Origin of the sequence: Pedococcus badiiscoriae (assembly GCF_013408925.1) — a bacterium.
Lineage (GTDB): Bacteria > Actinomycetota > Actinomycetes > Actinomycetales > Dermatophilaceae > Pedococcus > Pedococcus badiiscoriae.
This window is the reverse complement of sequence record NZ_JACCAB010000001.1, coordinates 2,159,910-2,216,472: the sequence shown is the minus strand read 5'-3', so window position 1 is coordinate 2,216,472 and position 56,563 is coordinate 2,159,910. Positions and strand designations below refer to the sequence as shown.

Here is a 56,563-nt window from a genome sequence, read left to right as displayed (position 1 = left end):
CAGGTTACCCGCTGGTATGCCGTCGCGTGCCGGCGACGGGTGTGGCGCCGGACACTGCGGGGGCCCGCGCAGACGGCCCGTTCAGCGACGGCGCGACAGGTGCCAGAGGTGCCCGTGCTCCTCGCGGTCGAGCAGCTCGGGCATCACGTCGCGCTCGAACATCGCCATCCCGGTCGTGTCGTACGCCGCCTCGGGGAAGTTGAGGATCGCGTACGTCATGCCGAGGTCCTGCAACGCGGTGAGCTTCTCGACGATCTGCTCCGGTGTCCCGACCGTCGCCTGGCTGCGGTACTCAGCGAGCAGCTGGTCGACCCGCGCCTGCGGTGAGCCGACGGACAGCAGTCGCTCCCGCACCACCCTGAAGCGCTCCTCGACCTCCCGCTCGTCACTGCCGATGAACACGTTGAGGTTGACGCTGCGGACGATCTCGCCGAAGTCGCGCCCGAGGTCGTCACAATGCCCCTTGAGGACCGCACTCTTGTACGCGAAACCCTCCGGGCTGGGGTCGAAGTTGGTGTAGTCGGCGTACTGCGCCGCGATCCGCAGCGTCTTCTTCTCGCCGCCGCCGGCGATCCACATCGGGATGCCGTTGTGCTTGGAGCCGGGAGCCGAAGTGCCCTGCAGGGGCTGGGGGTAGCAGCGGGCGCCGTCGACCTGGAAGTGCGTGCCGTCCAGCGTCGCCGTGCCGGTCGTCCACATCTGGCGGAAGATCTGGACCCCCTCGTCCAGGGCCCGCAGGCGCTCGCCGGCACGCGGGAACCCGTAGCCGTAGGCGCGCCACTCGTGCTCGTACCAGCCAGCCCCGATGCCCATCTCGAGCCGACCCTCGGAGATGATGTCGACCGTGGCGGCGACCTTGGCGAGGTAGGCGGGGTTCCGGTAGGCCATGCAGGTGCACATCTGCCCCAGGCGCACGCGTCCGGTGACAGCGGCGAAGGCGGCCATCAGCGTCCACGCCTCGTGAGTCGCCTCCTCGCTGGGGATCGGCACTGTGTGGAAGTGGTCGAACACCCAGATCGAGGACCAGTCCTCGTTGGCGTCGGCCCGTCGCGCCAGCCCGGCCATCACGCCCCAGTGCTGGCTGGGGTCGATCCCGACAAGATCCATGCGCCAGCCCTGTGGCACGAACAGTCCGAACTTCATGGTGGCGACGTTACTGCCTTCCCCCGCGGCCCACTGCCCAAGGCCCCACGTCTCGGCTCTCCCCATCGGCTCCTCACCGTGTGATGCTGAGATCATGAGTTTTCGTCACCAGAACGACCCCGACCTCATCCGCGAGCTCCTGATCGACCCCGGCATCTGGGTGGTCGTCGGCCTCTCGGACAACCAGGAGCGTGAGGCGTTCGGGGTCTCGCGGTGGCTCAAGGTCGAGCTCGGCAAGGGTCTGATCCCGGTCCACCCCAAGGCCGAGGTCGTGCACGGCGAACAGGGCTACGCCTCGTTGTCCGACATCCCCGACGGCACGGACATCAAGGTCGTCGACTGCTTCGTCAACTCCGAGCACGTCGGGGCCGTCGTGGACGAGGCGATCGCCAACAAGGACCGGTTGAAGATCGACGCGATCTGGATGCAGCTCGGTGTCGTGGACGAGGCCGCCGCCGACCGCGCTCGCGCCGCCGGGCTGGACGTCGTGATGGACACCTGCCCGCGGATCGAGTGGCGCGGCGTCCGCTCGGCTGGAATGGCGCGTTAGGCCCCGCCGGGGTTGCGCCCGGCGCTGCCGGTCAGGAGCCGCCGCGCCGTGCCCGCAGAGCCGCTCCCTTGGCGTGGGCCTGGTCGCGCAGGTCGGCCTGGAAGGCGCTCATCCGCTCACGCAGCCGCGCGGCATACTCCCCCTCACCGGCGGCGAGGATGCGCGCCGCCAGCAGCCCGGCGTTGCGGGCCCCGCCGATGGAGACCGTCGCGACGGGGACACCGGCAGGCATCTGGACGATCGAGAGCAGGGAGTCCATGCCGTCGAGGTACTTCAGGGGCACGGGCACGCCGATGACCGGCAACGGCGTGACCGCCGCCAGCATGCCGGGCAGGTGAGCCGCCCCGCCCGCACCCGCGATGAGCACCCGGAGTCCACGCCCAGCTGCGTTCTGCCCGTAGGCGATCATCTCCTCGGGCATGCGATGGGCCGAGACCACGTCGGCCTCGTAGGCGACGCCGAACTCCTCCAGCGCCTGGGCCGCCAGCTCCATCACGGGCCAGTCGCTGTCGCTGCCCATGACGAGTCCGACCAACGGGCTCGACGGGGTCGCGGGGCCGGTGGCGGATGCGCTCATTCGGTGATCACTCCTGCGAGGTAGTCGGCCGCGTGGGCGGCGCGCTCGCGCAGCTGCGCGAGGTCGGTGCCGGAGACGTTGACGTGACCGATCTTGCGGCCGGGGCGGACGCCCTTGCCGTAGAGGTGCACCTTCAGCCCGGGGTCCCTGGCCATGACGTGGCGATAGGCCGGGTAGAGCTCGGGGTAGTCGCCCCCGAGCACGTTGGCCATCACCGTGTGCGGCTCCCTCGGTGTGGGTGCGCCGAGCGGCAGGTCCAGCACCGCGCGCAGGTGCTGCTCGAACTGGCCGGTCACCGCGCCGTCCATGGACCAGTGCCCGCTGTTGTGCGGGCGCATGGCCAGCTCGTTGACGACGTATCCCGGGGCGCCGGTCCCCGGGTCCCTCACCTCGAACATCTCGACGGCGAAGACACCGGTCACACCCAGGTTCTCGGCGATGCGCAGCCCCGCCTCGGTGGCCAGCGCGGCCAGGGCCGGGTCCAGGTCTGGCGCGGGGGCCAGCACCTCGGTGCAGATGCTGTCGGTCTGCACGGTCTCGACGACCGGCCACGCGGCGGCCTGGTTGGAGGGGCTGCGGGCGATGAGCACGGCCAGCTCGCGGACGAAGTCGACCCTCTCCTCGAGCAGGATCCCGTCGGCGAGCGGGCCGGACGTCCCCTGCTGCTCCTCGACCATCGCCAGCCAGTCCTCGACCTCCGCGGCTGAACCGATCACCCGCACGCCCTTGCCGTCATACCCACCGCGGGGCGTCTTGGCAACGACCGGCCACCCGACCCGGGCGGCGAAGGCATCGACCTCGGCGGCGGTCCCGACACGGGTCCAGTCCGGGCAGGCGACGCCGATCTCGGTGAGCCGCTCACGCATCGCCAGCTTGTCCTGGGCGAACCGCAGCGCCTGGGGCGTCGGGTGCAGCGGGATCCCCTCTGCGACCAGGGCTTCCAACACGTCGGCCGGGACGTGCTCATGGTCGAAGGTGACGACGTCGCACTCCCTGGCGAAGGCCAGCACCGCGTCGACGTCGGTGTGGTCCCCGACCGGCGCGGAGGGGATGACCTGCGCGGCGGCGGCGTCCGGCGACTCGGCGAGGACGCTGAGCGTGATCGCGAGCTCGGCCGCGGGGGCGGCGCACATCCGCGCCAGCTGACCCCCGCCGACGATCCCGACGACCGGGAATCCTCCGGGGGCGCGCTGCGGTGACGTCACGCGGCGAGGATAACGCCCACGGACGGATAGGCTCCTCGGGTGTCCGAGAACCACTCCATCGTCGCCCGCCTGCGCGGCACGGTCGACGTCCTGTACCGCGAGATGATCAAGTTCGGGATCGTCGGGGGTGTGGCCTTCGTCGTCGACATCGGGCTCTTCAACATCCTGCGTCGCACCGCGCTGTCCGGCTACGGCAACGGTCCGATCTCCCGGGCGGTCTTCGCGACGATCATCTCCGCGGCCGTCGCGACCTGCATCGCCTGGATCGGCAACCGGATGTGGACCTTCCGGCACCGTCACAACCGGCCGGTCCACCACGAGGCGCTCCTGTTCGCCCTGACCAACGGCGTGGCGCTGCTCATCCAGGCGGGCTGCGTCGGCTTCTCCCACCACGTGCTGGGCCAGGAGAGCCTGGTGGCGGAGAACGTCGCCAAGCTCGTCGGCATCGCCCTCGGGACGCTGTTCCGGTTCTGGGCCTATCGTCAGTTCGTCTTCAGGCAGGAGCCGCTCGCGGACACCTCGCCGCTGGCGGAGACACCGCAGGTCTGATCCGCGGCCCTTCAGCGGTCAGGCGTCGGACTCGCTGAGGAACAACGCGAAGATCGCCGGCTGGGCCTGGATGAGCTCGAGCCTGCCGCCGTTGGACTCGGCCAGGTCGCGCGCCAGCGCGAGCCCCAGACCGGTGCCGGTCGTGGTGACCGAGCGTTCGAAGATGTGCGGCGCGATCGAGGACGGGACCCCCTCACCCTGGTCGCTCACCTCGACGACGACGGAGGGGCCGCTGCGTCGCGCGTGGACGTCGACGGTGCCCCGGCCGTGGGCGAGGGAGTTCTCGAGCAGCGTGGACAGCACCTGGGAGAGGTCGACCGGCTTGGCCTGGACAACCAGTCCGCGCTCGCCGTGGACGCGCACGCTGCGACGTGCCTGCTCGAACGCCGGCTGCCACTCCCGCTGCAGGGCCGCGATGACGGAGTCGAGCGAAACGGTGGCCTTGGACTCGTCGCCGCCGCGGCGGGTGCGCGCCATCAGGTCGTCGACGACCTTGGTCAGGCGCTCGACCTGGTCCATGGCGATGCTGGCCTCCTCCTGGGCCACCTCGAGGTCGTCGGTGGCGGCGATCTCCTCCAGGCGCATCAGCAGGGCGGTGAGGGGGGTGCGCAGCTGGTGGGAGGCGTCCGCAGCGAAATCTCGTTCCGAGGCGAGTGACTTGGTCAGTCGCTGGGCGCTGCGCGACAGCACCTCCGACACCTGGTCCAGCTCGGCGATGCCCGAGTTGATCGGCTGGATCCTGGACTCGCCCGCGCCGAGCCGTTCGGCGCGCTCCGCGAGCAGGGTGATGGGGCGTGACATCCGGTGCGCCTGGCGGATCGCCACCAGGACGCCCACCCCCAGGGCCACCGCTCCCAGCGCGACGACGATGAGCACCAGCCGGACCGACGTCGCGGTCGGGGTGCCGTTCTCGAGCCACTTGGCGACGGTGCCCTTGCCGTGGACCGTCGCGTGCCAGATGGCGAACGCCACCGGGGTCATGGTGATCAGGATCGCCAGGGTCACCGCGAGGACCGTCGAGCGGATCAGCTGCTGGCGCATCGTCAGGCGGTCAGATCTCGTCGCCGCGCTCGAACCGGAACCCGACCCCCCGGACGGTGGCGATGTACCGGGGTTGCGCGGCATCGTCGCCGAGCTTTCGACGCAGCACCGAGATGTGCATGTCGAGGGTCTTCGTCGAGCCGAACCACGCGGTCTCCCAGATCTCGCGCATCAGCTGCTCGCGGGAGACGACCTTGCCCTGCTCGCGCACCAGCACCCGCAGGAGGTCGAACTCCTTGGCGGTCAGCTGGAGCTCCTGCTCCTTGAACCAGGCCCTGCGACCCTCGGGGTCGATGCGGACGAGCTCGTGCGCCGAGGGTGCGTCGGTGGGGTTGCGCCGCAGCAGCGCGCGCACCCGGGCCAGCAGCTCGGCCAGCCGGAACGGCTTGGTGACGTAGTCGTCGGCGCCGGCGTCCAGGCCCACGACCGTGTCGACCTCGTCGGCGCGGGCCGTGAGGATCAGCACCGGGACGGTGCGGCCCTCGGCCCGGATCCGACGGCACACCTCGAGCCCGTCGACATAGGGCAGACCGAGGTCGAGGACCACCAGGTCCGGGTTCTCCGAGGATGCCTCCAGCGCGGCCCGTCCGTCGGCCCGGACGTCCACGTCATACCCCTCGCGGCGCAGGGCGCGAGCTAGCGGCTCGGAGATGGCAGGGTCATCCTCAGCGAGGAGCACACGGGTCATGAGGGTGATGCTATGTAGTAGGGACCCATCTCAGCGACCAGGCCACACGGGACGGCGTTTCTCGTTGAAAGCCGCGACCCCCTCGGCGCGGTCTCCGGAGAAGGCGGTGGCCGCCCACATCTCGTCCTCGATACGCAGCCCTGCGTCGAGGTCCGTGTCCAGGCCGCGCCGCATGGCCGCCTTGGCGCTGCGCACCCCGACCGGTGAGTGCGACGCGACCATGGTCGCCAGCTCGAGGGCGCGCTCGCGCGCCGTCCCGGCCGCCACCACCTCGTCCACGGCCCCCAGCCGGCAGGCGTCGTGGGCGGCATACCGCTGGGCCGTGAAGATCATCTGCGCGGCCCGGGACCAGCCCACCCGGCGGGGCAGCAGCTGGGTGCCGCCTCCCCCGGGGATCACCCCGACACTCACCTCGGGCAGACCCACCACCGCGTCCTCACCGCACACGACCACATCGCAGGACAGGGCCAGCTCGAAGCCACCCCCGAGCGCGTAGCCGTCCACGGCGGCGATCGCCGGCACGGGGAGGTCCAGCACCCCCCGGTATGCCGCCTGGGCCAGCGGGCGCTGGGCGCGCAGCTCGTCGTCGGTGAAGGAGTTGCGCTCCTTGAGGTCGGCGCCCACGCAGAAGGCCCTGGGGTGGGTCGAGGACAGCACCACCGCCCGGACCGTCGGGTCCTGGCTCAGCTCGGCGGTCGCCGCGGCGATCGCCTGGGCCATGGCGGTGGAGACGGCGTTCATCGCCTCCGGCCGGTCGAGGACGAGCTCGGCCACGTGGCCGCCGTCGCCGTGGTGGTCGATCCGGACCAGCTCTGTCATGAGGAAGCCTTTCGGGAGGAGATGGCGGAAGCGGTCGCCTGGCGACCGCCGGCCGCGCGACGCAGCTCGCTCGGGGTGACCGGTCCGATGCCGCGCAGGGTGCGACGACGCAGTGCAGTCGTCTCGAAGCCGGACAGTGCGGCGAGCGCGGACGCGAGGGCGTCATCCACGAGCACGCCCCCACCCGGCGCCACGCTGGTCAGCCGGCTGGCGCGGTTGACCGTGGTGCCGAAGACGTCACCGAGCCGGGACAGGACCGGCCCGACGGCCATGCCCACCCGCACGTCGGGCAGGAGCTCGTCCTCGGCCATCGTCTCCACGAGGTCCAGCGCGACGGCCGCGGCCGGCGCGGCGTCGATGGTGACGAACAGGATCTCGTCGCCCACGGTCTTGATGACGCGTCCCCCGTGGGCCGTCACGATGTCCGTCGCCAGGGCCTCGAACCGCTGCACCATCACGGCCAGCTGGCGTTCGGTCATCCGCCGCACCAGCGAGGTGAAGTTGACCAGGTCGGCGAACCCGACGACGCGGCGCACCCCCTGGGCCGACTGCTGCGGGTCCGCATCGGCCAGCATGCGGGAGATGGCCGCGGTGAGGTGGCGTCGCCAGGCGTAGATGAGCAGCGGCTCGAGCTCGTCGGCCATGTCGGTGAGCTTGCGCGCGGCGGCTTCGGCGGCGGCCAGGTTCGGCACCGCCCGGGCATCGGCCTCGTCCAGCGCCGCCTCGAGCGCGGGGTCGGCCAGGGCCTCGGCCATCAGCTGGGTCTGCCACACGGCGAGGCGGTCCGTGGTCCGGGCGAATGCCCGCGTCATCGCCAGGGCCGTGGTCTCGTCGAGCTCCTGCTCGCGGACCAGCCGGGCGACGGCCACCAGGGCGAACTGGTCGGCCTCGGTGAACATGGCGTCCTCGTCCTCGACGTTCGGGAAGCCGAGGGCGTGCCAGAACTTCCTGGCCGACAGCAGCGACACCTCCGCGCCGCGGGAGACGTCCCGGCGCGCCATCGTGGCCGGCTTGCCGAGCAGTCGCGCCTCGAGGTCGTCAGGGCGCAACGCCGCGAAGTCCTCCGGTCGCACCACCCGGTGCCGGCCAACCTCGCTCACGCGGCCACCCTAGCCAGTGGTGGAGCGCACGTGGACGACGTCACCGGCCGCCACGGCATACTCACTGCCCGCGCTGCTAACGACCAGGCGACCTTCGTCGTCGACCCCGACCGCCCGCACGCGTCGCACCTCACCACCCGCCACGTGCAGATCGACCTCGCGACCGATGGTCGAACAGGCCCTGCGGTATGCCGCGTGGACACCGGCGCGCGCCGGCGCGGCGCCGCTGAGGTCGGCGTGCCAACGGGCCAGGTGGGTGAGCACCGCCACCACCAGGCGCTCCCGGCTGACCTCGAGCGCGCCCGCCAGCCGCAGCGAGGTGGCGGTGTCGACGGGGAGCTCGTCGCGGTCCTGGTCGACGTTGATGCCCAGCCCCACCACGACGCCGGCCGGCTGGAGCTCGCAGAGGATGCCGCACACCTTGCGGTCGTCGTCGGCCGGCAGGAGCACGTCGTTGGGCCACTTGAGCGCACTGTCGACCCCTGCGACCTCGGTCAGCGCGTCGCGGACCGCCAGACCGGTGGCCAAGGGCAGCCAGCCGCGGCCCTGCTCGGGGGCCGGCAGGAGGACCGAGAGGGTCACCGCGGTGTTGGCCGGGGTCTCCCACGTGCGGCCGAGCCGGCCTCGCCCGGCCTCCTGGTGGTCGGTGACCACGACCCGCCACGGCTGCGCGAGCCGCGCCGCCTCGACGTTGGTGGAACCGAGGCTGGGGTGGACGTCGACCCCCGTCCAGGGCTGACCCGGCGTGACCAACGCCTCGTGCAATGCCTCACGGTCGAGCGATTCGCGCATGGAGGCAAGGCTAGGCTCGCCGACATGGCGCAGACCACCGATTCCATCGCTGATCCGCTCTCGGTCGGCGGCACCGACGTGCCCGGTCCTGACTCGGGCATCGACATCCACTCCACGGCCGGCAAGCTGGCCGACCTCAAGCGGCGGGTCGCCGAGGTTGCCCATGCCGGGACCGAGCGGGCCATCGAGAAGCAGCACGCGCGGGGCAAGAAGACCGCTCGTGAGCGGCTCGAGCTGCTGCTCGACGAGGGCTCGTTCGTCGAGATGGACAAGTACGCCCGGCACCGCTCGACCGCCTTCGGCCAGGAGGCGAACCGGCCGTACGGCGACGGCGTCGTCACCGGGTACGGCACCGTCGACGGGCGCACCGTGGCGGTCTTCGCGCAGGACTTCACCGTGTTCGGCGGATCCCTCGGCGAGGTGTTCGGCGAGAAGATCTGCAAGGTCATGGACTTCGCGATGAAGGTCGGCTGCCCGGTCGTCGGGCTCAACGACTCCGGCGGCGCGCGCATCCAGGAGGGCGTGGTCTCGCTCGGACTGTACGGCGAGATCTTCCGGCGCAACGTGCACGCCTCCGGGGTCATCCCGCAGATCAGCCTGATCATGGGCCCGTGCGCGGGCGGTGCGGTCTACTCCCCCGCCGTCACCGACTTCACCGTGATGGTCGACCAGACCTCGCACATGTTCATCACCGGGCCCGAGGTCATCAAGACGGTCACCGGCGAGGACGTGTCGTTCGAGGACCTCGGCGGTGCCCGGACCCACAACACCAAGTCCGGCGTCGCGCACTACATGGGTTCCGACGAGGAGGACGCCATCGAGTACGTCAAGGCGCTGCTGTCCTACCTGCCGTCCAACAACCTCGAGGAGCCGCCCTCGTTCGCCGACGACGGTGGCGAGCCGCCGTCGCTCGAGGTCACCGACGAGGACCGCGAGCTCGACACCCTCATCCCCGACAACGCCAACCAGCCGTACGACATGAAGACCGTGATCGAGCACGTCGTCGACGACGGTGAGTTCCTGGAGATCCAGCCGCTGTTCGCGCCCAACCTCATCGTGGGCTACGGGCGCATCGAGGGCCGCTCGGTCGGGGTGGTCGCCAACCAGCCGATGCAGTTCGCCGGCACCCTCGACATCGACGCCTCGGAGAAGGCCGCACGGTTCGTGCGGACCTGCGACGCGTTCAACGTGCCCGTGCTGACGTTCGTCGACGTGCCCGGCTTCCTGCCCGGCACCGACCAGGAGTGGGACGGCATCATCCGCCGCGGCGCCAAGCTCATCTACGCCTACGCCGAGGCCACCGTCCCCCTCGTCACGGTCATCACCCGCAAGGCCTACGGCGGCGCGTACGACGTGATGGGGTCCAAGCACCTCGGCGCCGACATCAACCTGGCCTGGCCGACCGCGCAGATCGCGGTCATGGGCGCCCAGGGCGCCGTCAACATCCTCTACCGCAAGCAGCTCGCCGCCGCGCAGGCCGCGGGAGAGAACGTCGACGAGGCCCGGGCCCGGTTCATCGCCGAGTACGAGGACACCCTCGCCAACCCCTACATCGCTGCCGAGCGCGGCTACATCGACACCGTCATCACGCCCTCGAACACGCGCATGAACGTCACCAAGGCGCTGCGGGCACTGCGCACCAAGCGCGAGACCCTGCCCCCCAAGAAGCACGGAAACATCCCCCTGTGACGGACCACGAGGCGGTGACGGACCACGAGACGGTGACGGACCACGAGGCGGTGCCCGCGCAACGTCCCCCGATGCGGCTGGTCCACGGCGATGCGACCCCGGAGGAGGTCGCCGCGGTGCTGGCGGTGCTCTCCGCGGTGACGGCGGGCGCACCCGAGCCGGCCCCGCGGCATACCTCGCAGTGGAGCTCCCGCGAGCGCGCGATGCGGCGTCCGCTGCACCCGGGACCGGGCGCCTGGCGCGCCTCCGGCTGGCCCTCCTGACCATTCCCGCTCCGCGGCCGGGGACGGCGACACGCCGCGACACGCCACGAACCCGGGCCGGTAGGACTGCCCCGGCCCTCGGCCGTACGGGCCATCTTCGCCTCAGGAGTGGGAACCGCGCGGCGACCGACCTACCGTGGACAGAGTCCCCACCGGCCAGGTGGGGCGGTCCCCGCGGTCGCCGAGCCCCGACACCCGTGTGGATGGCAAGCGATCCTTGCCGAGAGTGTCGGGGACGGAGAACCCAGGTACGACGGAAGCGGAAGTCGCGCTTCCTTGGGGTCAAGCCACTGGCACCAGCCGGCGGCCGGGCAGTTTCGGACGGAGCAGCACGCTCCGCGCCCGAACCCGACAGGTCACTCTTCGCAGGCGGTCCGAAAGAAATGGCCCTCCCGTGTCCCGTCATCCCTCGCTCCGCCCTGCCCTGCCGCGCCGCCTGATCGCCCTCCTGCTGGCGACCGTCGCCGTCGCAGCACTGTCGACCGGCCCGTTCGGCGCCGACCGCGCCGATGCCGCGATCCTCACGACCGTCCAGTTCGGCACCGTGACCCGCGTCGCGGCTGCGCAGGTCGGCGTGCCCTACCGGTATGGCGGCACGACGCCGCAGACCGGGTTCGACTGCTCCGGCTACGTGAAGTACGTGTACTCACAAGCCGCCAAGGTGGTGCCGCGCACCGCCGAGGAGCAGTACCGGGCCAGCGCCGCCGTCACTCCTCGGTCGGCACGCGCGGGCGACCTGGTCTTCTTCCACTCCTCGCCGACGACGGTCTACCACGTGGGCATCTATGCAGGGGCGGGCTACGTCTGGCACGCACCAAGGCCCGGCAAGGTCGTGGCGAAGGTGAAGATCTGGACCAGCGACGTCACTTTCGGCCGAGCCCGATGACCCCACCCGACTGACCCCTACGACTGCTCCCGGGAGCGCGCTGGGGGCGCCAGGCGAGAGGCGGGACGCAGGTCAGTCGAGCTCGGTGCCCGCGGCCTGGCGTCGCTGCACCCTCTCGCGCAGCTCGGCCGCCTCGACCTCGACCAGGCAGTCGGCGGCGAGCACCCGCTCGGCGGCAGCGAGGTCACCCATGAAGGCGCGGAACGTGTCGGGCACGGTGATGGCGTGCTGCGGTCGCGAGACCACCTCGATCTCGTCGCCCGGACGCACCGTCCCTCCCGTCACGACGGACAGGTAGGCCCCGGTGCGCCCGATGTCGGTGAACCGCTTGACCCAGCCCGGCTCACCCATCCGCGCCGCGAACGTGGCACAGGGGACCCTGGGACCGCAGACCTCGAGCACGACGTCGTCGCCGACCGCCCAGCGCTCGCCGAGGATCGCGCCGTCGACATCCAGACCGCTGGTCGTGAAGTTCTCCCCGAACATGCCGTGGGGCAGCTCGCGACCGAGCTGGTCGGCCCACCAGTCGAGCTCCTCCCGCGCAAACGCATACACCGCCTGGTAGTCGCCGCCATGGTGCCGCGTGTCGCCGAGGAAGTCGCCCTCGACCCCGCTGCCGAGCCCACCGTGCTTCGGCCCCGGAGCGCGCAGCTGGGCGGACTCGACGGGGCGCTTCGCGATGCCCGTGACGCCGACGTTCTTGGCGGTGCTGGGTTCGGCGCGCCCGACATTGAGCGACAACAGGTGTGCAGCCATGGACCCACCCTAGGGATCCGGGGCAACCGGATATCGCGGTGCCACCGTCAGGACCCTGGGGTACGTTCGCTCGCGTGAGCACAGAGACCACCATCGCCGCCCGCCCGGCCACCAACCTCGACCGCATCGCCGACGACTTCCTGGCGAAGTTCGTGGCCCTCAGCCCGATCACCGCGACCTACCTCGGCATCCCCGGCCATGACGAGGAGCTCGATGACTTCTCCCCGGCCGGTCACGAGGCGCATGCCGCGCTGCGGGCCGAGACCCTCGCGCAGCTCGACCAGGTCGAGCCCGTGGACGACATCGACCGGGTCACCCTGGCCGCCATGCGTGAGCGCCTCGGCCTCGCGGAGGAGACCCACCGGGCCGGGATCGACGAGATGTCCCTCAACGTCATCGCCTCCCCGATGCAGGAGGTGCGCGGTTGCTTCGACCTCATGCCCACGGCCACCGACGAGGACTGGGGCGTCATCAGCCGGCGTCTGCAGCGGGTGCCCGACGCCCTGCGCGGGTGGAAGGAAAGCCTGCTGAGCGCCTCGGCCAAGGGCAACATCGCCCCCCGTCGCCAGGTCGAGGCCTGCATCCAGCAGTGCGCCGACCTCGTCGCGGACGACGGCTACTTCGCCCACCTCGTCGCGGACGCCCGGCTGGCCGAGGCCACCGGCCCCGGTGAGCTGGCCGCTGCGACCCGCGAGACGCTGGCAGCTGCCGCCGAGGCTGCCGCGGCGGCCTACGCCGAGCTCCGCGGCTGGCTCAAGGACCACCTGCTCGACGACGCGCCCGAGGCCGACGCGTGCGGTCAGGAGCGGTACGCCCTGCTGTCCCGGTCGTTCCTCGGGGCCCGGGTCGACCTCGCCGAGACCTACGCGTGGGGGCAGCAGGAGGTCGAGCGGATCACGGCGCAGATGGAGGAGGTCGCCGACCGGATCAAGCCCGGCAGCACCGTCAAGGAGGCCATCGCCGCGCTCGACGCCGACCCTGCATACCAGCTGCACGGCACCGACGAGCTGAAGGCGTGGATGCAGCAGCGCGCCGACGAGGCGATCGCCAACCTCGCCGGCACGCACTTCGACATCCCCGACCCGGTGCGCACCATCGAGTGCCTCATCGCGCCCACCCAGACGGGCGGCATCTACTACACGGGCCCCTCGGAGGACTTCTCGCGGCCCGGGCGCATGTGGTGGTCGGTCCCCAAGGGTGTGACCGAGTTCGGCACCTGGAAGGAGCTCACGACCGTCTACCACGAGGGGGTTCCCGGGCACCATCTCCAGGTCGCCCAGACCGTCTTCCGTTCCGAGCTGCTCAACAAGTGGCGACGGATGCTCGCCTGGACCTCGGGCCACGGCGAGGGATGGGCCCTGTACGCCGAGCGGCTCATGGACGAGCTCGGCTACATGGACGACCCGGGCGCCAAGATGGGCCTGCTCGACAGCCAGTCGCTGCGCGCCGCGCGAGTCGTCATCGACATCGGAGTCCACTGCGGGTTCGAGGCCCCGGCGGAGGTCGGCGGTGGCGAGTGGACCTACGACAAGGCCTGGCAGTACCTCACCGACCACGCCAACCAGGGCGAGGCCTGGCTGCGGTTCGAGCTCGACCGCTACCTCGGCTGGCCGGGGCAGGCGCCGTCGTACAAGATCGGCGAGCGACTCTGGATGCAGCTGCGCGACCAGGTCGCGGAGCGTGAGGGTGCGGCGTTCTCGCTCAAGGACTTCCATCGCCGGGCGCTCGACATCGGTGGCGTCGGCCTCGACACGCTGCGCGAGGCGGTGCTCGGCGAGCTCGGCTGACCCCTCGCTCACGCGTCCTCGGGGCGGTCCGCCATCGGTGGCGGGCCGCCCCGCGTCCGTGGGCACCCGGCACACCTGGGGGTGCCTGCGAGGATGTGGCCGTGGAAACAGCTGTGGCCATCGTCGCCATCGTCGGGACCGTCATCGTCGTGGCCGGCATCGCCCAGCGGTGGCGGGTCGCTGCGCCCCTGGCCCTGCTCGTGGTGGGGGTGGTGGTCAGCTACATCTCGTTCATCCCCGAGCCCGAGCTGAGTGCCCAGGTCGTGTTGGTCGGCCTGCTGCCGCCCCTGCTGTATGCCGCGGCGATCCGGACGTCGCTGGTGGACTTCCGCGCCAACTGGACGCCGATCCTGAGCCTGTCGGTGGGCCTGGTCCTGTTCACCGCCGCAGGCGTGGGCCTGGTGACCTGGTGGTTGCTCCACGTGCCGTTCGCGGTGGCCTTCGCGCTGGGTGCCATCGTGGCACCGCCGGACGCGGTCGCCGCGACGGCGGTGGCACGCAGGATCGGGCTGCCTCGGCGGATCGTGACCATCCTCGAGGGCGAGTCGCTGGTGAACGACGCGACCGCCCTGGTCTCGCTGCGCACGGCCGTCGCCGCCTTCCCCCTGGCCGCGACGGCGGTCGCCTCCGGCAGCCACGCCACCACGGTGACCATGGGGTCTGTCGCCTTCGACTTCGGCCGGGCCGTGGTGCTGGGCGTCGGGTTCGGGGTGCTGGTCGGGATCGTGATCGCCTCCATCCGCAGCAAGGTCACCGAGTCGGCCATCGACACCTCGATCTCGTTCATCGTGCCCTACCTCGCCTACCTGCCGGCTGAGCACTACCACGGCTCCGGCGTGCTGGCCGTCGTCGTGGCGGGGCTGATCCTGGGCCACAAGTCGCCGATCGTCCAGAACGCGTCGTCCCGGCTGAGCGAGCGGATCAACTGGACGACGATCCAGTTCATCCTCGAGAACGCCGTCTTCCTCATGCTGGGCATGCAGATGCGACGGCTGGTCGAGGACGCCGGCCACACCGGCCCTGGCTGGGGTCGGGTCATCCTGGTGTGCGTGGCCGTCCTGGCCACCGTGGTGGTCCTGCGCCCGATCTGGGTCTTCCCGTTCAAGCTGCTGCAGGCCAAGCTCGGCAAGCACGAGGGCAAGTTCCACCCGAAGGCAGCAGCGGTGATCTCGTGGGCCGGGATGCGGGGGGTGGTGACCCTCGCCGCGGCGTTCACCCTGCCGGCGGCCACCCCCGAGCGGTCGACCCTGGTGCTGGCCGCCATGACGGTGACGGTCGCCACCCTTCTCCTGCAAGGACTCTCGCTGCCGTGGCTGGCCAGGACGCTGGGCGTACGCGGCCCCGACCCCCGCGAGGACGCCCTGCAGGAGGCCACCATCCTGCAGGCGTCGGTGGCGGCCGGCCTCAAGGCCCTCGAAGAGCACCACGACGTCGACGCCGACGTCATCGAGACGCTGCGCCGACGCGCCGAGAACCGCACCAACATCGTCTGGGAGCGACTCGGCCAGGGGCGGGTCGACGCCGTCGAGACGCCCAGCGCGACCTACCGCCGGGTGCGCCTGATCATGTTGGCCGCCGAGCGCGCCGAGCTCCTGCGCATCCGTGACGCCGGCACGGTCGACCACGAGGTGCTGGCCCACGTCCTGGCGCAGCTCGACATCGAGGAGTCCATGCTCGACCGGATCGAGGAGCGTTCCGACGAGCTGCGTGAGGAGCCGCTGCTGCCTCCCGAGCGCGGCGAGGACGAGTGCGAGCACCTCGCCGCCCACCACGACCGGTTCGTCGCGCCGACCAGCCCGCACGGCTGCGAGGAGTGCCTGCGCGACGGCACGACCTGGGTCCACCTGCGGCTCTGCCTCGACTGCGGGCACGTGGGGTGCTGCGACTCCTCGCCCCAGAAGCACGCGACGGGCCACTTCCACGAGAGTGACCATCCGGTGATGCGCAGCTTCGAGCCCGGGGAGTCCTGGCGCTGGTGCTTCGTGGACGACCAGCTCGGCTGACGACGTCGGGTATGCCGCCGGGGCGCCAGGGGTGGGTACCCTCACCCTCGTGACGTCCCTCGTGCTCGCCTCCGCCTCCCCCGCCCGTCGCCGACTGCTCGTGGCCGCGGGGCTCGAACCCAGCATCGTCGTGAGCGGCGTGGACGAGTCGGCGGTGACCGCCGCGGCCCGGGAGACCTATGGCGAGCTGGTCGCCGAGGACGTCGCGCTGCTGCTCGCGAGGGCCAAGGCCGAGGACGTGGCCGACCAGATCGACGACGCGGTGATCATCGGGTGCGACTCGGTCCTCGACCTGGACGGGGCGATCCACGGCAAGCCCTCCTCGGCGGCGGAGGCCGTCTCCCGGTGGCGCCAGATGCGCGGCCGGTCCGGCATCCTGCACACCGGGCACTGGGTCGTCGACACCCGCGACGAGGACCACGGCGGGACGGGCGCGACCCTCGGGGCCACCGCGTCCACGACCGTGCACTTCGCCAAGCTGACCGACGACGAGATCGACGCGTACGTCGAGACCGGCGAGCCCCTGCGCGTGGCCGGGGCGTTCACCCTCGACGGGCTCGGCGCCCCCTATGTCAGCAGCATCGAGGGAGACCCGAGCAACGTCGTCGGCATCTCCCTGCCGCTGCTGCGCGAGCTGCTCATGGAGCTCGGCCTCGCGTGGCACGACCTGCGCAGCTCGGCGCACCGGGGCGCGCAGGGCGCCCACGTCGAGCGCGCCTGAGCGAGCCGCCGAGATCCCAGCTCTCGGCGTCCCGGAGGGCCTGGCGGCCCGAGAGCTGGGCTCTCGGGGAGCCAGGGCAGGACTGTCGTGTCAGACCGGGGGGATGTCGCGGCGCTTGGTGGCGAAGTGGCGGTCGCGAGCCTTGGCGTAGCGCAGCCGGAGCAGCAGCTCGCCACGCAGGGCGTCCGCCTCGATGATCTGGTCGAGGACCAGGTCGGCGGCGAGCCGCTCGAGGTCGACGTCCTCCTCGTACTCGCGACGCATGTCCTGGACGAACTGCTCGCGCTCGGCGGGGTCGTCGATCGCCGCGATCTTGTTGGCGTAGACGGCGTTGACGGCCGCCTCCGGACCCATCACGGCGATCCGCGCGGTCGGCAGCGCGATGGTCGCATCCGGTCCGAAGCCGGGGCCGCCCATCGCGTAGAGCCCAGCCCCGTAGGCCTTGCGGACGATCACGCAGAACTGCGGAACCGTCGCCGAGGACACCGCGTGCACCATCTTGGCGCCGTGCCGGATGATCCCCCCGCGCTCGACCTCCGACCCGATCATGAACCCCGGCACGTCGGCGAGGTAGATCAGCGGGATCGAGTAGGCGTCGCAGAGCCAGATGAACCGGGCCGCCTTGTCCGCACTGTCCGTGAACAGCACGCCGCCCTTGACCACGGAGTTATTGGCGACGATCCCGACGGTCTCGCCCGCCATGCGGCCGAACCCGATCACGAGCTCGGGAGCGAACAGCGGCTTGACCTCGAAGAACGACTCCTCGTCGGCGAGGCCGTCGATGACCTCGTGGATGTCGAAGGGCTGGCTCTCGCGCTCGGGCACGGTGTGCCGGGTCAGCGGCTTCGAAGGCTCCTCGGGTGCGTAGGTCGGCAGGTCCGATCGCCAGCTCGGCGGCAGGTAGGAGAAGTACAGCTTGGCCATCTCGATCGCCTCGGCGTCGTCGGCGACGAGCAGGTCCCCCACCCCGGAGACGGTGCAGTGCATCCGCGCGCCACCCATGTCCTCGAGCGAGACCTTCTCCCCCACCACCATCTCGGCCATGCGCGGGCTGCCGAGGTACATCGAGGCATTCCCCTCGACCATGATGATGAGGTCGGTGAACGACGGGATGTACGCACCACCAGCAGCACTCGGGCCGAAGAGGCAGCAGATCTGCGGCACCTTGCCCGACAGGGCGACCTGGTTGTGGAAGATGCGTCCGGCGCCACGCCGGCCGGGGAACATCTCGACCTGGTCGGTGATCCGCGCGCCCGCCGAGTCGACGAACCAGAAGACCGGCAGCTCCTCGCGCAGCGCCATCTCGGTCGCCCGGACGATCTTCTCGACGGTGCGCGCACCCCATGATCCGGCCTTGACCGTCGGGTCGTTGGCGATGACGATCGCCGGTCGCCCGTCGACGGTGCCGCGGCCGGTGACCACGCCGTCGGCCGGCAGACCGCTGGCCGTGGCGTTGGCGTAGCGCGCGTCCTCGACGAAGCTGCCCTCGTCGAACAGCATCGCGATCCGGTCGCGGACGTAGAGCTTGCCCTGCGAGTCCAGCTTGGCCTGCGCCTTCTCCGGCGCGACCGCGGAGGCCTGGTAGGCCGCGGCGAGCCGCTCGCGGACGTCGGTCACCTTGGGGTCGGTGCCGGAGTCCTGCCCCACCGCGAACGGTGGCTGGACCGCAGGGGTGGACGCGCCGGACGACGAGGTGGAGGTCACCGGCATACCCTCTCGCACTCCGGCGCTCACGCGGTGGGCAGGCCGAGGTGGCGGGCGATGACCATGCGCTGCACCTCGGAGGTGCCCTCGCCGATCTCGAGGATCTTCGCGTCGCGGTAGAACCGGGCCACCGGGTACTCCTCCATGAAGCCGTTGCCACCGAAGACCTGGGTGGCGATGCGGGTGGCTGTCACGGCGGCCTCGGTGGAGTAGAGCTTGCAGATCGCGGCGGCCTGCTTGACCTCCTTGACCGAACGGCGGCCGTGCTCGAGCTCGTCCTTGAGCCACGCGGCCTTGTAGGTCAGCTGGCGAGACGCCTCGACCATGACGGCGAGGTCGGCGATCTGGAAGGACACGCCCTGGTTGACACCGATCGGCTTGCCGAACGCCTTGCGGGTCTTCGCGTAGGCCGTGGTCTCCTCGAGCATCCGCTGGCTCATGCCGACCGCGAGGGCGGAGATGGCGATGCGGCCGTCGTCGAGGGTCTTGAGGAACTGCCTGAAGCCCTCGCCCTCGTTGCCGAGCAGGTTGCCGGCCGGGACGCGGCAGCTCTCGAAGGTCAGGCCGTGCGTGTCCGAGGCGTGCCAGCCGAGCTTGTCGTAGGCCGGCTCGACGGTGAACCCCGGTGTGCCGGAAGGGATCATGATCGCACTGAGCTGGGCGGAGCCGTCCTCGTTCGTGCCGGTGCGGGCGGTGACCGTGACGACCGAGGTGATGTCGGTGCCGGAGTTGGTGATGAACGCCTTGGAGCCGTTGACGACCCACTCGTCGCCCTCGCGGACCGCCTTGGTGCGGGTGGCACCGGCGTCGGAGCCGGCGTCCGGCTCGGTGAGGCCGAAGCCGGCGAGCGCACGCCCGGCCACCAGGTCGGGCAGGAAGCGCTCCTTCTGCTCCTGCGAGCCGTAGGTGAGGATCGGGTTGATGCCCAGGCCGACACCGGCCGACAGCGTGATGCCGATCGACTGGTCGACCCGGCCGAGCTCCTCGATGGCCACGCAGAGCGACGTGAAGTCACCGTCGTCGCCCATCCCGCCGAACTCCTCGGGCACGACGAGGCCGAACAGCCCCAGCTCGCCCATCTTCGGGACCAGGTCGCTCGGGAAGTGGTGGTCCTTGTCCCACTTGGCGATGTGCGGCTCGACCTCTGCCTCGGCGAACTCCCGGACGACCTTGCGGAAGTCCTCGTGCTCCTTGCTCAGCTCGAACATCGTGTCTCCTTCGTGGGGTGCGCGCCGGGGGTCACCCAGCCACGCGGCATGCTGTGGTTGCTTGACGTTGACGTAAACGTAAAGCAATACTCACGGGTATGCCAGCCCCCGCAGCCACAGCCGTCCAGGAGACCTGGACGATCCGGGAGATCGCGGACGAGTTCGGCGTGACGCACCGGACGGTGCGCCACTACGAGGACCTCGGGCTGATCACGCCGGAGCGCCGGGGGACGACCCGCGTCTACCACCGCCGTGACCGGACCCGGCTGGCGCTGATCCTGCGCGGCAAGCGGCTGGGTTTCCCCCTGGAGGAGATCCGCACGATCATCGACCTGTACGACCGGCCGCGGGGCAAGGCCAGCCAGCTCGAGTACGTCCTGGACCAGATCGACGAGCGGCGCAGTGACCTCGAGCAGCGCCGCCGTGACCTCGAGGACGCCATCACCGAGCTCGGTGAGTTCGAGCGCCGCTGCCGCGCCGACCTGCGTCGCCTGGGCTGACGCTGCCCCTTCGGGACCTGCGGCCTTAGGCTCAGCGGGCATGACCGGTCTGCGCGTCCTGTTCATCGGTGGCACCGGCGTGATCAGCTCGGCGTGCGTCGCCGAAGCGGTCGCGTGCGGGCACCGCGTCACGATCCTCAACCGCGGCACCAGCACCACCCATCCACCGCATCCCGACGCCGAGCGGCTGCACGCCGATGTCCGCGACGCCGCGGCCGTCCGGGAGGTCGTCGGCAGCAGGGCGTTCGACGTCGTGGTCGACTTCCTCTCGTTCACCCCGGACCAGGTGCAGCAGCAGCTCGACGCGTTCGTGGACAGGACCGGCCAGTACGTGTTCATCAGCTCGGCATCGGCCTACCAGACGCCGCCGAGCAGGCTGCCCGTCACCGAGTCCACTCCCCTGCGCAACCCGTTCTGGGCCTACTCGCGGGCCAAGATCGCCTGCGAGGACCTGCTCGTGGCGGCCTACCGCGAGCGCGGGCTCCCGATGACGATCGTGCGGCCCTCGCACACCTACGACCACACGCTGCCGCCTTTCGAGGGACGCTGGACCGTGGTCGAGCGGATGCGCCAGGGCAGGCCCGTCGTGGTCCACGGCGACGGAACCTCGCTGTGGACCATCACCCACCACACGGACTTCGCGCGGGCCTTCGTCGGGCTCCTGGGTCGTGGGGAGGCGATCGGCGAGGCGTTCCACATCACCGGTGACGAGGCCCCGACCTGGAACCAGATCTACGCCGACATCGCCGAGGCTGCCGGGGTGGAGCCACAGCTGGTGCACGTGCCGTCCGAGGCCATCGCCGCCGTCGACGAGGACTTCGGCGCCAGCCTGCTGGGCGACAAGGCCCACTCGATGGTGTTCGACAACAGCAAGATCCGCACGCTGGTGCCGGGTTGGGCCGCTCGGGTGCCGTTCCGCCAGGGCGCGCAGGAGATCGTCGACTGGCACGACGCGGACCCGGCCCGCAAGCGGGTCGACGCCGACCTCGACGCGCTCTACGACCGGCTCGTCGCCGCCCACCGGGTCTGACCGCCACAGCCGCGTCGGCTAGGTTCGCGGCCGTGGACTGGGAGGTGCTGCGCAGCAGGGTCGTCACCGCGCCCGGCGACGTCGCGATGGGCGCACCCGCCGTGACGGTGGCCGTGGTCGCGGCGGTCCTCGTGGTCGCGGTGCCGCCCGTGTGGCTGGTGCTGCGAGTCGCGGTGACGCTCGTCCACGAGCTGGGTCACGCCCTCGTGGGTCTGGCGGTGGGACGCCGCTTCACCGGGTTCGTGCTCCGAGGAGACATGTCCGGGCACGCCGTGACCGTGGGGCCCGCGCGCGGCCCGGGCCGGGTCCTGTCGACCTGGTCGGGATACCCGGCTCCCGCAGTCGTCGGAGCCGCGCTGGTCTGGACCGCCGCCCGTGGCTGGGCGGCGCCGGTGCTGACCGTCCTGCTCGTCATCTGGCTGCTGACCCTGGTCCGGGTGCGGTCACTGCTCACGGCCGCCGTCATGATGGTGGCACTCGCGGCGACCGCAGCCCTGTGGTGGTGGCGGGACGACTCGGTGCAGGCCCAGGTGATGGTGGCCACGGGGATCGTGCTCCTCGTGGGCGCCTGGCGGCACCTCGGCGCCGTGATGTCCTCGCGCACCCGCGGCAGCGACCCGGCCGTCCTCGCCTCGCTGACGCACGTGCCCGCCCTGGTGTGGAACGCCTCGTTCGTCCTCGCCTGCGCGGCGGCGACCTGGCTGGCCGCTGTCGAGGTGGCCGCCGCCTGGGGTTAGCGCCCCTGCCTAGGCCGGCGCCTCTGCCCGGCGCGACCCTGCCCGGCCAGGAGCTCGTCGATCTCCGCGGCAGTGGGTGCCGTGGCCGGACCCCGCCTGGTCACCTTGATCGCCCCGGCGGCGTTGGCCCGTGTCGCCGCCGTCTCCCAGTCGGCGCCCGCCGCCCGGCACGCCACCAGCACCCCGGTGTGGGTGTCCCCTGCACCGTTGGTGTCGATCGCCTCCTGCGGATAACCCTGCAGGGAGGTCGTGCGGCCACCCTCGTGCAGGTGGCAGCCCCGCGGGCCGTCGCGCACGATGACGACGGCGCCCGCCGGCAGGACGGCGGTCAGCGCCTCGACCGAGGCCGCAGGATCGGCGTGCCCCGTCAGCTGTCCGGCTTCCTCGGCGTTGCTGGTCCACACGGTGGTGCGGGCGAGCGCCCGCTCCCGGACGTCGGCAGGCAGGTCCGCAAAGGCCGCGCCCGGATCGAGGACCACCACCACCGCGGGCTCGAGACTCTCCAGCCAGGCCACCAACGGATCCCGGGTGCGCCCGACCAGCGAGAAGCCGCTCAGGCACACCAGATCCCCCGCCACCGGTGCCGACGTCTGGAGGGACTCGATGCTGATCCGTCGCTCGGCCCCCTGCGTCGTCACGAAGGTGCGTTCGGCGCTCGGCTCGACCATCACGAAGCAGATCCCCGTGTCGAGGTCGGTGACCGGTGGGCTGCTCACGGTGACTCCCTCGGCCGCCAGAGCCGCCCGCACCAGGTCACCGTTGGGGCCAGTCCCCACTGAACCGGCCAGGACCGCCCGCGCCCCGGAACGGGAGGCGGCCACGAGGATGTTCACCGCTCCACCGGCATACCGCCCGTAGGTCCGCGCCACCGCGTTGCCTCCGCGCGCCGGCAGCGCGTCGACCGTGACCACCTCGTCGACCAGCGCCTGCGCGGTGTGGATGACCCGCGGGACCGGTGCGTCATCGGGCACGGGCGCGTGGGTGGTCATGCCGAGCGAGTATGCCGGGCGGCGCGGACGGGTGCTCCCCCTCCCGAGCGCAGGCAGTCGTGGAATGCTGCACCGCATGGCGACTGCACCGGAGACGACCCTGCTCATCCTCGGCGCCGGGGGTGACCTGACCCACCGGTTGCTGCTGCCCGGACTGGCCAGCCTGCTCGTGGTCGAGCCGGAGCGCCGCGTCCGGGTCGTCGGCGCCGACCGGGTCGACTTCACTGCTGCGCAGTGGAAGGCGCGCGTCAAGGACTCCTTCGGTGACGCCGGTGCGCCGGCGAAGGTGACGAGCGCGGTCACCAAGCACACGGCATACGTCCAGACCGACGTGCTGGACGAGGCTGCGCTGCGCGAGCTGGTGGACAGCTGTGGCGACGGTCCCCTGGTCATCTTCTTCGCCCTGCCTCCGCAGGTGACGATGAAGGTCTGCGACGTGCTGCAACATGTCGACCTGCCCGAGGTCACCCGGCTCGCGCTGGAGAAGCCGTTCGGCACCGACCACGCCTCCGCAGTGCGGTTCAACGCCCTGCTGCACCGGCTGGTGCCCGAGGAGGAGATCTTCCGGATCGACCACTTCCTCGGCGTGGCAACGGTCTTCAACCTCGTGGGCCTTCGCTTCGCCAACCGGATGCTCGCCCCGATCTGGAGCGGGGAGCACATCGAGCGGGTGGAGATCGTCTACGACGAGGACCTCGCACTCGAGGGGCGCGCCGGCTACTACGACGGTGCGGGAGCCCTCAAGGACATGCTGCAGAGCCATCTGCTCCAGGTGCTCGCGCTCTTCGCGATGGAGTCGATCGCCACCTTGGACGCCCGCGAGCTGCAGGACCAGAAGGCCCAGGTGCTGCGCGCCACGAAGGTCTGGGGAGGCTCCCCGAAGCGCTCCTCGCGACGGGCGCGGTACACCGCGGGAACCCTCGGTCGCCGGAGGGTGCCGGACTACGCCAAGGAGGCGGGAGTCGACCCCAAGCGCTCCACCGAGACCCTCGCCCAGGTCACCCTCGAGGTCGCGAACTCGCGGTGGGCGGGCGTGCCGTTCGTGCTGCGCAGCGGCAAGGCCATGGGCGCGCCGCGCAAGCAGATCGTCGCGCACTTCCGCGACGTCCCGCACCTGCCGACCGGCTTCACCGGGGGCGCAGCCGGCGACCGGCTGACCATCGACCTCAAGCCCGGTGCCGTCTCCCTCACCCTGACGATGAACGCCGAGGGCGACCCGCTCGACCTCGAGCAGAAGACCCTCACCGCGACCCTCGCCGCGCCGCGGATGCAGCCCTACGGGGAGGTCCTGGCGCAGATCTTCGACGGCAGCCAGCTGCTCACCGTGCGCGGGGACGCCGCGCAGGAGTGCTGGCGGATCGTGGCCCCGGTCATCAAGGCCTGGGCGCAGGACCGGGTGCCGCTCGAGACGTATCCCGCGGGGTCCACCGGCCCCGAGGGCTGGCTCACGCCGTAGTCGGCAGACCGCCTCCCCAGACGCCGCGTCCCCAGAGGCCGCGTCCCTCGAGGCCGCGTCCCCGCAGGCTCAGACGCGGCTGCGCACCGAGTAGAGCTCGGGGAAGAACGTCAGGTCGAGGGCCCGGCGCAGGAAGTCGACCCCGGACGAGCCGCCGGTCCCCCTCTTGTGCCCGATGGTGCGCGTCACCACCTGCAGGTGCCGGAAGCGCCACTGCTGGAAGTTGTCCTCGAGGTCCACGAGCTCCTCGCAGGTCTCGTAGACGCCCCAGTGCTCGGCCGGGCTGGCATACACGGCCGCGAAGGTGTCGACCAGTGCGTCGTTCTCCCGGTAGGGCTGGGTGAAGTCGCGGTCGAGCAGCTCGGCGGGCACGGCATACCCGTGGCGGTCGAGGTAGCGCAGGAACTCGTCGTAGAGACTCGGCTGCTCGAGCAGCTGCGCGAGCATCGAGCGCGCCGTCTCGTCGTGGTCGAAGACCTTGACCATGTCGGCGTTCTTGTTGCCGAGCAGGAACTCGACGGCGCGGTACTGCCAGGACTGGAACCCCGAGCTGGTGGCGAGGAAGGGCCTGATCTCGGCGTACTCGCTCGGCGTCAGCGTGGCCAGCACCGACCACTGGTCGGTGAGGACCTCCTGGATGCGCTTGACCCGGGCCAGCCGCTTGAGGGCCGGGGCGAGCTCGTCACCGGCGAGCAGCGAGCGGGCCGAGCGCAGCTCGTGCAGCATGAGCTTGAGCCAGAGCTCGGACGTCTGGTGCTGGATGATGAAGAGCAGCTCGTCGTGCTGCTCCGGACGGCTCCGGGGGTGCTGCGCCGTGAGGAGCTGGTCCAGGCTGAGGTAGTCGCCGTAGGACATCGCCCCGGAGAAGTCCCGCTGCACGCCCTCTTCGATCTCACGCACCGACCGCGCGTCGTCACCGCTCATGGCGTCACCCTATGGCGCCGCACGCTGACCGCCTGTTCTGGCGAGAGAGTGTTGGCGAGGCCACACCCCGCGGGTGGGGGTGCCGTCACGGAAACGGGCTAGGCTCCGGCGCATGGCGCCCATCTCCGAGTCGACGACGAAACCGATCTCCAAGGTTCTCATTGCCAACCGTGGCGAGATCGCCGTCCGCATCGCGCGCGCCTGCGCCGACAGCGGCATCGGCTCCGTTGCCGTGTATGCCGATCCGGACCGCGACGCCCTGCACGTCAAAGTGGCCGACGAGGCGTACGCGCTCGGCGGCTCGACCCCCGGTGACTCCTACCTGGTCCAGGAGAAGCTCCTTGAGGTGGCCCGCAAGTCCGGAGCGGACGCGGTCCACCCCGGCTACGGCTTCCTCGCCGAGAACGCCTCCTTCGCCCAGGCCGTCCTCGACGCCGGGCTGACCTGGATCGGCCCCTCCCCCGAGGCCATCGACTCCTTGGGCGACAAGGTCAAGGCCCGGCACATCGCCGCGCGCGCCAACGCCCCGCTGGTGCCCGGCACCGCAGACCCGGTCGCCGATGCCGACGAGATCGTCGCGTTCGCCAAGGAGCACGGCCTGCCGGTGGCGATCAAGGCGGCCTTCGGCGGTGGCGGCCGCGGCCTGAAGGTCGCGCGCACCATCGAGGAGATCCCCGAGCTGTTCGACTCCGCCACCCGCGAGGCCGTCGCCGCGTTCGGTCGCGGCGAGTGCTTCGTCGAGCGCTACCTCGACAAGCCCCGCCACGTCGAGACCCAGTGCCTGGCCGACACCCATGGAAACGTCGTCGTGGTCTCGACCCGCGACTGCTCGCTGCAGCGCCGCCACCAGAAGCTCGTCGAGGAGGCCCCCGCGCCGTTCCTGTCCGAGGAGCAGAACGCCGAGCTGCGCCGCGCCTCCAAGGCCATCCTCGCCGAGGCCGGCTACACCGGCGCCGGGACGTGCGAGTTCCTCGTCGGCCAGGACGGCACCATCTCCTTCCTCGAGGTCAACACCCGCCTGCAGGTCGAGCACCCGGTGACCGAGGAGGTCACCGGCATCGATCTGGTCCGCGAGCAGTTCCGCATCGCCAACGGCGAGGCCCTCGGCTACGACGACCCCACCCCGACCGGTCACTCGTTCGAGTTCCGGATCAACGGCGAGGACGCCGGCCGCGGGTTCCTGCCCGCCCCCGGTGTCGTCACCGTGTTCGAGCCCCCGTCCGGGCCCGGCGTGCGCCTCGACTCGGGTGTCGTCGCCGGCGACGTCATCGGCGGCGCGTTCGACTCGATGCTGGCCAAGCTCATCGTCACCGGCCGTGACCGGCACCAGGCGCTGGAGCGCTCGCGTCGGGCGCTGGCCGAGTTCACCGTCGACGGCATGCCCACCGTCCTGCCGTTCCACCGCGTCATCGTGTCCGACCCCGCGTTCGCCCCCGAGGGGGACAAGCCCTTCTCGGTGCACACCCGGTGGATCGAGACCGAGTTCGACAACCAGATCGAGCCCTACTCCGGCCCGGTAGCCGAGGTCCCCGAAGAATCCGGCGAGCGCCAGAGTGTCGTCGTCGAGGTCGGCGGCAAGCGCCTCGAAGTGGTCCTACCCGGCGGTCTCTCGCTGGGTGGCGGCCCCAGCGCGGCGAAGAAGAAGGCGCCGCGCCGATCCGGGGGCTCCAGGACCGGCGCCGCCGCCTCCGGTGACTCCCTCACCGCCCCCATGCAGGGCACCATCGTCAAGATCGCCGTGCAGGAGGGCCAGCAGGTCGCCGCCGGCGAGCTCGTCGTCGTCCTCGAGGCCATGAAGATGGAGCAGCCGATCAACGCCCACAAGGCCGGCACCATCACCGGTCTGGCCGCCGAGGTCGGCCAGACCGTCACCAACGGCGCCGTGATCGCCGAGATCAAGGACTGACGGACCGACAGCACCGACACGAGCGGCGCCGCCTCCCAGCGGGGAGACGGCGCCGCTGTCGTATGCCGCGGGCAGACCGCGCGCGGTCAGCGACCGAACGGTGGCAGCTCCTTGGTGCCTTCGGTGGTCTCCCCCGTATCGGGCCCCGGCTCGGGCACCGTGCTGCCACTGGCACCGGCACCATAACCAGGGAGCTGACCGGGGTCGAGCGGGCCGCCCGGCTGGCCCGGCTGCTGCGGCTCACCCGGGATCAGAGGGCCGTCGCTGGAACCCGGCTGGGGGTCTCCGGTGGCGGGCGACGGGTTCGGTGCCGGAGTGGTCGGCGCGGGCTCGTCCCAGCTGGGACGGTCCGGGGCCGGCTCAGATGGCGCAGGGCCGCCGGGGCTCGGAGCGGGCGCTGGCGCAGGTGGGGGCTCAGGCGCCGGGGTCGGCGCCGGCTCGGGAGCGGGGGTCGGAGCGGGTGCCGGCTGCTCCGCGGGCAGGCCCAGCTGCTCGCGCAGGGCGCCCGCACCCTGCTCGACCTGGTCGGCGTACTTGCCGCCGGTCTGCTTGTCGACGAGGTCCTCGACCTTCTCGATGACAGTCTCCGCCTGCTGCGGATTGCCCTTGGCGAGGTCCTTGATCTTGTCCAGCCAACCGCCTGCCATGGTCATGCCCTTTCCTCAGAACATCAGGGTCGGCGCGCCTGAGCACGCCCAGCTCGGACACTACTCATGAATGAGCGGGAATGACCGGACCTGCCACAGTCACCGGGGCGCGGTCAGTCGCGCTGGTGGAGCTGCCGGGCGGCCTCCGCCACCGACCCGGACAGCGACGGGTACACCGTGAAGGTGCCGGCCAGCTGGTCGACGGTCAGGCCGTGCTGCACCGCCAGGGTCACCGGGTAGATGAGCTCTGATGCGCGGGGGGCGACGACCACGCCGCCCACGACCGTGCCGCCACCCTTGCGCGCGAACAGCTTGACGAAGCCGTCGGTGATGCCCTGCATCTTCGCGCGCGGGTTGGTCGACAGGGGGAGCATCACGGACGTCGCATCCACGGTGCCCTCGTCGAGGTCCTTCTGGGAGAAGCCGACCGTGGCGATCTCGGGGTCGGTGAAGATGTTGGCCGAGACGGCACGCAGGTTGAGCGGGGCCACCGCGTCACCCAGCGCGTGCGCCATGGCGATGCGCCCCTGCATCGCGGCCACCGACGCCAGGGGCAGCACCCCGGTGCAGTCGCCCGCGGCATACACGCCTCGGACGGAGGTGCGGGAGACCTTGTCGACCACCACGTGTCCGGACGCGCTCACGCGCACGCCCACGTCCTCGAGGCCGATGCCGGTGGTCTGCGGGACCGAGCCGACCGCGAGCAGCGCGTGGCTGCCCTCGACCTCGCGGCCGTCCTCGAGCCGGACCACGACGCCGGAGTCCGTGCGGGACACCGAGGCCATCCGCGAGCGCCCGAGCACGTCCATCCCGCGCTTGCGGAACACGTCCTCGATGACGCTGGCCGCATCGGCGTCCTCACCCGGGAGCACCCGGTCCCGGGAGGACACGAGGGTGACGCGCGAGCCGAGGCCGAGGTAGGCCTGCGCCAGCTCGGCGCCGGTGACACCCGACCCGACCACCACGAGGTGCTCGGGCAGCTCGGCCAGAGTGTAGATCTGCTGCCAGGTGAGGATGCGCTCGCCGTCGGGCTGGGCCGTCGGGACGACCCGTGGGGTCGCGCCGGTCGCGATGAGCACCACGTCGGCGGTCAGGGTCCGGGTCGACCCGTCGGCGAGCGTCGCCAGGACCTCGCCGGTGCCGACCAGCCGTCCGGCGCCGGGCAGCACCGTGACGCCGTCCCCGGCGAGACGTGCCCCGATGTCGCGCGACTGCGCGGCAGCCAGCGCCAGGATGCGGCGGTTGACGGCGGCCAGCTCGGCGACGGAGTCGGAGACCTCGTCACCCTCGTTGTCCTCGAGGTGCACGCCGAGGTCGGACGCCGTCTCGAACTGGCTCATGAAGTCGGCCGTCGAGATGAGGGTCTTGGACGGCACGCAGTCGGTCAGCACCGCGGCGCCGCCGACCCCGTCCCGGTCGACCACCGTCACGGCGGCACCCAGGTGGGCCGCGACGAGGGCGGCCTCGTAGCCACCGGGGCCACCGCCGAGGATGACCACTGAGGACTGGGGCGCGTTCACGCGACCATCCAACCATCCTGCTGGCGACGCCTGATCGTCACGTGGTTTTTGCCTTCCCGCCACGGGCTGTGGGGCTTAAGGTCCAATAGCAGACATTAAGTTCCGCAACGGTACCTACCGCCGCCCGCCGAAAGGGCACCATAGTCAGGATGGAACACATGCCAGCTCGCCCCCGCCACACGGCCCTCGTCGCCGTGGTCGCCGCAGCCTCATTCCTCGCTGTCTCGGCGTGCGCTCCCCCCGCGAAGACCAGCTCGGGGGGCTCGAGCGCCGCCGCCAAGGCCGGCACCGCCACCTCGGCCGCAGACCTGGGCGGCATGGACGCCCTGGTCGCCGCCGCCAAGAAGGAGGGGACGCTCAACGTCATCGCCCTCCCGCCGGACTGGGCCAACTACGGCGCGATCATCAAGGCCTTCGGCGACAAGTACGGCATCAAGGTCAACAGCGCGCAGCCCGACGCGAGCAGCGCGGACGAGATCACCGCGGCCACTCGGCTCAAGGGTCAGTCCAGCGCACCCGACGTCTTCGACGTGGGAGCCTCCGTCGCTCTTGCCCACACGGACATGTTCGCGCCCTACAAGGTCGCGAAGTTCGACTCCGTGCCGGCGAACCTCAAGGAGGCCGGTGGGGCGTGGGTCAACGACTACGGCGGCTACATGTCCATCGGCTACGACTCCTCCAAGGTCCCGGCGCCCACCTCGGTGACCGACCTGCTCAAGCCCGCCTACAAGGGCAAGGTGGCTCTCAACGGGGACCCGACCAAGGCGGGTGCGGCCTTCGCCGGGGTGCAGATGGTGTCCATGGCCAATGGCGGCACAGCCGCTGACATCACCAAGGGCGTCGAGTTCTTCAAGAAGCTCAAGGCCGCCGGCAACTTCCTGCCCGTCGACCCGACGCCTGCCACCATCGCCTCGGGCCAGACCCCGGTCGTCTTCGACTGGGACTACCTCAACGCTGCTCAGACCGCCAAGGTCAAGAGCTGGAAGGTGTTCGTCCCGCAGAACGCGGTGCTGGGCGGCTACTACTTCCAGGCCATCAACAAGGACGCCCCGCACCCCGCCGCGGCCCGGCTGTGGGAGGAGTTCCTCTACTCCGACGCGGGCCAGAACCTGTGGCTCAACGGTGGCGCTCGTCCGGTCCGGTTCGACGACATGAAGAAGGCCGGCACGCTCGACCAGGCGGCCGCCGCCAAGCTGCCGGCAGTCTCCGGCACGCCGACGATCCCCAGCCAGGACGACACGACGAAGGCGAAGGCCTACCTCGCCGCCAACTGGGCCAACGCCGTTGGCTGACGCTCGCCTGCGCAGGGCGTTCGGTGGCCGTCGGCCATCGGGCGCCCTGCTCGGCGTGGTGCCCTTCTTCGCCTACGTCACGGTCTTCCTCGTCATCCCCACCCTCGTGGTGGTGTTCGGCGCCTTCGTCGGCCACGACGGTGGGCTCACCCTGGCCAACGTCCGCGCGCTCGGAAACCCTGCCGTCACCTCCGCGCTGTGGCACTCGGTGATCCTCTCGGCCGTCACCGCGGTGGCCGGTGCCGTGATCGGGGCCGTGCTCGCGTATGCCGTGTCGACGGGGCGCCCCGACGGCATACTCAAGCGGTTCATCACCTCGCTCAGCGGAGTCCTGGCCCAGTTCGGCGGGGTCGCGCTCGCGTTCGCCTTCCTCGCGACGTTCAGCGCCGAGGGGTACCTGACGAAGCTCCTGACCAGTGCGGGTCTCAACTCCAACGGCGGCCTGTGGCTGTACGAGTGGAACCAGGGCCTCATGCTCGTCTACCTGTACTTCCAGATACCGCTGATGCTCATCGTCTTCCTGCCGGCGGTCGAGGGCCTGAAGCCCCAGTGGCGCGAGGCCGCCGAGACCCTCGGCGGAAGCACCTTCGTCTACTGGCGCAAGGTGGCCGGCCCGATCCTGCTGCCGTCGTTCATCGGTGGACTGCTGCTGTTGTTCACCAACGCCTTCAGCGCGTATGCCACGGCTGCCGCCCTCGTCTCGCAGGGATCCCCGCTGCTGCCGCTGGCGATCGGCAACACGCTGAGCTCCGAGGTGGTCCTGGGCCAGGAGAACGTCGGCAAGGCCATGGCCCTGGAGATGGTGGTGGTCGTCGCCATCGTGATGACCGCGTACGTCCTGCTCGACCGGCGCGCCTCCCGGTGGTTGGTCCGGTGAGCGCGGCGCGCGGACAGCGAGCGGCCTTCCGACGACGACAGGACCTCTTCCGGTGGGTCGTCGTCACCGTCGTCGTGCTGTTCTTCCTGGCCCCGCTGGCCGGCAGCCTGGACTTCACCACCCGTGACGCCGGCGGCCACCGGTCGACCCAGACCTGGTCGACCCTGCTCGACGTGGGCGCGATCTCCTCCCGCTACCCCGACCTGCAGACCGGGTTCCTCGCGTCCGCCGGTCTGGCGGTCCTGACTCCCGCGATCATGCTCCTCCTCCTGGTCCCGACGATGACCTGGGTGCGGCTGCGGGTGCCGGGAGCCAGCCGCCTGGTGGAGTTCCTGTGCCTGCTGCCGCTCACGGTCCCCGCCATCGTCCTGGTGGTCGGCCTGACGCCGGTCTACGCGTGGGTCACCTACTTCCTCGGGGAGTCGACCATCTGGCTGGCCTTCGCCTACGTGGTCCTCGTGCTCCCGTACGCGTACCGCTCGCTGGACGCCGGGCTGCGGGCGATCGACGTCCGGACGCTGAGCGAGGCGGCCCGGTCGCTCGGCGCGGGGTGGCTCACGGTCATGGTGCGGGTCATCCTGCCCAACGTGCGCACGGCAGTTCTGTCCGCGTCGTTCCTGGCGGTGGCCCTCACCCTCGGCGAGTTCACGATCGCCAGCCTGTTCAGCCGCACCAACCTGCAGGTCGCCATGTACCTCCTGGGCAAGTCCGACGCCCAGATCTCGGTCGCGGTCGGACTGGCGTTCCTCGTCTTCTCCTTCGTCGTGCTGTTCGCCCTGTCCTTCGCCGGCGGCCAACGGGGTGCGGTCGCCCCACTCGCCCGGCTACGCCGTCCCCGCAAGGAGCCCTCATGAGTGCCACCGCCCCCGCCGCACCTCGCACCCCGGACAGCGGGCGCGGTGTCGCGGTCGAGCTCACCCGTCTGCGCCGGACGTACGGCGAGGTCGTCGCGCTGGACGACCTGACGCTGCGGCTGGCCCCGGGCGAGCTGGTTGCCCTGCTCGGCCCGTCAGGATGCGGCAAGACGACCGCACTGCGATGCCTTGCCGGGCTCGAGGACCCCGACGCCGGGCGGATCGAGGTGGGAGGCAAGGACATCACGGCCGTCGCCACCAACCGCCGAGACATGGGAATGGTCTTCCAGGCCTACAGCCTGTTCCCGCACCTGACCGCCCGGCAGAACGTCGAGTTCGGGCTGCAGCTTCGCGGGCAGGCCAGCGAGCGCCGACGTGCGCGCGCCGCCGAGATGCTCGAGCTGGTCGGCCTGAGCAGCCAGGCCGACCGGTACGCCCACCAGATGTCGGGCGGTCAGCAGCAGCGCGTCGCCCTGGCCCGCGCTCTCGCCATCGAGCCGCAGGTGCTCCTGCTCGACGAGCCGCTGTCCGCCCTGGACGCGAAGGTCCGGGTGCAGCTGCGGGACGAGATCCGTCGGATCCAGCTCGAGGTCGGCACGACCACCCTGTTCGTCACCCACGACCAGGAGGAGGCCCTCGCCGTGGCGGACCGCGTCGGGGTCATGCGCAACGGCCGCCTCGAACAGATCGCCGCTCCCGAGGAGCTCTACTCGCGACCGGCGAACGACTTCGTGGCCGACTTCGTGGGAGTGACCAACCGACTTCCCGGCGAGGCGCAGGCGCAGGCCGCGACCGTGCTCGGGGGCTCGGTCCCACTGCTCAGCGGGTCGGCCACGTCCGGTCCCGTCGTCGTGCTCGTCCGACCGGAACACCTTGTGGTGCATGCTGATCCGAGCGGCCCCGACACCGTGACGAGCGGCAGCTTCCTCGGAGCGCACGGTCGCGTCATCGTCGAGCTCGGCCAGGGTGGACAGGCCATCGTCCAGGTGCCCAGCGGCTCGGTCTCGTCGTACGCACCGGGCAGCCGGGTCAGGGTGCAACCGACCGGCGAGCCCGCCCTGGCGGTGACCGCGGGCGCGTGAGCCCGAGGCGGCTCCGGGCCGTCCGGGGCGCGCCGCCACCGTCGCGCCACCCGATCCCGGGGATGGATAGTCTTCGGGAGTGAGCGAGCAGAACAGCCCGTCCGAGGGCATCCCCGACCTGGCCGACCCGGCTACCGACCCGTTCGAGGTGGCCCGCGCGGCGGCCGCAGTGATCGCCGAACGCAGCGGCACCGACCGACACGACGTGGCGCTCGTCCTCGGTTCCGGCTGGGGCCAGACCGGCGACCGCATCGGCGAGACGCTCGCGTCCATCGACAACGCCGAGGTCCCCGGCTTCGCCAAGGCCGCCGTCGCCGGCCACTCCGGCACGATGCGCTCGGTGGCCATCGGTGACACGGGTCGGCGCGCCCTGGTCTTCGGCACCCGCACCCACTTCTACGAGGGCAAGGGCGTCCGCGCCGTCGTCCACGCCGTCCGGACCGCCGCCGCGGCAGGCTGCTCGACGATCGTGCTGACCAACGGGTGCGGCGGGCTCAACCGGGCGTGGGGCCCCGGCACGCCCGTGCTCATCCGCGACCACATCAACCTCACGGCGCACTCGCCGATCGAGGGCCCGAACTTCGTGGACCTGACCGACCTCTACTCCCCGCGGCTGCGCGACCTGGCCCGTCAGGTCGACGCCGACCTCGACGAGGGCGTCTACGTCCAGTTCACCGGGCCGCACTACGAGACCCCGGCCGAGGTGCAGATGGCCAAGGTCATCGGCGGCGATCTCGTGGGCATGTCGACCACCCTCGAGGCCATCGCGGCGCGCCAGGCGGGCATGGAGGTCCTGGGCATCTCCCTGGTGACCAACCTGGCCGCCGGGATCAGCGACCAGCCGCTGTCGCACGCCGAGGTGCTCGAGGCCGGTCAGGCCGCCGCCGAGCGGTGCGGCACGCTGCTCGCAGCCGTCGTCGCCACCATCTGAGAGCCCATCCCGAGAGGACGTCCACCATGACGTACGCCGCGCGGCACGGCCGCGGAGCTGACTCGCCGTCCTCCGACGAGGCCCAGGTCCAGGAGCTGATCGACGCCGCCCAGGCCTGGGTCGACGACGACCCCGACCACGAGACCCGCGTCGAGCTGGGCGAAGTCCTCGCGAGGGCGAAGAAGGGCAAGAAGCGGGCGGTCGAAGACCTCGCGGACCGGTTCGCGGGGATGCTCGAGTTCGGCACGGCCGGGCTGCGCGGGGCCCTCGGCGCCGGTCCCAACCGGATGAACCGCTCGGTCGTCATCCGGGCGGCAGCCGGCCTCACGGCATACGTCAAGACGCTCACGCCGGAACCGTTCGTCGTGGTGGGCTACGACGCGCGCAAGAACTCCGACGTGTTCGCGCGCGACACCGCGGCCGTCGTGGTGGGGGCCGGGGGTCGCGCAGCGATCCTCCCCAAGCCGCTGCCGACCCCGGTGCTGGCCTACGCGATCCGGTTCCTCGGCGCGGACGCCGGCGTGATGGTGACCGCCAGCCACAACCCGCCCGAGGACAACGGCTACAAGGTCTACCTCGGCGACGGCTCGCAGATCGTGCCGCCGTCCGACAGCGGGATCGCCGCCCAGATCGCGCGCGTCACTGCGGTCGCGGACGTCCCACTGGCGACGGACGGCTGGGAGACCCTCGGGGACGACGTGCTCGCCGCCTACCTCGAGGACGTCGTCACGGTCGTGGCCGCGGACACCCCGCGCGACGTCACGGTCGTCCACACCGCGCTGCACGGGGTGGGGTCCGAGACGGTGGCCAAGGCGTTCGTGCGGGCCGGGTATGCCGCGCCGATCCCCGTCGCCAGCCAGGCCGAGCCCGACCCGATGTTCCCGACGGTGCACTTCCCGAACCCGGAGGAGCCCGGCGCGATGGACGCCGCGCTCGAGCTCGCCGAGCAGACCGGACCGGACGTCGTCATCGCCAACGACCCCGATGCCGACCGGTGCGCCGTCGCGGTACCCGGTCCCGGCGGCTGGCGGATGCTGCGCGGCGACGAGGTCGGGGTCCTGCTGGGGGCGCACATCCTGGCCGGCGGGGTGGACGGCGATGCGGTCTTCGCCAACTCGATCGTGTCGTCCCGACTGCTCGCGGCGATGGCCAGGACCGCCGGGGTGCGGCACGAGGAGACGCTGACCGGGTTCAAGTGGATCTCGCGCGTCGAGGGACTGCGCTACGGCTACGAGGAGGCGCTCGGCTACTGCGTCGACCCGCGCCACGTGCGGGACAAGGACGGCGTCAGTGCCGCGCTCGTGGTGGCCGAGATGACGGCGACCCTCAAGTCGCAGGGGCGCTCGCTGACCGACCTGCTCGACGACCTGGCGGTGGAGCACGGGGTCCACGCCACCGACGCGCTGGCGGTGCGGGTCGCAGACCTGTCGCTGATCGGCACCGTGATGGCCCGGCTCCGCGACGACCCGCCGCAGGAGGTGGCGGGGATCGCGGTCTCGCGGGTGGACGACCTCGCCGTCGGCAGTGAGGCCCTCCCGCCGACCGACGGGCTGCGCTACTACCTCGAGGACGACTCGCGGATCATCGTGCGACCCTCGGGCACCGAGCCCAAGCTCAAGGTCTACCTCGAGGTGGTCGAACCGGTGGCCGGCGCCGACGCACTGCGGGAGTCCCGCGCCACGGCCAGCACCCGGCTGGCAGAGCTCAAGGCGGCGATGGGCCTGCTGACCGCCATCTGAGACACGGCTAGGATTGCTCGGTGAGCACCCCCACAGCTGCGCCCCCCTCCGTCGACGCGACGACCCGGGCGCGCGACCTCCTCGGCGTCTCCCGCCTCACCAACGCGGCCGTCACGAGCTGGCTGCACGGCCTGCCCGGGGTCGACCAGGTGGGCTGCGAGGCGCGGGCCGCGGCCCTGGGCACCCGGTCCATCAAGACGACCTCGAAGGCCTGGGGCATCGACCTGGCGATCTCGATGATCGACCTGACGACCCTCGAGGGTGCTGACACCGCGGGCAAGGTCCGCGGCCTGTGCGCCAAGGCGCTCAACCCCGACCCGGGCTACCCCGACACCCCCCGGCCCGCGGCCGTCTGCGTGTACGGGGACATGGTCGCCACCGCCAAGGAGGCCCTCGGCCAGAGCGGCGTCAACGTCGCCGCGGTCGCGACGGCGTTCCCCAGCGGCCGCGCCCTCCTGCCGGTCAAGCTGGCCGACACCCGCGACGCCGTGGCCGCCGGAGCCGACGAGATCGACATGGTGATCGACCGTGGCGCGTTCCTGTCCGGGGACTACCTCACGGTGTTCCGCCAGATCGCCGAGGTCGCGGAGGCGTGCGTCCGCAAGGACGGCTCACGGGCCAGGCTCAAGGTGATCATGGAGACCGGCGAGCTGGTCACCTACGACAACGTCAGACGAGCCTCCTGGCTGTCCATGCTGGCCGGGGGCGACTTCATCAAGACCTCCACCGGCAAGGTCTCCCCCGCCGCCACCCTGCCCGTCACCCTGGTCATGCTCGAGGCGGTGCGCGACTGGCGTGACCTCACCGGCGAGATGGTCGGCGTCAAGCCTGCCGGTGGCATCCGCACCAGCAAGGACGCGCTCAAGTTCCTGGTCACGGTGAGCGAGGTCGCCGGCGGGGACTGGCTGGACCCGCACTGGTTCCGGTTCGGCGCTTCGAGCCTGCTCAACGACCTCATCCTGCAACGCCAGCGGATGGCGATCGGCGCCTACTCCGGCGCGGACTACGTCACCGACGACTCGCCCAGCCTGTACTGACATGCGAGCCCCCCAGCAGCTCCCTGCTCCCCAGCAGCTGCCTGCTCCCCAGCAGCTCGCTGCTCCCCAGCAGCTCCCTGCCCCCGACGGATCCCGAGGAACCTGAAGCCATGGCCACGTTCGAGTACGCACCGGCGCCGGAGTCGCGCGCGGTCGTCGACATCAAGCCCTCCTACGGGTTGTTCATCAACGGCGAGTTCACCGACTCCCAGGGCGGATCGGCCTTCAAGTCGATCAACCCGTCCAGCGAGGAGGTCCTCGCGGAGATCACGTCGGCCAGCGACGCCGACGTCGACCGTGCGGTGGCCGCGGCGCGGCGCGCCTACAACGGTGCGTGGGGCCGGATGTCCGGTGCCGACCGTGGCAAGTACCTCTTCCGCATCGCCCGCATCCTGCAGGAACGCGCGCGCGAGTTCGCGGTGCTGGAGAGCCTCGACAACGGCAAGCCGATCAAGGAGAGCCGCGACGTCGACGTGCCGCTGGCCGCGGCGCACTTCTTCTACCACGCAGGGTGGGCCGACAAGCTGGACTACGCCGGGCTGGGCACCAACCCCCGCCCGCATGGTGTCGTGGGCCAGGTCATCCCGTGGAACTTCCCGATCCTCATGCTGGCGTGGAAGATCGCTCCCGCGCTGGCCACCGGCAACACGGTCGTGCTCAAGCCGGCCGAGACCACCCCGCTGACGGCGCTGCTGTTCGCCGAGGTGGTCCAGCAGGCCGACCTGCCCCCGGGTGTCGTCAACATCATCACGGGTGCGGGCGCGACCGGTCAGGCCATCGTCGACCACCCCGACATCGACAAGCTGGCGTTCACCGGCTCGACGGGCGTCGGCAAGATGATCGCCCGGTCCATCGCGGGCACGCGCAAGAAGGCCACGCTCGAGCTCGGCGGCAAGGCGGCCAACATCGTCTTCGACGACGCCCCGCTCGACCAGGCGGTCGAGGGCATCGTCAACGGGATCTTCTTCAACCAGGGCCACGTCTGCTGCGCAGGGTCCCGCCTGCTCGTGCAGGAGAGCATCGCGGACGAGGTCGAGAAGCGCCTCAAGCGCCGCCTGCAGACGCTGCGGGTGGGCGACCCGCTCGACAAGAACACCGATGTCGGCGCGATCAACTCCAAGGCTCAGCTCGACCGGATCGTCGAGCTCACCGCCGCCGGTGAGGCCGAGGGCGCCGAGCGCTGGGACAACGGCTGCGAGCTGCCCAGCAAGGGCTTCTGGTTCCGGCCGACGGTCTTCACCGGCGTCAGCCAGGGCCACCGGATCGCCCAGGAGGAGATCTTCGGGCCGGTCCTGTCGGTGCTGACCTTCCGCACGCCGCACGAGGCGGTGGCCAAGGCCAACAACACGCCCTACGGACTGTCCGCGGGGATCTGGACCGAGAAGGGCTCGCGCATCCTCTGGATGGCCGACCAGCTGCGGGCCGGCGTCGTCTGGGCCAACACGTTCAACAAGTTCGACCCGACCAGCCCCTTCGGTGGCTACAAGGAGTCGGGCTACGGCCGGGAGGGTGGCCGCCACGGCCTCGCCGCCTACGTCACGACGGGAGACAGCAAGTGAGCCCCACCGCCACGCGGTCGACAGGCACCACGCGGTCGACAGACAGCGCACGCGTCGACGTGAGGAAGACCTACAAGCTCTACATCGGCGGCAAGTTCCCCCGCTCCGAGTCGGGCCGCTCCTACGAGGTCGTCGACAGCCGGGGTCGGTTCCTCGCGAACGCCGCGCAGGGTTCGCGCAAGGACGCCCGTGACGCGGTCGTCGCCGCCCGGGGTGCGTTCGGCGGCTGGGCCGGCGCCACGGCATACAACCGGGGGCAGGTGCTCTATCGCGTCGCCGAGGTGATGGAGGGCCGCCGCGACCAGTTCGTGGCAGAGGTGCGGGCCAGCGAGGGTGTCACCGAGCGTCGCGCCGAGACCATCGTGTCCGAGGCCATCGACCGCTGGGTCTGGTATGCCGGGTGGACCGACAAGCTCGCGCAGATCCTCGGCGGGCTCAACCCCGTCGCAGGACCCTACTTCGACATCTCCGCCCCCGAGCCGACCGGCGTCGTGGCCGTCCTTGCGCCGCAGGGCAGCTCGCTGCTCGGCCTCGTCTCGGTGCTCGCCCCGGTGGTCTGCTCCGGCAACACCGCGGTCGTCCTGACCAGCGAGCGGCGTCCACTGCCGGCGGTCACCCTGTCCGAGGCGCTGGCCACCTCCGACGTCCCCGGCGGGGTCATCAACCTCATCACCGGACGGACCGCCGAGGTCGCACCGTGGCTGGCGTCCCACCGCGACGTCAACGCGATCGACCTCACCGGTGCCGCGGACGCCGAGGGGGTCAGCTGGGGCGACCTCGAGCTGGCGGCAGCCGAGAACCTCAAGCGGGTCCTGCGGCCTGCGGGCGAGGGTTCCGACGCGGTCGAGCCCGACTGGTCGCGCACCCCGGACCTCGCACGCGTCACGGCTTTCCTCGAGACCAAGACGGTCTGGCACCCCAAGGGCCGTTGACTCCGGCGACCCGGGCCCGCGTGGTGGTCCTCGCGGGTCCCAGCGGCGCCGGCAAGTCACGGCTCGCCGCACGCCTCCAGGGTGCCCACGGCTGGCCGATCGTGCGGCTGGACGACTTCTACCGCGATGAGGACGACCCGGCCATGCCGCGCAGCGAGGAGCTGGGCATCGTCGACTGGGACCACCCCGACTCCTGGAACCGCTCGGCCGCCGTCGACGCCATCCAAGCCTTGGTCGCGACGGGCGAGGTCGAGACCCCGGTGTACGACATCGCGCACAGCAGGGCAGTCGACACCACGACCGTCCGTGCCTCGCCGGACGACCTGATCCTCGCGGAGGGCATCTTCGCGGCCGAGATCATCCCTGACCTGCGCGAGCGCGGGCTGCTCGCCGGCGCCTACTGCGTGCACCACCACCGCGGGGTCACGTTCGTCTGGCGGCTGCTGCGCGACCTGTCCGAGCACCGCAAGCCGCCGTGGACGCTGGTCCGCCGCGGCCTGGCGCTGATGCGCGACGAACCCCGCGTCGTCGCGCGCCAGGAGTCCCTGGGAGCGGTCTCGGCCCGCGCCAAGGACCTCGAGCCCCTGCTCTCCGCCCTCGCACGCTGACCGGGGCACCCACCACCGGGCTCCTGCCCCCCGACCCGATCGGCTGACGCCCGAGATCCCAGCTCTCGGCACCGTGGCGGGTCCACAGGCCCGAGAGCTGGGATCTCGGGCCTGGTCAGGCCTGCGCGTGCTCGGACAGGGCGGCGTAGCCGGGCTTCACGACACCCTCGATGATCGCCAGGCGCTCCTCGAACGGGATGAACGCGGACTTCATCGCGTTGATGGTGACCCAGCGCAGGTCCTCCATGGTCCAGCCCGCGTCCTGGACCAGCAGTCCCATCTCGCGAGACATCGAGGTGCCGCTCATCAGCCGGTTGTCGGTGTTGACCGTCACCCGGAACCGCAACCGCTTGAGCAGCGAGATCGGGTGCAGCGCCACGGATTCCGCGGCACCGGTCTGCACGTTGCTGCTCGGGCACATCTCCAGCGGGATCCGGGTGTCCCTGACGTATGCCGCGAGGCGGCCGAGGTGCACCTCGGCCGCCTCGGCCGAGACCGCCGCCGCCACGTCCTCACCGAAGGCCTTGTCACCGACCGTGATGTCGTCCACGATCCGCACCCCGTGACCGAGCCGGTCGGCCCCGCACCACTGGATCGCCTCCCAGATGCTCGGGAGCCCGAACGCCTCTCCGGCGTGGATCGTGAAGTGCGCGTTCTCGCGACGGAGATACTCGAAGGCGTCGAGGTGGCGAGTCGGAGGGAAGCCCGCCTCCGCCCCCGCGATGTCGAACCCCGCGACCCCCCGGTCGCGGTACCGGACCGCGAGCTCGGCAATCTCGGTGCTCTTGGCGGCGTGCCGCATCGCCGTCAGCAGGGCGGTGACCCGGATGGGCGTGCCGGCCTGGGCAGCCAGGTCCTCGCCCTCGCGGAACCCGGCGTTGACCGCTTCGACGACGTCCTCGAGCGACAGACCCTGCGAGAGGTGCTGCTCCGGGGCATACCGGCTCTCGGCGTAGACGACGCCGTCGGTGGCGAGGTCCAGGACGCTCTCGCGGGCCACCCGACGCAGCCCTCCGGTGGTCTGCATGACCGCCAGCGTGTGGTCGAAGGTCTCGAGATACCGCACCAGCGAGCCGGAGTCCGCACTCTCACGGAACCACGCGCCCAGGCTGTCGGCGTCGGTGGCCGGCAAACCGGCATACCCGATCTCGTCGGCGATCTCGATGATGGTCTGCGGACGCAGGCCACCGTCGAGGTGGTCGTGCAGCAGCGCCTTCGGTGCGCGCCGCACCTGGTCATCCAGGGCCGTCGCGCTCGGGTCGGAGGCCCCGTCGGAGCCCTTGCGACCGAAGATCACGCGCCCTCCTCCTCGCGGTTGACGGTGTCGGGACTGAACGCCGGGAGGCAGACGGCGACGTACTCGGCACCCTCGGAACCGGTGGAGTAGCGGATCCGCTCACCAGCCCGGGTGACCACGCTCTGACCGGCCTCGACGCGCAGGGTGCCGCCGTCGTGGTCGACCAGCACGGCCCCGGAGATGACGAGGGTGATCTCGTCGAACGCGGGCGCCTGGAACGGCTCCGTCCAGTCGGCCGGCGCCTTCATGTGGGCCACCGAGACGGCCTCGCTGCCGGTGTTCACCCGGCCGACGTGTTCGTCGATGATCTTGCCGCCGGGCACGGGGATGGTCGTGGGTTTCGCGATGAGCTCAGGCACACGGCCACCCTAGCCCCGAGCGTGGGAGCCTACCGACCCGCTGTCGTCAGGAGATCTTCTCGATGACGAGCGGCAGCAGGTCGGGGCGCGACCCCTCGGGGGCGATGGTGAAGGCGCCCTCGAGCGACTCCAGGGCCCGCTCGAAGCGCTCGGGGGTGTCGGTGTGCAGGGTCAGCAGGCGCTCGCCACCCCGGACGGTGGCACCCGGCTTGGCGTGCATGACCACACCGGCGCCGGCCTGGACCGGGTCCTCCTTGCGCGCCCGGCCGGCGCCGAGACGCCAGGCAGCCACGCCGATCTTGAGGGCGTCGAGCTCGGTCAGCACGCCGTCCGCGGGCACCAGCACCTCGTGGGTCTCCTTGGCGACGGGCAGCTCGGCGTCGGGGTCTCCGCCCTGGGCCCGGATCATCGCCTTCCACGCGTCCATGGCCCGGCCGTCCTTGAGCGCGTCGGCCGGGTCGACCTCCTCGCGACCTGCAGCGGCGAGCATCTCGCGAGCCAGGGCCAGCGTCAGCTCGACGACGTCCTCGGGCCCGCCACCCGCGAGCACCTCTACGGACTCGCGCACCTCGAGCGCGTTGCCCGCGGTGAGCCCGAGGGGAACCTGCATGTTGGTCAGCATCGCGACCGTCGTGACGCCCGCATCGGTGCCGAGGTCGACCATGGTGCGCGCGAGCTCGCGGGCGTCGTCGACGGTCTTCATGAAGGCGCCGCTGCCGACCTTCACGTCGAGCACCAGCGCGCCGGTGCCCTCGGCGATCTTCTTGCTCATGATCGAGGAGGCGATGAGCGGGATGGCTTCGACGGTGCCCGTGACGTCACGCAGGGCGTAGAGCTTCTTGTCGGCCGGTGCGAGACCGTCGCCGGCGGCACAGATGACGGCGCCGACCTCTTCGAGCTGCCTCATCATCTGCTCGTTGCTCATCGCCGCCCGCCAGCCGGGGATCGACTCGAGCTTGTCGAGGGTGCCACCGGTGTGGCCGAGTCCGCGGCCCGAGAGCTGCGGGACGGCCACCCCACACGCGGCCACGAGCGGCGCCAGCGGAAGCGTGATCTTGTCGCCGACCCCGCCGGTCGAGTGCTTGTCGGCCGTCGGGCGCGACAGGGACGAGAAGTCCATCCGCTCACCGCTGTTGATCATGGCCGACGTCCAGCGGGCGATCTCGCGCCGGTTCATCCCGTTGAGCAGGATCGCCATCGCCAGGCTGGACATCTGCTCGTCGGCGACGGCCCCGCGCGTGTAGGCGTCGATGACCCAGTCGATCTGCCCGTCGGACAGCTCGCTGTTGCCCCGCTTGGTGATGATCACGTCGACGGCGTCGAAGGCTTCACTCATGTGGCCATCGTGTCAGATCGTCGTGAGACCCAGGCCAGGTACTAGGGCGGGGTTCAGGCCGGGTGTGCGGCCGCGGTCAGGTTGTCCGGGCCGAAGGCCTGGGGCAGCACCTCGCGCATCGGCAGCACGCCCTCGGGAGTCAGCAGCAGGCAGTCAGGTCCGCCGTTCTCCCAGAGCAGCTGGCGACAGCGGCCACAGGGCATGAGTGGTTGCCCGTCGCCCCCGACGCAGGAGACGGCGACGAGCCGTCCGCCGCCGGTCGCGTGCAGCTCCGAGACCATGCCGCACTCGGCGCACAGCCCGACGCCGTAGGCCGCGTTCTCCACGTTGCACCCGGCGACGACGCGACCGTCGTCGACGATGCCCGCAACGCCCACCGGGAAGTTCGAGTAGGGGGCGTAGGCCTTGCCCATGATGTCGATCGCCTTGGCGCGCAAGGCTTCCCAGTCCACATCCTCTGGAGCGGGAGGTGCGGTATGCCGCGAAGCCGGCTCCGCGGCATACCCGTCGCCCGGCTGGCCCTCAGGGTCGGGAGACACCTAGTGCCCCTCGCCCTTGCGGTAGATCTGGCCGTCGGCCGCCGGCATGCGCAACCGCTGCGAGGCGAAGGCGAGCACCAGCAGCGTGGTGACGTACGGGGTGGTGCCGGTGAGCTCGGCCGGCACGGCGTCGGAGGCGAAGTACCACCAGCCGACGAGGACCCCGACCGCGATGGCCAGGGCCCCCTGCACGATCCGCTGGTTGCGCACGATCTGCCACACTCCGACGGCCACGAGCAGGACCGCGAACAGGAGCAGGAAGGCGTGCACCGTGGCGCCGCCGCGCAGCTGTACCGCGTCGGTGTAGCCGAACAGCGCGGCGCCGGTGAGCAGGCCACCGGGTCGCCAGTTGCCGAAGATCATGGCCGCGAGGCCGATGTAGCCACGGCCACCGGTCTGGCCGTCGCGGTAGATGTTCGCCGCGACGAGAGCCAGGAAGCCACCGCCGAGACCGGCGAGACCCCCGGAGATGATGACGGCGAGGAACTTGTAGCGCAGCACGTTGACGCCGAGCGACTCCGCCGCGACCGGGGACTCCCCGACCGAGCGCAGGCGCAGGCCGAACGACGAGCGCCACAGGACCCACCACGTCCCGACGAACAACAGCAGCGCGATGATGGTCAGGATCGACATGTTGGTGCACAGGGCACGCAGCACCGCCGCCAGGTCGCTGACGAAGAACCAGTTCTTCCGCTCCACCGTGCCGAGCCCACTGGACACCCCGGGCAGGGTGAAGTTCGGCAGCGACCGGATCTGCGGCGACTGCGTGGGACCACCGCCGGGCAGCCCGTTGAAGAAGCGGGCCGCAAGGTACTTCGCGACGCCCAGGCCGATGATGTTGATGGCGACACCCGAGACGATGTGGTCGACCCCGAAGGTCACCGTGGCGGTCGCGTGGATCAGGCCGCCGAGCATGCCCATGAGGATCGCGCCGAGGACGCCCGCCCACGGGCCCATGTGGTAGCCGAAGAACCCGGCCCCCCAGGTCCCGAGGATCATCATGCCCTCGAGCCCGATGTTGACCACGCCCGCGCGTTCGGACCACAGGCCGCCGAGACCGGCCAGGCCGATCGGGACGGCCAGACCGATCGCGGCGGCGAGGGCGCCGGACGAGGCGATGTCGTCGGCGCCGGTCACCAGTCGCAGCACCGAGATGACGAGGAGCGCACCGACAGCGACGACGGCGTACTCGCGCGGGCCGAACCGACGACGACGGGGACGGTCCAGCACGGTCTGGGTGCCGACTTCGAGTCCGGCGGCGCTCATGCGGGGGCTCCTTCCGTGACCGAGGCGGCTTGTCGCTGGGCGGCGAGCTCACGGGCGACCCGGGCCTGCTCGAGGCGCTTGTCGGCCCGCCGGATCAGCTCGTAGGCGATGACCACGGCGAACAGGATCACGCCCTGGATGATGTTGACGAGCTCCTGGGCGACGTTCGCCTGGATCTGCAGGGCGTTGGACTGCACGTCCAGGAACGCCCACAGGATCGAGGCGAAGGCGATCCCGACCGCGTTGTTCCGGCCCAGCAGGGCGATGGCAATGCCGGCGAAGCCAAGCCCCGCCTGGAAGGTCGTGCCGTAGTTGTGGTCCTGCCCGAACAGCAGCGGCATCCCGACCAGGCCCGCGAGCGCACCCGAGGCGATCATCGCGGTCGTCACCATCCGCGGCACCTTCACGCCGCTGGCGACGGCCGCGCTCTCGGACCGACCGGTGGCGCGGAGGTCGAAGCCGAACCGCGTCTTGCCGAGGACGAACCAGTAGAGGAACCCGACGAGCAGCGACAGCACGATCAGCGTGTAGACGCGGTTGGTCGCTCCCGGGATCAGCGTGAAGCCCTGGAGCTGGGAGGAGTCCGGGATGGTCTTGGTCTCGATGCTGTTGGAGCCGGCGTGCCGATCGGACACCGTCACCAGCAGCCAGCTCACCACGCCGGTGGCGATGGCGTTGAGCATGATGGTGGAGATCACCTCGGACACACCGCGTTTCACCTTCAGGTATGCCGCGATGCTGGCCCACAGCCCACCGGCCACCATCGCGATGGCGATCGACGCGAGGATGTTCAGCCAGCCGGGCAGCCACGCCTGGCCTGCGAAGACGGCTGCGGCGAAGACGGCCACGCGGTACTGGCCGTCGACCCCGATGTTGAACAGGTTCATCCGGAACCCCACCGCGACGGCGATCGCGGAGAGGTAGAAGACCGAGGCGGCGTTGACCACGTTGACCATCTGGCGCGGCTTGGGCACGGCGAGGATGGTCTTCCAGACGTCCCACACCGGGTCCCCGACCGCCGCGAGCACCAGCGAGGTGACGACGAACGCGACGACGAGGGCAAGGACCGGTGCGGCCATGCTCATCAGGATCCGGCGCACGTTGAGCGGCTTCACCGCGACTCCTCCTTCTCGCCGGCTCCGGTCATCGCCGCACCGAGGTCCTCGGCCGTCACGTGGTCCGGGTCGAAGTCACCGGAGAGCTTGCCTCGCAGGATGACGCGGATGGTGTCGGACAAGCCGATCAGCTCCTCCAGGTCGGCCGAGATGAGCAGCACCGCAAGCCCCTCGCGGCGGGCGTCGCGGATGAGGTCCCAGATGCTCGACTGAGCGCCGACGTCGACGCCCCGGGTCGGGTGGGCGGCGATGAGGACCTTGGGTTGGTGGCTCATCTCGCGGCCGATGATGAGCTTCTGCTGGTTGCCGCCTGAGAGCGAGCCCGCCGTGACGAAAATGGAAGGGGTGCGCACGTCGTAGGTCTTGACGATGCGCTCGGTGTCGGCCTTGGCCGCGGCGGCGTCGATGAGCTGGCCCTTGACGTTGGGCGCCTCGGTCTGGTGACCGAGGATGCGGTTCTCCCACAACGGCGCCTCGAGCAGCAGGCCGTGGCGGTGCCGGTCCTCGGGGATGTAGCCGACACCGGCCTCACGGATCTCACGGGTGTGCCAGTCGGAGATGTCGACGTCGCCGAGGAAGACCTGGCCCGAGGTGGGTTCGCGCATGCCCATGATGACCTCGACGAGCTCTGCCTGCCCGTTGCCCTCGACGCCGGCGATGCCGAGCACCTCGCCGGCATGGATCGTCAGCGAGATCCCGTCGAGGATCGGGCGCCCGGTGCCGCCGCCGAGCGCCAGGTCGTCGACCCTGAGCAGCACCCGGTCGGTGACCGTGGACTCCTCGGTCGTCGGCGAGGGGAGCTCGGACCCGACCATCAGCTCGGCGAGCTGGCGGGCGTTGACGGACTTGGGGTCGACGGTGTCGATCGTCGTGCCACGACGGATCACCGTGATCGAGTCGGCCACCCTCAGCACCTCGTCGAGCTTGTGCGAGATGAACAGCACGGTGAGTCCCTCGTCCTTGAGCTCGGCGAGCTGGTCGAAGAGCTCGTCGACCTCCTGCGGCACGAGGACGGCCGTGGGCTCGTCGAGGATGAGCGTCTTGGCGCCGCGGAACAGCACCTTGAGGATCTCGATCCGCTGACGGGCGCCCACGCCGAGGTCCGCAACCAGGGCGTCGGGGTCCACGTCCAGCTTGTAGGCGTCGGAGATCCGCATGATCTCGCGTCGCGCGCTGTCGCCGATCCCGTGCAGCTTCTCGGCGCCCAGCACGACGTTCTCGAGGACGGTGAGGTTGTCGGCGAGCATGAAGTGCTGGAAGACCATGCCGATCCCGGCGGCGATCGCGTCCGCGGGCGAGTGCAGGTTGACCAGCCGGCCGTCGATCTTGATCGTGCCCTCGTCGGGACGCTGCACGCCGTACAGGATCTTCATCAGGGTCGACTTGCCGGCGCCGTTCTCACCGACGATCGCATGGACGGTGCCTCGCCGGACGGAGAAGGCGATGTCCTTGTTGGCGACCACGCCCGGGAATCGTTTGGTGATCCCCTCGAGCTCGACGGCGGGGGCACCGGCGTCGGTCGTGGTCTGCGTCATCGGGGGGGAGGCGGTGATGGTTCACACTCCTGGTCCGGGCCCGCGGCATGGCGGGCGGGGGGCGCATTTCGGGCACCTGCGGCGAGGGTCGGATGCCGTGTGCGGGGTCGCTCAGGGAAGCACGGGTGCTGGTAGTTCAAGGAAGCACACGGCCCGGGTCAGACGCTACCGCGCCGCCCGGGCCGTGTGTTGCCCACATGCTCGACAAAGGTGATCAGGGGGTGACGGGCACCTTGATCGTCCCAGCGATGATCTTCGCCTTGAAGTCGTCGAGCTTGCTCTTGATGTCGTCGATCATCCCGCCGGTCGTGGCGAAGTCCACACCGCCGGCCTTCAGGTCGTAGACGTGGTTACCGGTGAGGTCCTTGCCGTCGGACGCCGACTTGATGAAGTCGTAGACCGCGACGTCGACCTTCTTGATCATCGACGTGAGGATGACCGAGCGCACGTCCGCCGGGGCCGTCAGGGCCTGGTCGGAGTCGACACCGATGGCCAGCTTTCCGGCAGCCTTGGCGGCCGTGAAGACGCCACCACCGGAGCCACCGGCTGCGTGGTAGACCACATCGGCGCCCTTCTGGTACATGCCCTCGGCTGCGGTCTTGCCCTTGGCCGGGTCACCGAAGCCGGTGAAGTCCGGCGGCTGGGTGAGGTACTGCGAGTCGATCTTGATGGCCGGGTTGACGGCCTTCGCACCGGCGATGTAGCCAGCCTCGAACTTCTTGATCAGGGGCACGTTGACGCCACCGACGAAGCCGATGTGGCCCGTCTTGGACTTCAGTGCAGCGGCCGCACCGACGAGGAACGAGCCCTCGTTCTCGGCGAACGTGATCTGGTCGACGTTGGGGCCCGCGGAGTCCGGCGACGCGTCGTCAACGATCGCGAAGTGCACGTTGGGGTTGTCCTTGGCGGCCTTGCCGACCGACTTGGCGTAGGCGAAGCCCACCGCGACGACGTGGGTGTAGCCGGCGTCGACGAGCTGCTGGAGGCGCTCCTCGCGAGCGGCCTCGTTCTCGTTGGCGACCGCGGCGGCTTCCTTGGTGGTCACCCCGAGGTCGGTCTTGGCCTTGTCGAGACCCGCCGCGGCGGCGTCGTTGAACGACTGGTCCCCGCGACCACCCACGTCGTAGGCCATGCCGACCTTGAGCGCGGCCTTCGTGCTCGAGCTCGAGCTCGAGCTGGAACCGCTGGACCCCGAGCCGCTGCCCGAGCCACCGCATGCGGCGAGGGTCAGTGCTGCCACCGACATCACCGCTGCAACCTTCATCGTGTGACGCAAGGCTGTCTCCTGTTCTTTGGTATGCAAGAGGCGCTCTGCTGCGCCACTAGGCCGTGAGGATAGCCCGACCGACGGATCGGCAACTCAGCCTTCGGGCAGTCGGGTGACAAACCGTTACCGATCCGCGACCGCCTCGCTGCCGTTCCACCGGCCTTGTGAACCGTGAGGCGCCCGCTAGCTTTCGACTGCGATGATGCAAACCATTGCCATCGCAGTCAAAGGGGGGCACATGAAGAAGATGCACGCAACTGTCTTGGCCGTGGGGCTCACGGCCGGTGCGGCGATAGCCGCGGCTCCGGGGGCAGAGGCAGCCGGGTGCGGGTCTTACCGCCCGACCTTGCAGTACGCCTACGCGAGCTGTTCCGGCATCCTCGACACCGGGTACATCCGGGTCGAGGCCAGCGTCTGCAACGCGAGCGGCTGTCGCACCCAGTTCGGCCCCTACGTCTCCAAGGCAGGGGGCTCCCGGTCAGAGATCAGAGTGGGCACGGGCTACTCGCTGACCAACGTGACGTACCGCATCGCGTCGAACTAGCCGAGCCCGCTGGACCCATCGGCGCTGGCTCGGGTCTTGACCACGCCGGACACCACCGCACCTGCGAGCAGGCGTGCGCCGTGCACGACCGAGTCGTCGTCGACCACGAGGTCACCCTGGTGAAGGTCGTACGTGTGGCCGCCGGGTGTCCGCGTCCCCAGCCGGGCCATGGCGCCCGGGACCTCGCGCAGGTACCACGCGAAGTCCTCCCCGCCGAGGGACTGCACGGTCCCCAGGGCCGTCAGGCCGACTCCCTCTGCCGCCGCCCGGAACACCTCGACCGCCTCCGTGGCGTTGACCACCGGAGGCACTCCCTGGACGTGCTCGAGCACTGCCGTCACGCCGTACGGGGCCACGATGTGTTCGACGGCCTGCGCGAGGAGCGGTCCGATCGTCGTCCAGGCCTTGGCGTCGAGCATGCGCAGCGTGCCCGCGAGGGTGCCGCTCGACGGGATCACGTTGGCGGCCTGACCGGCGTGCACCTCGCCCCAGACCAGCGCGAACGCCGTGCGCGGGTCGAGCCGGCGGGACAGAACGGCCGGCAGCTCGGTGACCACCTTGGCCATCGCGAAGGTGAGGTCCTCGGTGAGATGGGGTCGCGAGGTGTGGCCTCCGCGGCCGGAGAGGTGCACCGTCACGCGGTCGGCTGCCGCGGTGATCGCCCCGTCGCGCAGGCCCACGGTGCCGACGTCCAGGCTGGGGTCGCAGTGGACCGCGAAGATGGCGTGGACGTCGTCCAGGGCGCTCTCGGCCAGCAGGTCGACCGCGCCGCCGGGGATCACCTCCTCGGCGGGCTGGAAGAGCAGGCGGACCGCGATGCCGCGCTCCCGCAGCGCGTCCTCATGGGCCTTGAGGGCGAGGCCGGCGCCCACCATGCCCGCCACGTGGACGTCGTGCCCGCAGGCGTGGCAGATGCCCTCGGTGGTCGACGCCCACGGCAGGTCCGTGCGCTCCCCCACGGGCAGGGCGTCCAGGTCGGCGCGCAACGCCACCCGGTATGCCGGCTGCTCGGCTCCGAGGTCGGCGATCAGCCCGCTGACGGGCAGGCGGCGCAGAGAGACCCCGGCGGCCTCCAGGCGCTCCGCGACCTTGGCGGTCGTGCGCGTCTCGCCACGGGAGAGCTCTGGGTGTGTGTGCAGGTCGTGCTGCAGGGCCAGGAGCTCGGGGGTGAGGAAGTCGATGGTGGTGCACAGGTCGGCCAGCAGCTGGTTGTCGCTCATGTCAGCGCGCACTCTACTCGCGGGTCCGGCGCAGCCACGCTCGTTCCCGCAGCGCCGGGCCGACCGTCCCCTAGAAGGTCTCGCGGGGGACGTAGAGGCCCCACACGTCCCGCAGCGCGTGGCTGACCTCGCCGCCGGTGGCCCGCAGCCTCAGGGCCTCGCGCATCGGGTAGAGCAGGTTGTCGGTGCCGCGCGCGGCCTCGCGGACCGCTTCGAGGGCGGCCTCGACGGCGTCGTTGTCGCGCTCCGCACGCAGGGCCGCCAGTCGCTCGCGCTGGTCGTGCTCGATCTGCGGGTCGACCCGCAGCGGCTCGTACGGCTCCTCCTCGTCGAGGGTGAACCGGTTGACGCCGACGACGGTGCGTTCGTCGTGGTCGATCTCGAGGGCGATGCGGTAGGCCGAGCGCTCGATCTCCGACTTCTGGAAACCCTGCTCGATCGCGGCCACGGCGCCGCCGCGGTCCTCGACGGCCTGCATGAGCTCGAGGGCAGCGGCCTCAACGTCGTCGGTCATCGACTCGACCACGTAGGAGCCGGCGAACGGGTCGACGGTCTTGGTCACGTCGGTCTCGTAGGCGATGACCTGCTGGGTCCGCAGGGCGAGCCGCGCGGCCTTCTGCGTCGGCAGCGCGATGGCCTCGTCGAAGGAGTTGGTGTGCAGCGACTGGGTGCCGCCGAGCACCGCGCCGAGCCCCTGCAGCGCGACGCGCACGAGGTTCACCTCGGGCTGCTGGGCGGTCAGCTGCACGCCGGCGGTCTGGGTGTGGAACCGCAGCATCTGGGACTTGGGGTTCTTCGCCCCGAACTCGTCACGCATGATCCGCGCCCAGATCCGGCGGGCCGCCCGGAACTTCGCGACCTCCTCCAGCAGCGTGGTCCGCGCGACGAAGAAGAACGACAGCCGGGGGGCGAAGTCGTCGACGTCGAGCCCGGCAGCCTGGGCGGCTCGCACGTACTCCTTGGCGTTGGCGAGGGTGAACGCGATCTCCTGCGCGGGTGTCGCCCCGGCCTCGGCCATGTGGTAGCCGCTGATGGAGATGGTGTTCCAGCGCGGAAGCTCCTTGTGGCAGTAGGCGAAGATGTCGCTGATCAGCCGCAGCGACTCCTTCGGCGGGTAGATGTAGGTGCCGCGCGCGATGTACTCCTTGAGCACGTCGTTCTGGATCGTGCCGGCCAGCCGTGACGGGTCGGCACCGTTCTCCTCGGCGACCAGCTGGTACATCAGCAGCAGCGTGGCCGCCGGGGCGTTGATCGTCATCGAGGTCGACAGGTCGCCCAGGGGAAGCCCCCCGAACAGCGTCCGCATGTCGTCGATGGAGTCGATCGCGACGCCGACCTTGCCGACCTCGCCGCTGGAGATGGCCTCGTCGGAGTCGTACCCCATCTGGGTCGGCAGGTCGAACGCCACCGACAGTCCGCCGGTGCCCGCCTTGACCAGTTCGTGGTAGCGCTCGTTGGACTCCTTGGCCGTCCCGAACCCGGCATACTGGCGCATCGTCCACGGGCGACCGGTGTACATGTTCGGGTAGACGCCCCGGGTGTACGGGAACTGTCCCGGCTCGCCGAGCTGGACCTGCGGGTCGAAGCCCTCGAGGTCGCCCGCGCCATAGACCGCCTTGATCGGCAGGTCGGACTCAGAGCGTGCGGAGGGGACGTCGGCGGCCATGTCGCCCACGATAGTGAGCCCGTATGCCGTGTGGTCACCACCCGTGGCCCACCTCACCGTGGGCTACGTCACGGGGCTACGTCACGGGTCAGTGGCCGAGCTCGGCCCGGCGCTTGTCCCACCGCTCGGCGATGGAGCCCATCTCCTCGCTGACGAACTCGAGGAAGTCGACGCTCAGCGCGATCCGCTTGCCGGCCGAGGTGGCCCGCCCACCCACGAGGTCCACCCCGTCACGCAGCGCCGTCGTCATCGGCTCGTAGACGCGCGGGGTGTTCATCATCATGTCGTGCCAGGCGTCGTCGGCCACGACATAGACGTCCCGCCTGCTCCCCTTCTCGCGTTCACGGTGGATCATCCGCAGCTGCTGGAGGTAGCGGACAGCCCCGGACACGGACGCGGCGCTCACCGACAGGACCTCACCGAGCTCGGCGGCCGTCATCCGTCCGTCGTCGTCCGCCAGCAGCGCGGCGAACACCCGGGCGGGCAGGCGCTGGAGCCCTGCTTCGGTCAGCGCCGACCCGAACCGCTCGACGAACCGGTGCTGCGCGGTGGGCTTGTCGGCGGTCATACGAGGAGTTTAGAACATTCAAGAGTTTCTGAAAACGGTGTACAGTCGAAGCCATGGCACCCGTCATCGAAGCCACCGGCCTCGTCAAGAAGTTCGGCGCCACGACTGCCCTCGACGGACTCGACCTCACGGTCCACGAGGGCGAGGTCCACGGCTTCCTCGGCCCCAACGGTGCCGGGAAGTCCACCACGATCCGCATCCTGCTCGGCCTGCTGCGCTCGGACGGCGGCACCGTGAGCCTGCTGGGTCGAGACCCCTGGACGCACGCCACGGAGCTCCACCGCCAGCTGGCCTATGTGCCGGGCGACGTCGTCCTGTGGCCCAACCTGACCGGGGGCGAGGTCATCGACCTGCTCGGCCGGCTCCGCGGCGGGATCGACGAGGGCAAGCGGGACAAGCTGCTCGAGGCGTTCGAGCTCGACCCCACCAAGAAGGGCCGCTCCTACTCCAAGGGGAACCGGCAGAAGGTCGCCCTGGTCGCGGCCCTCGCCTCGGACGTCCCGCTGCTGGTCCTCGACGAACCCACCTCGGGCCTGGACCCGTTGATGGAGAAGGTCTTCCAGGACCACCTCACCCAGGTGCGGGCCGAAGGTCGGACGGTCCTGCTCTCCAGCCACATCCTGTCCGAGGTCGAGACGGCGGCCGACCGGGTCAGCATCGTGCGGGCCGGCCGGATCGTCGACTCCGGCACGCTCGCCGACCTACGCCACCTGACCCGCACCAGCGTGACCGCGACCCTGGCCAGGCCGGTCGCCCAGACCGAGGCGGCCGGCTGGCCCGGAGTGGATGCCGCACGCCTCGACCGTGACCGCCTCGTCCTGTCGGTCGAGACCAGCGCTGTCGGCGACGTGCTGGGTCGGCTCGGGCCCCACGGCATCCAGGCCCTCATCTGCCAGCCGCCCACCCTCGAGGAGCTGTTCCTCTCGCAGTACGCGACACGGTCGGCACCGACCCGGACACACCGACGACCGAGTCGACGGGGTCGTCGGTGACGCCGGGGGCCAAGGAGGGGGTGTCGGCGTGACGTCGCTCGTCGGCACCGGACCGCTCCTGCGCCTGGCCTGGCGCCGCGACCGCTGGGTCATCGTGGCCAGCGTCCTCGCCCTGGTGGCCACGGCCTACGGGTCGATGGTCGCCACCCTCGACCTCTACCCGACCGACGCCGAGGCCGCCTCGGGCGCCGCGGTGATGGTCGACAACCCGTCGCTCACCGCACTGTACGGGCCGCTGCCGTCGGCGACGGCCGCCGGGATCGGGGTGCTCAAGACCGTGATGATGGGCAGCCTGTTCACCGCGTTCCTCGCCTTCGCCATCGTGCGCCGGCACACCCGCAGCGAGGAGGAGGACGGCCGGTTCGAGCTCGTCGCAGCCGGCGTCGTGGGGCGCCGCGCCCCGCTCGCGGCCGCCGTAGGGCTGGCGACGGCGACGGTCCTCGCCACCGGGCTGCTCTCCGCGCTGAGCCTGGTGGCCACGGGCGTGGGCGTGACCGGCTCCTTCGCGCTCGGGGCGGTGGAGGTCGTGGCCGGACTCGTCATGACCGGCGTCACCGCCGTCGCCGTCCAGCTGACCTCGACCACCCGCGGGGCGGGGGGCATCGCGGTGGGGGCACTGGGCCTGGCCTTCGTCGTCCGGGCCCTGGCCGACACCACGAAAGCCGGCGGCCAGCACCTCGCCTGGCTGTCGTTCCTCGGCTGGGCCGAGAAGGTCAGCCCGTTCGGTGCCGATCGGCTGTGGCTGCTCCTGCCCGCAGTCCTGGCCACCGCCGCGCTGCTGTTCGTCGCCGACGTGTTGCTGCACCGTCGCGACCTCGGCTCGGGCCTGTGGGCCCCCCGCCCAGGTCCGACGAGGGCCTCCGCCGCCCTGGCCAGCCCGCTCGGCCTCGCCTGGCGCCTGCAGCGCGGTGCGCTGCTCGGATGGACCATCGGGTATGCCGTACTCGGCCTGGCCGTGGGCAACATCGCCAGGTCCGTGGACCAGATCGCGAGCAGCCCGAGCGTCGAGGAGATGCTGCGCACGATGAGCGGTGGAAAGGGCTCCCTCGTGGATGCGTTCTTCGGTACCGAGCTGCGGTTCCTCGCGATCGGCGTGGCCGCCTACGGCATCGCGACGACCCTGCGGCTGCGGTCCGAGGAGAGCGCCGGACGCGCGGAGGTCGTGCTGGCCGCGCCGGTGAGCCGGTGGACCTGGCTGGGCAGCCACGCGACGATCGCCGTGCTGGGCTCGCTGTGGCTCCTGGCCGTGGTGGGCACAGCGGCCGGGCTGTCCGCGGGTGCGGTGAGCAGCACCGGGGTGGGCCAGCTGCTGCCGGCCGCCCTCGCGACGGCCCCCGCCGTGCTCGTCTGCGTGGCCCTGGCGGTCCTGCTGTTCGGGCTGCTCCCGCGGCGCTCGACCCTGGCCTGGGGTCTGCTGGCGGCGTTCGTGCTCCTCGGTGAGTTCGGCGCCCTCCTGTCGCTCCCGGCGTGGGCGCTGGCCCTCTCGCCGTTCGACCACCTCGGCAGCCTGCCCGGTGGCAACGCCAACGCGGGCGGCCTCGTCGCGCTGGTCGTCGCGGCCGTGGTGGTCGCAGGCCTCGGCTTCACCCAGTTCCGCCGCCGCGACCTGGTCAGCTGAGAGCGCTGAGAGCCCCAGCCAGCTCGCGGGACTGTGGCACCGGGTCAGAGGAGGTCGGCGCGCCCCTCGGACCGCAGGGCGTCGACGACGGCCTTGACGTCCTGGGCCCGCTCGCGGGACATCACCAGCAGGGCGTCGGGGGTGTCGACCACGACGACGTCGTCGAGGCCGACGAGCGCCACGACGCGCCCCGTTCCGGGCACCACGATGCCGGTCGAGTCGACCACCCGCACGGCTGAGGCGTCGCCGAGGACTCGGACCCCCGGCATACCGGAGGCGTCGGAGAGCAACCCGCCCAGGGAGCTGAAGTCGCCGACGTCGTCCCAGCCGAAACCGCCCGGCACCATGGCGACCCTCCCCTGGCCGGCCGCAGGCTCGGCGACGGCGTGGTCGATCGCGATCTTCTCCAGCCCGGGCCACACCTCCTCGAGCCGACCCGGGTCGGCCGCGAGCGCGCGGACTCCCGCCGCGAGCTCGGGGTGCCACTGGGCCAGCAGGTCCAGCAGGACCGTGGCCTTCACGACGAACATGCCGGCGTTCCACCGGAACCGCCCGGTCGACAGGTAGTCCTGCGCTCGGGCCCGATCCGGCTTCTCGACGAACTGGCTGACCGCGGTGGTCGGGCCGTCCCCAAGGGGTGAACCCATCTCGATGTAGCCGAATCCCGTTGCGGGATGGGTGGGTTCGATGCCGATCGTGACGACGAAGCCCTGCTCCGCGACCCGCACCGCTTCGGCGACACAGGCGCGGAACGCGTCCTCGTCCGTGATCACGTGGTCCGCTGCGAAGGACCCCAGCACCGCATCGGGATCGCGCGCCTCGAGGACTGCCGCCGCCCACCCGATCGCGGCCATGGAGTCCCGTGGCGCCGGTTCGGCCAACAGCTGGTCCGGCGGCAGGTCGGGCAGCTGCTCCCCCACCGCCGCCCGGTGGGCGACACCGGTGACGACCAGCACTCGCGCGCCGGTCAGCGGCGTGAGCCGGTCCCAGGTGGCCTGCAGCAGGGAGCGGCCCGAACCGGTGAGGTCGTGCAGGAACTTGGGCGACCCCGCGCGGGACACCGGCCACAGCCTCGTGCCGGCACCCCCGGCGGGGATCACCGCCCAGAAGTGGTCGTTCGTGGGTGCAACGTCGTTGCTC

General features: G+C 71.0%; 53 protein-coding genes (1 of these 53 running past the window's edge). 26 read left to right on the top strand and 27 right to left on the bottom strand.

What is annotated here, in order from left to right; all coding sequences use genetic code 11:
* Positions 1-81: 81 nt before the first annotated feature.
* Positions 82-1,143, bottom strand: a complete 1,062-nt coding sequence (locus BJ986_RS10590) for an LLM class F420-dependent oxidoreductase (RefSeq protein ID WP_179421947.1) — start codon at positions 1,141-1,143, stop codon at positions 82-84.
* 94 nt (positions 1,144-1,237) lie between these two features.
* Between BJ986_RS10590 and BJ986_RS10585 the strand changes: the two genes are divergently transcribed.
* Positions 1,238-1,693 (top strand): CoA-binding protein, encoded by a 456-nt coding sequence (locus BJ986_RS10585; RefSeq protein ID WP_179421946.1) that lies wholly within the window; start codon positions 1,238-1,240, stop codon positions 1,691-1,693.
* 31 nt (positions 1,694-1,724) lie between these two features.
* Here the strand turns inward: BJ986_RS10585 and purE are convergent, their stop codons facing one another.
* Positions 1,725-2,270, bottom strand: coding sequence for a 5-(carboxyamino)imidazole ribonucleotide mutase (gene purE / locus BJ986_RS10580; protein ID WP_179421945.1), 546 nt, complete (start codon positions 2,268-2,270; stop codon positions 1,725-1,727).
* Positions 2,267-3,475, bottom strand: coding sequence for a 5-(carboxyamino)imidazole ribonucleotide synthase (locus tag BJ986_RS10575; protein WP_179421944.1), 1,209 nt, complete (start codon positions 3,473-3,475; stop codon positions 2,267-2,269). Before BJ986_RS10575 ends, purE begins: the two co-directional genes overlap by 4 nt.
* 39 nt (positions 3,476-3,514) lie before the next feature.
* On the opposite strand from BJ986_RS10575, the gene BJ986_RS10570 reads away from it, so the two are divergent.
* A complete protein-coding gene (locus tag BJ986_RS10570; RefSeq protein ID WP_337795142.1) occupies positions 3,515-4,024 on the top strand; it encodes a GtrA family protein in 510 nt (169 codons plus the stop codon).
* 18 nt (positions 4,025-4,042) lie between these two features.
* Here the strand turns inward: BJ986_RS10570 and BJ986_RS10565 are convergent, their stop codons facing one another.
* The 5 genes from BJ986_RS10565 to BJ986_RS10545 are packed head-to-tail and all read right to left on the bottom strand — an operon-like array spanning position 4,043 to position 8,464.
* On the bottom strand, positions 4,043-5,065 hold the full coding sequence (locus BJ986_RS10565; protein WP_179421943.1) for a sensor histidine kinase: 1,023 nt from the start codon (positions 5,063-5,065) through the stop codon (positions 4,043-4,045).
* Positions 5,066-5,075: 10 nt separating this feature from the next.
* Positions 5,076-5,753 carry a response regulator transcription factor gene (locus BJ986_RS10560; RefSeq protein ID WP_179421942.1) on the bottom strand — a complete coding sequence of 226 codons (678 nt, stop codon included), beginning with the start codon at positions 5,751-5,753 and terminating at the stop codon, positions 5,076-5,078.
* Positions 5,754-5,783: 30 nt separating this feature from the next.
* Positions 5,784-6,572, bottom strand: coding sequence for an enoyl-CoA hydratase/isomerase family protein (locus BJ986_RS10555; RefSeq protein WP_179421941.1), 789 nt, complete (start codon positions 6,570-6,572; stop codon positions 5,784-5,786).
* Complete coding sequence (locus BJ986_RS10550) at positions 6,569-7,672, bottom strand: adenylate/guanylate cyclase domain-containing protein (RefSeq protein ID WP_337795141.1); 1,104 nt, start codon at positions 7,670-7,672, stop codon at positions 6,569-6,571. Before BJ986_RS10550 ends, BJ986_RS10555 begins: the two co-directional genes overlap by 4 nt.
* A gap of 9 nt (positions 7,673-7,681) precedes the next feature.
* Positions 7,682-8,464 (bottom strand): biotin--[acetyl-CoA-carboxylase] ligase, encoded by a 783-nt coding sequence (locus BJ986_RS10545; RefSeq protein WP_179421940.1) that lies wholly within the window; start codon positions 8,462-8,464, stop codon positions 7,682-7,684.
* Positions 8,465-8,488: 24 nt separating this feature from the next.
* On the opposite strand from BJ986_RS10545, the gene BJ986_RS10540 reads away from it, so the two are divergent.
* From BJ986_RS10540 to BJ986_RS10530, 3 genes are all read left to right on the top strand, one after another.
* The gene (locus BJ986_RS10540; protein ID WP_238338079.1) at positions 8,489-10,153 is read left to right on the top strand and encodes an acyl-CoA carboxylase subunit beta; all 1,665 of its coding nucleotides are present in this window, start codon (positions 8,489-8,491) and stop codon (positions 10,151-10,153) included.
* Positions 10,150-10,416, top strand: a complete 267-nt coding sequence (locus BJ986_RS10535; protein ID WP_337795140.1) for an acyl-CoA carboxylase subunit epsilon — start codon at positions 10,150-10,152, stop codon at positions 10,414-10,416. Before BJ986_RS10540 ends, BJ986_RS10535 begins: the two co-directional genes overlap by 4 nt.
* 394 nt (positions 10,417-10,810) lie before the next feature.
* Positions 10,811-11,302 (top strand): NlpC/P60 family protein, encoded by a 492-nt coding sequence (locus tag BJ986_RS10530; protein WP_179421939.1) that lies wholly within the window; start codon positions 10,811-10,813, stop codon positions 11,300-11,302.
* Between the two features lie 72 nt (positions 11,303-11,374).
* Here BJ986_RS10530 and BJ986_RS10525 read toward each other — a convergent pair whose 3' ends face one another.
* Entirely contained in the window at positions 11,375-12,058 is a 684-nt protein-coding gene (locus tag BJ986_RS10525) for an MOSC domain-containing protein (RefSeq protein ID WP_179421938.1), read from the bottom strand.
* A gap of 74 nt (positions 12,059-12,132) precedes the next feature.
* Here BJ986_RS10525 and BJ986_RS10520 point away from each other — a divergent pair, with 74 nt between their 5' ends.
* The 3 genes from BJ986_RS10520 to BJ986_RS10510 all read left to right on the top strand — a co-directional run bounded on the left by BJ986_RS10520 (position 12,133) and on the right by BJ986_RS10510 (position 16,569).
* Positions 12,133-13,845, top strand: coding sequence for a DUF885 family protein (locus BJ986_RS10520; RefSeq protein WP_179421937.1), 1,713 nt, complete (start codon positions 12,133-12,135; stop codon positions 13,843-13,845).
* Positions 13,846-13,946: 101 nt separating this feature from the next.
* Complete coding sequence (locus BJ986_RS10515) at positions 13,947-15,848, top strand: Na+/H+ antiporter (RefSeq protein WP_179421936.1); 1,902 nt, start codon at positions 13,947-13,949, stop codon at positions 15,846-15,848.
* 49 nt (positions 15,849-15,897) lie between these two features.
* Positions 15,898-16,569 carry a Maf family nucleotide pyrophosphatase gene (locus BJ986_RS10510; protein ID WP_179421935.1) on the top strand — a complete coding sequence of 224 codons (672 nt, stop codon included), beginning with the start codon at positions 15,898-15,900 and terminating at the stop codon, positions 16,567-16,569.
* Positions 16,570-16,659: 90 nt separating this feature from the next.
* Here the strand turns inward: BJ986_RS10510 and BJ986_RS10505 are convergent, their stop codons facing one another.
* A complete protein-coding gene (locus BJ986_RS10505) occupies positions 16,660-18,216 on the bottom strand; it encodes an acyl-CoA carboxylase subunit beta (protein ID WP_420372058.1) in 1,557 nt (518 codons plus the stop codon).
* Between the two features lie 83 nt (positions 18,217-18,299).
* The gene (locus BJ986_RS10500) at positions 18,300-19,481 is read right to left on the bottom strand and encodes an acyl-CoA dehydrogenase family protein (protein WP_179421933.1); all 1,182 of its coding nucleotides are present in this window, start codon (positions 19,479-19,481) and stop codon (positions 18,300-18,302) included.
* A 98-nt stretch (positions 19,482-19,579) separates the two neighbouring features.
* Between BJ986_RS10500 and BJ986_RS10495 the strand changes: the two genes are divergently transcribed.
* Genes BJ986_RS10495 through BJ986_RS10485 form a run of 3 tightly spaced genes read left to right on the top strand, consistent with a single transcriptional unit; the run spans position 19,580 to position 21,748 of the window.
* On the top strand, positions 19,580-19,981 hold the full coding sequence (locus tag BJ986_RS10495; protein WP_179421932.1) for a MerR family transcriptional regulator: 402 nt from the start codon (positions 19,580-19,582) through the stop codon (positions 19,979-19,981).
* Between the two features lie 40 nt (positions 19,982-20,021).
* The gene (locus tag BJ986_RS10490; protein ID WP_179421931.1) at positions 20,022-21,011 is read left to right on the top strand and encodes an SDR family oxidoreductase; all 990 of its coding nucleotides are present in this window, start codon (positions 20,022-20,024) and stop codon (positions 21,009-21,011) included.
* Between the two features lie 32 nt (positions 21,012-21,043).
* Entirely contained in the window at positions 21,044-21,748 is a 705-nt protein-coding gene (locus tag BJ986_RS10485; RefSeq protein ID WP_337795136.1) for a M50 family metallopeptidase, read from the top strand.
* Here BJ986_RS10485 and BJ986_RS10480 read toward each other — a convergent pair.
* On the bottom strand, positions 21,745-22,737 hold the full coding sequence (locus tag BJ986_RS10480) for a PfkB family carbohydrate kinase (protein ID WP_179421930.1): 993 nt from the start codon (positions 22,735-22,737) through the stop codon (positions 21,745-21,747). The genes BJ986_RS10485 and BJ986_RS10480 overlap by 4 nt on opposite strands.
* A 76-nt stretch (positions 22,738-22,813) precedes the next feature.
* Here BJ986_RS10480 and BJ986_RS10475 point away from each other — a divergent pair, with 76 nt between their 5' ends.
* Complete coding sequence (locus tag BJ986_RS10475; RefSeq protein ID WP_179421929.1) at positions 22,814-24,193, top strand: glucose-6-phosphate dehydrogenase; 1,380 nt, start codon at positions 22,814-22,816, stop codon at positions 24,191-24,193.
* Between the two features lie 69 nt (positions 24,194-24,262).
* On the opposite strand, the gene kynA is transcribed toward BJ986_RS10475, so the two are convergent.
* Positions 24,263-25,117 carry a tryptophan 2,3-dioxygenase gene (gene kynA, locus BJ986_RS10470; RefSeq protein ID WP_179421928.1) on the bottom strand — a complete coding sequence of 285 codons (855 nt, stop codon included), beginning with the start codon at positions 25,115-25,117 and terminating at the stop codon, positions 24,263-24,265.
* 112 nt (positions 25,118-25,229) lie between these two features.
* Here kynA and BJ986_RS10465 point away from each other — a divergent pair, with 112 nt between their 5' ends.
* The gene (locus BJ986_RS10465) at positions 25,230-27,023 is read left to right on the top strand and encodes an acetyl/propionyl/methylcrotonyl-CoA carboxylase subunit alpha (protein ID WP_179421927.1); all 1,794 of its coding nucleotides are present in this window, start codon (positions 25,230-25,232) and stop codon (positions 27,021-27,023) included.
* 86 nt (positions 27,024-27,109) lie between these two features.
* Here the strand turns inward: BJ986_RS10465 and BJ986_RS10460 are convergent, their stop codons facing one another.
* Positions 27,110-27,676 (bottom strand): antitoxin, encoded by a 567-nt coding sequence (locus BJ986_RS10460; RefSeq protein ID WP_179421926.1) that lies wholly within the window; start codon positions 27,674-27,676, stop codon positions 27,110-27,112.
* 107 nt (positions 27,677-27,783) lie between these two features.
* Positions 27,784-29,190 carry an NAD(P)H-quinone dehydrogenase gene (locus BJ986_RS10455; RefSeq protein ID WP_420372042.1) on the bottom strand — a complete coding sequence of 469 codons (1,407 nt, stop codon included), beginning with the start codon at positions 29,188-29,190 and terminating at the stop codon, positions 27,784-27,786.
* A 158-nt stretch (positions 29,191-29,348) separates the two neighbouring features.
* On the opposite strand from BJ986_RS10455, the gene BJ986_RS10450 reads away from it, so the two are divergent.
* The 10 genes from BJ986_RS10450 (at position 29,349) to BJ986_RS10405 (ending at position 40,101) form a co-directional block, all read left to right on the top strand.
* A complete protein-coding gene (locus BJ986_RS10450) occupies positions 29,349-30,482 on the top strand; it encodes an ABC transporter substrate-binding protein (RefSeq protein WP_179421924.1) in 1,134 nt (377 codons plus the stop codon).
* The gene (locus BJ986_RS10445; protein WP_238338078.1) at positions 30,475-31,359 is read left to right on the top strand and encodes an ABC transporter permease; all 885 of its coding nucleotides are present in this window, start codon (positions 30,475-30,477) and stop codon (positions 31,357-31,359) included. The genes BJ986_RS10450 and BJ986_RS10445 overlap by 8 nt, the downstream gene beginning before the upstream one ends.
* Positions 31,356-32,213 carry an ABC transporter permease subunit gene (locus BJ986_RS10440; RefSeq protein WP_179421923.1) on the top strand — a complete coding sequence of 286 codons (858 nt, stop codon included), beginning with the start codon at positions 31,356-31,358 and terminating at the stop codon, positions 32,211-32,213. The genes BJ986_RS10445 and BJ986_RS10440 overlap by 4 nt, the downstream gene beginning before the upstream one ends.
* A complete protein-coding gene (locus tag BJ986_RS10435) occupies positions 32,210-33,295 on the top strand; it encodes an ABC transporter ATP-binding protein (protein ID WP_179421922.1) in 1,086 nt (361 codons plus the stop codon). The genes BJ986_RS10440 and BJ986_RS10435 overlap by 4 nt, the downstream gene beginning before the upstream one ends.
* Positions 33,296-33,374: 79 nt before the next feature.
* Positions 33,375-34,226 (top strand): purine-nucleoside phosphorylase, encoded by an 852-nt coding sequence (locus BJ986_RS10430; RefSeq protein WP_337795134.1) that lies wholly within the window; start codon positions 33,375-33,377, stop codon positions 34,224-34,226.
* 26 nt (positions 34,227-34,252) lie between these two features.
* Positions 34,253-35,965: a phospho-sugar mutase gene (locus BJ986_RS10425; RefSeq protein ID WP_179421921.1), complete on the top strand. Its 1,713-nt coding sequence runs from the start codon at positions 34,253-34,255 to the stop codon at positions 35,963-35,965.
* A gap of 20 nt (positions 35,966-35,985) precedes the next feature.
* Positions 35,986-37,002: a deoxyribose-phosphate aldolase gene (gene deoC / locus BJ986_RS10420; protein ID WP_179421920.1), complete on the top strand. Its 1,017-nt coding sequence runs from the start codon at positions 35,986-35,988 to the stop codon at positions 37,000-37,002.
* Positions 37,003-37,112: 110 nt separating this feature from the next.
* Entirely contained in the window at positions 37,113-38,561 is a 1,449-nt protein-coding gene (locus BJ986_RS10415; protein WP_179421919.1) for an aldehyde dehydrogenase family protein, read from the top strand.
* Positions 38,562-38,620: 59 nt separating this feature from the next.
* Positions 38,621-39,493 carry an aldehyde dehydrogenase family protein gene (locus tag BJ986_RS10410; protein ID WP_202881227.1) on the top strand — a complete coding sequence of 291 codons (873 nt, stop codon included), beginning with the start codon at positions 38,621-38,623 and terminating at the stop codon, positions 39,491-39,493.
* Entirely contained in the window at positions 39,490-40,101 is a 612-nt protein-coding gene (locus BJ986_RS10405; RefSeq protein WP_179421917.1) for a uridine kinase family protein, read from the top strand. The genes BJ986_RS10410 and BJ986_RS10405 overlap by 4 nt, the downstream gene beginning before the upstream one ends.
* A 115-nt stretch (positions 40,102-40,216) precedes the next feature.
* Here the strand turns inward: BJ986_RS10405 and BJ986_RS10400 are convergent, their stop codons facing one another.
* The 8 genes from BJ986_RS10400 to BJ986_RS10365 form a co-directional block, all read right to left on the bottom strand.
* Positions 40,217-41,344: an adenosine deaminase gene (locus BJ986_RS10400; RefSeq protein WP_179423745.1), complete on the bottom strand. Its 1,128-nt coding sequence runs from the start codon at positions 41,342-41,344 to the stop codon at positions 40,217-40,219.
* Positions 41,345-41,394: 50 nt separating this feature from the next.
* Positions 41,395-41,757, bottom strand: coding sequence for a cupin (locus BJ986_RS10395; RefSeq protein WP_179421916.1), 363 nt, complete (start codon positions 41,755-41,757; stop codon positions 41,395-41,397).
* 46 nt (positions 41,758-41,803) lie between these two features.
* Positions 41,804-43,093 carry a thymidine phosphorylase gene (locus BJ986_RS10390; protein ID WP_179421915.1) on the bottom strand — a complete coding sequence of 430 codons (1,290 nt, stop codon included), beginning with the start codon at positions 43,091-43,093 and terminating at the stop codon, positions 41,804-41,806.
* 53 nt (positions 43,094-43,146) lie between these two features.
* Positions 43,147-43,545, bottom strand: a complete 399-nt coding sequence (locus tag BJ986_RS10385; protein ID WP_337795452.1) for a cytidine deaminase — start codon at positions 43,543-43,545, stop codon at positions 43,147-43,149.
* Positions 43,546-43,632: 87 nt separating this feature from the next.
* A complete protein-coding gene (locus BJ986_RS10380) occupies positions 43,633-44,898 on the bottom strand; it encodes an ABC transporter permease (RefSeq protein WP_179421914.1) in 1,266 nt (421 codons plus the stop codon).
* Positions 44,895-46,013, bottom strand: coding sequence for an ABC transporter permease (locus BJ986_RS10375; RefSeq protein ID WP_337795131.1), 1,119 nt, complete (start codon positions 46,011-46,013; stop codon positions 44,895-44,897). Before BJ986_RS10375 ends, BJ986_RS10380 begins: the two co-directional genes overlap by 4 nt.
* Positions 46,010-47,548, bottom strand: coding sequence for an ABC transporter ATP-binding protein (locus tag BJ986_RS10370; protein ID WP_179421913.1), 1,539 nt, complete (start codon positions 47,546-47,548; stop codon positions 46,010-46,012). The genes BJ986_RS10375 and BJ986_RS10370 overlap by 4 nt, the downstream gene beginning before the upstream one ends.
* Before the next feature lie 214 nt (positions 47,549-47,762).
* Positions 47,763-48,812 (bottom strand): BMP family lipoprotein, encoded by a 1,050-nt coding sequence (locus tag BJ986_RS10365; RefSeq protein WP_238338077.1) that lies wholly within the window; start codon positions 48,810-48,812, stop codon positions 47,763-47,765.
* A gap of 241 nt (positions 48,813-49,053) precedes the next feature.
* On the opposite strand from BJ986_RS10365, the gene BJ986_RS10360 reads away from it, so the two are divergent.
* Positions 49,054-49,359, top strand: a complete 306-nt coding sequence (locus BJ986_RS10360; protein WP_179421911.1) for a hypothetical protein — start codon at positions 49,054-49,056, stop codon at positions 49,357-49,359.
* On the opposite strand, the gene BJ986_RS10355 is transcribed toward BJ986_RS10360, so the two are convergent.
* The 3 genes from BJ986_RS10355 to BJ986_RS10345 all read right to left on the bottom strand — a co-directional run bounded on the left by BJ986_RS10355 (position 49,356) and on the right by BJ986_RS10345 (position 52,813).
* Positions 49,356-50,579 carry an amidohydrolase gene (locus BJ986_RS10355; protein WP_179421910.1) on the bottom strand — a complete coding sequence of 408 codons (1,224 nt, stop codon included), beginning with the start codon at positions 50,577-50,579 and terminating at the stop codon, positions 49,356-49,358. The genes BJ986_RS10360 and BJ986_RS10355 overlap by 4 nt on opposite strands.
* A gap of 70 nt (positions 50,580-50,649) precedes the next feature.
* On the bottom strand, positions 50,650-52,245 hold the full coding sequence (locus tag BJ986_RS10350) for an acyl-CoA mutase large subunit family protein (RefSeq protein ID WP_179421909.1): 1,596 nt from the start codon (positions 52,243-52,245) through the stop codon (positions 50,650-50,652).
* 88 nt (positions 52,246-52,333) lie between these two features.
* Entirely contained in the window at positions 52,334-52,813 is a 480-nt protein-coding gene (locus BJ986_RS10345; protein WP_179421908.1) for a GbsR/MarR family transcriptional regulator, read from the bottom strand.
* 53 nt (positions 52,814-52,866) lie between these two features.
* Here BJ986_RS10345 and BJ986_RS10340 point away from each other — a divergent pair, with 53 nt between their 5' ends.
* Positions 52,867-53,805 (top strand): ABC transporter ATP-binding protein, encoded by a 939-nt coding sequence (locus BJ986_RS10340; RefSeq protein ID WP_179421907.1) that lies wholly within the window; start codon positions 52,867-52,869, stop codon positions 53,803-53,805.
* Positions 53,806-53,833: 28 nt separating this feature from the next.
* Positions 53,834-55,423, top strand: coding sequence for an ABC transporter permease (locus tag BJ986_RS10335; RefSeq protein ID WP_179421906.1), 1,590 nt, complete (start codon positions 53,834-53,836; stop codon positions 55,421-55,423).
* A 44-nt stretch (positions 55,424-55,467) separates the two neighbouring features.
* Here BJ986_RS10335 and BJ986_RS10330 read toward each other — a convergent pair whose 3' ends face one another.
* Positions 55,468-56,563 carry the 3' portion of a mannose-1-phosphate guanylyltransferase gene (locus tag BJ986_RS10330; protein ID WP_179421905.1) on the bottom strand. It continues 14 nt past the right edge of the window, so only the last 1,096 of its 1,110 coding nucleotides appear in the window; the start codon falls outside the window, past its right edge — the gene reads right to left on this strand; it ends in the stop codon at positions 55,468-55,470.

What these genes read in the sequence shown, in the direction of transcription:
- BJ986_RS10590 (WP_179421947.1), bottom strand. Translation starts at nt 1,143, where the DNA reads ATGAAGTTCGGACTGTTCGTGCCACAGGGCTGGCGCATGGATCTTGTC.
- BJ986_RS10585 (WP_179421946.1), top strand. Translation starts at nt 1,238, where the DNA reads ATGAGTTTTCGTCACCAGAACGACCCCGACCTCATCCGCGAGCTCCTG.
- purE (WP_179421945.1), bottom strand. Translation starts at nt 2,270, where the DNA reads ATGAGCGCATCCGCCACCGGCCCCGCGACCCCGTCGAGCCCGTTGGTC.
- BJ986_RS10565 (WP_179421943.1), bottom strand. Translation starts at nt 5,065, where the DNA reads ATGCGCCAGCAGCTGATCCGCTCGACGGTCCTCGCGGTGACCCTGGCG.
- BJ986_RS10560 (WP_179421942.1), bottom strand. Translation starts at nt 5,753, where the DNA reads ATGACCCGTGTGCTCCTCGCTGAGGATGACCCTGCCATCTCCGAGCCG.
- BJ986_RS10555 (WP_179421941.1), bottom strand. Translation starts at nt 6,572, where the DNA reads ATGACAGAGCTGGTCCGGATCGACCACCACGGCGACGGCGGCCACGTG.
- BJ986_RS10545 (WP_179421940.1), bottom strand. Translation starts at nt 8,464, where the DNA reads ATGCGCGAATCGCTCGACCGTGAGGCATTGCACGAGGCGTTGGTCACG.
- BJ986_RS10540 (WP_238338079.1), top strand. Translation starts at nt 8,489, where the DNA reads ATGGCGCAGACCACCGATTCCATCGCTGATCCGCTCTCGGTCGGCGGC.
- BJ986_RS10525 (WP_179421938.1), bottom strand. Translation starts at nt 12,058, where the DNA reads ATGGCTGCACACCTGTTGTCGCTCAATGTCGGGCGCGCCGAACCCAGC.
- BJ986_RS10500 (WP_179421933.1), bottom strand. Translation starts at nt 19,481, where the DNA reads ATGTTCGAGCTGAGCAAGGAGCACGAGGACTTCCGCAAGGTCGTCCGG.
- BJ986_RS10495 (WP_179421932.1), top strand. Translation starts at nt 19,580, where the DNA reads ATGCCAGCCCCCGCAGCCACAGCCGTCCAGGAGACCTGGACGATCCGG.
- BJ986_RS10490 (WP_179421931.1), top strand. Translation starts at nt 20,022, where the DNA reads ATGACCGGTCTGCGCGTCCTGTTCATCGGTGGCACCGGCGTGATCAGC.
- BJ986_RS10480 (WP_179421930.1), bottom strand. Translation starts at nt 22,737, where the DNA reads ATGACCACCCACGCGCCCGTGCCCGATGACGCACCGGTCCCGCGGGTC.
- BJ986_RS10475 (WP_179421929.1), top strand. Translation starts at nt 22,814, where the DNA reads ATGGCGACTGCACCGGAGACGACCCTGCTCATCCTCGGCGCCGGGGGT.
- kynA (WP_179421928.1), bottom strand. Translation starts at nt 25,117, where the DNA reads ATGAGCGGTGACGACGCGCGGTCGGTGCGTGAGATCGAAGAGGGCGTG.
- BJ986_RS10465 (WP_179421927.1), top strand. Translation starts at nt 25,230, where the DNA reads ATGGCGCCCATCTCCGAGTCGACGACGAAACCGATCTCCAAGGTTCTC.
- BJ986_RS10460 (WP_179421926.1), bottom strand. Translation starts at nt 27,676, where the DNA reads ATGACCATGGCAGGCGGTTGGCTGGACAAGATCAAGGACCTCGCCAAG.
- BJ986_RS10450 (WP_179421924.1), top strand. Translation starts at nt 29,349, where the DNA reads ATGCCAGCTCGCCCCCGCCACACGGCCCTCGTCGCCGTGGTCGCCGCA.
- BJ986_RS10435 (WP_179421922.1), top strand. Translation starts at nt 32,210, where the DNA reads ATGAGTGCCACCGCCCCCGCCGCACCTCGCACCCCGGACAGCGGGCGC.
- BJ986_RS10425 (WP_179421921.1), top strand. Translation starts at nt 34,253, where the DNA reads ATGACGTACGCCGCGCGGCACGGCCGCGGAGCTGACTCGCCGTCCTCC.
- BJ986_RS10415 (WP_179421919.1), top strand. Translation starts at nt 37,113, where the DNA reads ATGGCCACGTTCGAGTACGCACCGGCGCCGGAGTCGCGCGCGGTCGTC.
- BJ986_RS10390 (WP_179421915.1), bottom strand. Translation starts at nt 43,093, where the DNA reads ATGAGTGAAGCCTTCGACGCCGTCGACGTGATCATCACCAAGCGGGGC.
- BJ986_RS10380 (WP_179421914.1), bottom strand. Translation starts at nt 44,898, where the DNA reads ATGAGCGCCGCCGGACTCGAAGTCGGCACCCAGACCGTGCTGGACCGT.
- BJ986_RS10370 (WP_179421913.1), bottom strand. Translation starts at nt 47,548, where the DNA reads ATGACGCAGACCACGACCGACGCCGGTGCCCCCGCCGTCGAGCTCGAG.
- BJ986_RS10365 (WP_238338077.1), bottom strand. Translation starts at nt 48,812, where the DNA reads ATGAAGGTTGCAGCGGTGATGTCGGTGGCAGCACTGACCCTCGCCGCA.
- BJ986_RS10360 (WP_179421911.1), top strand. Translation starts at nt 49,054, where the DNA reads ATGAAGAAGATGCACGCAACTGTCTTGGCCGTGGGGCTCACGGCCGGT.
- BJ986_RS10355 (WP_179421910.1), bottom strand. Translation starts at nt 50,579, where the DNA reads ATGAGCGACAACCAGCTGCTGGCCGACCTGTGCACCACCATCGACTTC.
- BJ986_RS10350 (WP_179421909.1), bottom strand. Translation starts at nt 52,245, where the DNA reads ATGGCCGCCGACGTCCCCTCCGCACGCTCTGAGTCCGACCTGCCGATC.
- BJ986_RS10345 (WP_179421908.1), bottom strand. Translation starts at nt 52,813, where the DNA reads ATGACCGCCGACAAGCCCACCGCGCAGCACCGGTTCGTCGAGCGGTTC.
- BJ986_RS10340 (WP_179421907.1), top strand. Translation starts at nt 52,867, where the DNA reads ATGGCACCCGTCATCGAAGCCACCGGCCTCGTCAAGAAGTTCGGCGCC.